Annotated in this window: 34 protein-coding genes and 1 pseudogene; 13 read left to right on the forward strand and 22 right to left on the reverse strand. The window is 69.8% G+C overall.

The genetic code is table 11. The features are described 5' to 3' along the window. Positions 1 to 627: 627 nt before the first annotated feature. The gene (locus tag ND747_RS21890) at positions 628 to 1,623 is read left to right on the forward strand and encodes a bile acid:sodium symporter (RefSeq protein WP_374216296.1); all 996 of its coding nucleotides are present in this window, start codon (positions 628 to 630) and stop codon (positions 1,621 to 1,623) included. Between the two features lie 141 nt (positions 1,624 to 1,764). On the opposite strand, the gene ND747_RS21895 is transcribed toward ND747_RS21890, so the two are convergent. Next, entirely contained in the window at positions 1,765 to 2,661 is an 897-nt protein-coding gene (locus ND747_RS21895) for an NAD(P)H-binding protein (protein ID WP_251735932.1), read from the reverse strand. 134 nt (positions 2,662 to 2,795) lie between these two features. Between ND747_RS21895 and ND747_RS21900 the strand changes: the two genes are divergently transcribed. From ND747_RS21900 to ND747_RS21915, 4 genes are all read left to right on the forward strand, one after another. After that, the gene (locus ND747_RS21900; RefSeq protein ID WP_251735933.1) at positions 2,796 to 3,647 is read left to right on the forward strand and encodes a LysR family transcriptional regulator; all 852 of its coding nucleotides are present in this window, start codon (positions 2,796 to 2,798) and stop codon (positions 3,645 to 3,647) included. A gap of 193 nt (positions 3,648 to 3,840) precedes the next feature. After that, complete coding sequence (locus ND747_RS21905; RefSeq protein WP_251735935.1) at positions 3,841 to 5,097, forward strand: cytochrome P450; 1,257 nt, start codon at positions 3,841 to 3,843, stop codon at positions 5,095 to 5,097. A 253-nt stretch (positions 5,098 to 5,350) separates the two neighbouring features. Continuing rightward, a complete protein-coding gene (locus ND747_RS21910; RefSeq protein WP_251735937.1) occupies positions 5,351 to 6,448 on the forward strand; it encodes an AMP-binding protein in 1,098 nt (365 codons plus the stop codon). Beyond that, positions 6,448 to 7,863, forward strand: a complete 1,416-nt coding sequence (locus ND747_RS21915) for an aldehyde dehydrogenase family protein (RefSeq protein WP_251735938.1) — start codon at positions 6,448 to 6,450, stop codon at positions 7,861 to 7,863. The genes ND747_RS21910 and ND747_RS21915 overlap by 1 nt, the downstream gene beginning before the upstream one ends. Positions 7,864 to 7,916: 53 nt before the next feature. On the opposite strand, the gene ND747_RS21920 is transcribed toward ND747_RS21915, so the two are convergent. The 7 genes from ND747_RS21920 to ND747_RS21950 form a co-directional block, all read right to left on the reverse strand. Continuing rightward, positions 7,917 to 8,105, reverse strand: coding sequence for an endonuclease V (locus ND747_RS21920; protein ID WP_308204669.1), 189 nt, complete (start codon positions 8,103 to 8,105; stop codon positions 7,917 to 7,919). 118 nt (positions 8,106 to 8,223) lie between these two features. Then, positions 8,224 to 9,963, reverse strand: a complete 1,740-nt coding sequence (locus ND747_RS21925) for a carboxylesterase/lipase family protein (protein ID WP_251735941.1) — start codon at positions 9,961 to 9,963, stop codon at positions 8,224 to 8,226. Positions 9,964 to 10,101: 138 nt separating this feature from the next. Continuing rightward, on the reverse strand, positions 10,102 to 10,248 hold the full coding sequence (locus tag ND747_RS21930; RefSeq protein WP_251735943.1) for a hypothetical protein: 147 nt from the start codon (positions 10,246 to 10,248) through the stop codon (positions 10,102 to 10,104). 62 nt (positions 10,249 to 10,310) lie between these two features. Further along, positions 10,311 to 11,633: a hypothetical protein gene (locus ND747_RS21935; protein ID WP_251735945.1), complete on the reverse strand. Its 1,323-nt coding sequence runs from the start codon at positions 11,631 to 11,633 to the stop codon at positions 10,311 to 10,313. A gap of 39 nt (positions 11,634 to 11,672) precedes the next feature. After that, positions 11,673 to 13,673: a hypothetical protein gene (locus ND747_RS21940; protein WP_251735947.1), complete on the reverse strand. Its 2,001-nt coding sequence runs from the start codon at positions 13,671 to 13,673 to the stop codon at positions 11,673 to 11,675. After that, positions 13,670 to 14,395: a toll/interleukin-1 receptor domain-containing protein gene (locus tag ND747_RS21945; RefSeq protein ID WP_251735949.1), complete on the reverse strand. Its 726-nt coding sequence runs from the start codon at positions 14,393 to 14,395 to the stop codon at positions 13,670 to 13,672. The genes ND747_RS21940 and ND747_RS21945 overlap by 4 nt, the downstream gene beginning before the upstream one ends. A gap of 11 nt (positions 14,396 to 14,406) precedes the next feature. Next, positions 14,407 to 15,705: a helix-turn-helix transcriptional regulator gene (locus tag ND747_RS21950; protein ID WP_251735951.1), complete on the reverse strand. Its 1,299-nt coding sequence runs from the start codon at positions 15,703 to 15,705 to the stop codon at positions 14,407 to 14,409. A gap of 647 nt (positions 15,706 to 16,352) precedes the next feature. Between ND747_RS21950 and ND747_RS21955 the strand changes: the two genes are divergently transcribed. From ND747_RS21955 to ND747_RS21970, 4 genes are all read left to right on the forward strand, one after another. Further along, positions 16,353 to 17,876, forward strand: coding sequence for a catalase (locus tag ND747_RS21955; protein ID WP_251735953.1), 1,524 nt, complete (start codon positions 16,353 to 16,355; stop codon positions 17,874 to 17,876). 841 nt (positions 17,877 to 18,717) lie between these two features. Further along, complete coding sequence (locus ND747_RS21960) at positions 18,718 to 19,941, forward strand: ABC transporter substrate-binding protein (RefSeq protein ID WP_251735954.1); 1,224 nt, start codon at positions 18,718 to 18,720, stop codon at positions 19,939 to 19,941. Positions 19,942 to 20,312: 371 nt separating this feature from the next. Next, complete coding sequence (locus ND747_RS21965) at positions 20,313 to 21,155, forward strand: mycofactocin-coupled SDR family oxidoreductase (RefSeq protein ID WP_251735984.1); 843 nt, start codon at positions 20,313 to 20,315, stop codon at positions 21,153 to 21,155. 50 nt (positions 21,156 to 21,205) lie between these two features. Further along, positions 21,206 to 22,723, forward strand: coding sequence for a class I adenylate-forming enzyme family protein (locus ND747_RS21970; RefSeq protein ID WP_374216294.1), 1,518 nt, complete (start codon positions 21,206 to 21,208; stop codon positions 22,721 to 22,723). A gap of 86 nt (positions 22,724 to 22,809) precedes the next feature. On the opposite strand, the gene ND747_RS21975 is transcribed toward ND747_RS21970, so the two are convergent. From ND747_RS21975 to ND747_RS22020, 10 genes are all read right to left on the reverse strand, one after another. Beyond that, on the reverse strand, positions 22,810 to 23,232 hold the full coding sequence (locus tag ND747_RS21975; RefSeq protein ID WP_251735956.1) for a molybdopterin-binding protein: 423 nt from the start codon (positions 23,230 to 23,232) through the stop codon (positions 22,810 to 22,812). Between the two features lie 286 nt (positions 23,233 to 23,518). Then, on the reverse strand, positions 23,519 to 24,937 hold the full coding sequence (locus ND747_RS21980) for an FAD-dependent oxidoreductase (protein WP_308204670.1): 1,419 nt from the start codon (positions 24,935 to 24,937) through the stop codon (positions 23,519 to 23,521). Between the two features lie 403 nt (positions 24,938 to 25,340). Further along, positions 25,341 to 26,315 carry a ParA family protein gene (locus tag ND747_RS21985; RefSeq protein WP_251735958.1) on the reverse strand — a complete coding sequence of 325 codons (975 nt, stop codon included), beginning with the start codon at positions 26,313 to 26,315 and terminating at the stop codon, positions 25,341 to 25,343. 611 nt (positions 26,316 to 26,926) lie between these two features. After that, positions 26,927 to 27,913 carry a prephenate dehydratase gene (gene pheA / locus ND747_RS21990; RefSeq protein ID WP_251735960.1) on the reverse strand — a complete coding sequence of 329 codons (987 nt, stop codon included), beginning with the start codon at positions 27,911 to 27,913 and terminating at the stop codon, positions 26,927 to 26,929. Between the two features lie 106 nt (positions 27,914 to 28,019). Then, a complete protein-coding gene (locus ND747_RS21995) occupies positions 28,020 to 29,474 on the reverse strand; it encodes a dihydrolipoamide acetyltransferase family protein (protein WP_251735962.1) in 1,455 nt (484 codons plus the stop codon). Between the two features lie 3 nt (positions 29,475 to 29,477). Continuing rightward, a complete protein-coding gene (locus tag ND747_RS22000) occupies positions 29,478 to 30,518 on the reverse strand; it encodes an alpha-ketoacid dehydrogenase subunit beta (RefSeq protein ID WP_374216295.1) in 1,041 nt (346 codons plus the stop codon). Continuing rightward, positions 30,515 to 31,732 carry a pyruvate dehydrogenase (acetyl-transferring) E1 component subunit alpha gene (pdhA, locus tag ND747_RS22005; protein ID WP_251735964.1) on the reverse strand — a complete coding sequence of 406 codons (1,218 nt, stop codon included), beginning with the start codon at positions 31,730 to 31,732 and terminating at the stop codon, positions 30,515 to 30,517. Before pdhA ends, ND747_RS22000 begins: the two co-directional genes overlap by 4 nt. 1,097 nt (positions 31,733 to 32,829) lie before the next feature. Beyond that, positions 32,830 to 33,666 (reverse strand): undecaprenyl-diphosphate phosphatase, encoded by an 837-nt coding sequence (locus ND747_RS22010; protein ID WP_251735965.1) that lies wholly within the window; start codon positions 33,664 to 33,666, stop codon positions 32,830 to 32,832. A gap of 222 nt (positions 33,667 to 33,888) precedes the next feature. Beyond that, complete coding sequence (locus ND747_RS22015; protein ID WP_251735967.1) at positions 33,889 to 34,530, reverse strand: VTT domain-containing protein; 642 nt, start codon at positions 34,528 to 34,530, stop codon at positions 33,889 to 33,891. Between the two features lie 7 nt (positions 34,531 to 34,537). After that, positions 34,538 to 35,413: a hypothetical protein gene (locus ND747_RS22020; RefSeq protein WP_251735969.1), complete on the reverse strand. Its 876-nt coding sequence runs from the start codon at positions 35,411 to 35,413 to the stop codon at positions 34,538 to 34,540. A gap of 79 nt (positions 35,414 to 35,492) precedes the next feature. Here ND747_RS22020 and ND747_RS22025 point away from each other — a divergent pair, with 79 nt between their 5' ends. Further along, a complete protein-coding gene (locus ND747_RS22025) occupies positions 35,493 to 37,007 on the forward strand; it encodes a M20/M25/M40 family metallo-hydrolase (RefSeq protein ID WP_251735971.1) in 1,515 nt (504 codons plus the stop codon). Between the two features lie 33 nt (positions 37,008 to 37,040). Here the strand turns inward: ND747_RS22025 and ND747_RS22030 are convergent, their stop codons facing one another. The 3 genes from ND747_RS22030 to ND747_RS22040 form a co-directional block, all read right to left on the reverse strand. Further along, entirely contained in the window at positions 37,041 to 37,814 is a 774-nt protein-coding gene (locus ND747_RS22030) for a TylF/MycF/NovP-related O-methyltransferase (RefSeq protein ID WP_251735973.1), read from the reverse strand. Positions 37,815 to 37,972: 158 nt separating this feature from the next. Then, positions 37,973 to 38,338: a transposase gene (locus tag ND747_RS22035; protein ID WP_251735974.1), complete on the reverse strand. Its 366-nt coding sequence runs from the start codon at positions 38,336 to 38,338 to the stop codon at positions 37,973 to 37,975. A gap of 50 nt (positions 38,339 to 38,388) precedes the next feature. Next, positions 38,389 to 39,789, reverse strand: a complete 1,401-nt coding sequence (locus ND747_RS22040) for a lytic transglycosylase domain-containing protein (protein ID WP_251735976.1) — start codon at positions 39,787 to 39,789, stop codon at positions 38,389 to 38,391. A gap of 770 nt (positions 39,790 to 40,559) precedes the next feature. On the opposite strand from ND747_RS22040, the gene ND747_RS22045 reads away from it, so the two are divergent. From ND747_RS22045 to ND747_RS29880, 3 genes are all read left to right on the forward strand, one after another. After that, positions 40,560 to 47,273, forward strand: a complete 6,714-nt coding sequence (locus ND747_RS22045; protein ID WP_251735978.1) for a DNRLRE domain-containing protein — start codon at positions 40,560 to 40,562, stop codon at positions 47,271 to 47,273. Between the two features lie 544 nt (positions 47,274 to 47,817). Next, positions 47,818 to 48,510, forward strand: coding sequence for an RHS repeat-associated core domain-containing protein (locus ND747_RS22050; RefSeq protein ID WP_251735980.1), 693 nt, complete (start codon positions 47,818 to 47,820; stop codon positions 48,508 to 48,510). A 580-nt stretch (positions 48,511 to 49,090) separates the two neighbouring features. Further along, on the forward strand, positions 49,091 to 50,323 hold the full coding sequence (locus ND747_RS29880) for an RHS repeat-associated core domain-containing protein (protein ID WP_251735982.1): 1,233 nt from the start codon (positions 49,091 to 49,093) through the stop codon (positions 50,321 to 50,323). A gap of 531 nt (positions 50,324 to 50,854) precedes the next feature. Here the strand turns inward: ND747_RS29880 and ND747_RS22060 are convergent. Beyond that, positions 50,855 to 51,038: pseudogene (locus ND747_RS22060) on the reverse strand (IS110 family transposase); the annotation flags it as partial. Between the last annotated feature and the right edge of the window lie 287 nt (positions 51,039 to 51,325).

The raw sequence follows: 51,325 nt of genomic DNA on the forward strand, positions 1-51,325 counted from the left end.
CCGACATCGTGCTCGCCGGCGCGGCGGAGGCGCCGATCTCGCCGATCTCGGTTGCCTGCTTCGACGCGATCCGGGCCCCGGTTCCGACCCGCCGGACGATCCCAGCACCCCCGACGAACGCCGCCGCGGCCCCGTCTGACCCGACGACCCGCCGAGCGCACCTCGTCGATCACCCTCGCCATCGGCACCTTGCCGTCCAGCCGCCGGTCACACTCCGCAACGCCCTGCGCGTCCCTTTGTCGCGTGTCGAGGCTCGGCGTGTCGATCTTTGTGGCCCTTCTACCGGGTTCGCGGCATCGTTTTGTCCATTCCGTCCCTGCGGAAGCATCCAGCCCTGCCGCGCCGCCGGCTACCGCCGCCCGCCGGTGCCGCCTGCTGGCGCCTGCGACGGTCACGACGGTCACGACGTGTCACCCCGCTCGGTCGTGGTCAGCTCGGTCGTGGAGTCCACGCTGATGTGAGGTGTGGTCGCTGGGCAGTGTTCTCGCGATGGCAATGTGTGGATGACGAGGGCGATCGAGGATCCACGAGATGCGCCTTGGCCTCGACGACGACGACGACGGCCGGACGTGGCGTGTGGGACGGGGTGGCGTGGTGGGAGTCGACTCGGTGGCGGTGGACAGGGTCGTGGCGGTGGACAGGGTCGGGGCGGTGTTGGAGCGGTGGCAGGTGAGGGTGTACCTGGTCGCGATCGGGGTCGGGGTGGTGGTGGGGCTGGTGCTGCCGGGGGCCGGACCGGGGTTCGGGCCGGCGGTGAGTCCGCTGCTCGCGGCGCTGTTGTTCGTCACGTTCCGTCAGGTGCCGGCGGTGGAGCTCGCGCGGTCGTGGCGGGACGGGCGCTTTGTGGCGGCGGTGCTGGTGGTGAACTTCCTCGTCGTGCCCGCGGTGGTCGCGGCGCTGCTGCCGCTGCTGCCGGACGAGCGGGCGCTGCGGCTCGGGGTGCTGCTGGTGCTGTTGTGTCCGTGCGTGGACTGGGTGGTCGTGTTCGGCGGACTCGGCGGTGCGCGGCGCGCGCAGCTGCTGGCGGTGACACCGGTGCTGCTGGTCGTGCAGCTGGTGCTGCTACCGGGCTATCTGGGCGCGTTCCTCGGCTCCGCGCTCGGGGATGTGGTGCGGGTCGGGCCGTTTCTGTGGGCTTTCGCCCTGCTCCTCGTCGTTCCGTTGGCACTGGCGTGGACGGTGCAGGCGGTGCTGGTCCGCCGGCCCCGCGGACGGTTCGCGGGTGTGGTCGCCGCGACGGACGTGGCGATGGTCCCGGTGCTGGCCGCGACGCTCGTCGCCGTGATCGCCTCGCAGGTGCCCCGGGTACGCGGCGGCGGTGGTGACGGCGGTCTCGGGGAGGTGGCCCGGGTGGTGCCCGCCTATGTGCTGTTCGCCGTGGTGATGGTGGGCGCCGGGGTGGCGGTGGCCCGGCTGTTCCGCCTGGACGCGCCGGCCGGACGCGGGGTCGTGTTCAGCGGGACCGCCCGTAACTCCCTCGTCGTGCTGCCCCTCGCCCTCGCTCTGCCGGACGATCTCGCCGTGGCGGCGGTTGCCGTCGTCACCCAGACGCTGGTCGAGATCCTCGCCATGGTCGTCTGCGTCCGCGTCGTCCCCCGCCTGCTGCCGGACCCCGGACGGTAGGCGGCCCCGGCTGGCAGGAGACCCGGCTGGCAGGAGACCCGGCGCTGGCGGCTGCTGACGGTTGCGCGGAACCGTCAGCGGGGGACCCCGAGCGCGCGGTTGCGCGGAACACCGAGGCCGCGCGTCCAGCGGGTCCGGCGCTCAGCCGAGGACGGCGGGGCGGAGCACGTCCGTGCACCACTGGCGGAACGTGGTGGGGCTCGAGGTCGCGGGGGTGCGCCGTTCGCCGTTGTCGAGGCCGTCGTTCTTGGCGTCGATCATGTCGATCATGGCGCGGGCCATCGCCGCCGACCAGCCGGCCGCCACCAGGCCGTCGTACTGTGCCTGGCCGCTGATCTGCTGGTGGCGGACGGGGCGCCCGAGCACGTCCGACATGATCTCGGCGAGCTCGTGGCTGGTGACGTCCTGCGGGCCCAGGACGGCGACGCCGTCCTGGCCGCGCCACGAACGGTCGCGCAGCAGCTCGGCGGCACGGGCGGCGATGTCGCGGGTGGCAACGGTGGGGAAGCGCAGGTCGGCGCGCGTGGCGGAGAAGATCACCCCCTGGTCGCGGATCGAGGCGACCTGGCGGAGCCAGTTGTCCATGAACCCCGGCAGCGCCAGCGCGCGCAGCGCCACGCCGGTGGTGGCGATCAGGTCGTCCATGGCCAGCGATGCGGTCACCAGGCCTGCGCGGTCGGCCACCGGCGTGCCGCGTCCGAGCGCCGAGACGGTGACGACGTGACGCACCCCCTCGCTGCGGATCGCCGCGCAGGCCGGGCGAGTGAAGTCCAGGTAGGCGTCCTGTGGGTTCGTCGCGGCGTGGTTCGGCGGCACGAGCCAGAACACGGCGTCGGCGCCGACGAAGGCCTTCGCGACGACGTCCGGGTCGGCGTGCGAACCCGCCACCACCTCGACCCGATCGCGCACCTGCTCGGGCAGCGCATCGGGGCGACGGGCGATGACGCGGAGCGGCTCGGCGCCATCGACGCCGTCGGCGAGCAGCCGGGCCAGCAGCTGGCCACCGATATTGCTGGTCGGTGCGGTGACAACGATCATGATCTGGTTGCTCCAGGGTTTCGGGGACGGTGCCATGGCCGCCCGGCCAGCCGGCCAGCCGGACAGCCGTCAGTCAAGGCCGCGGGACGCCCTGGGGGAAGGACCGATCCGGTCCGGATTCATATCCTGGCGGTATGAGTACACCGGAGTGGTCGGGCGGCGAGCTGGAGGTTCGCGAGCTGCGGTACTTCGTCGCCATCGCCGAGGAACTGCATTTCGGCCGGGCCGCCACGCGGCTCGGGATGGCCCAGCCGCCGTTGTCGCGCGCGATCCGCGAGCTGGAACGGCGGCTCGGGGCGCAGCTGCTGGAACGCACCACCCGCCGGGTCTCGCTCACCGCGGCCGGAGACGTGCTGCTGCGCGACGCCCGTGTCGCCCTCGAGGCGGTGACGGCCGCCGCGCGCCGGACCCGCCATGCCGCCCGGCCGGCCCCGACGCTGCGGGTCGCCCTCAAGGCGGACTATGACGCGGGCCTGCTGCCCGGCATTCTCGCCGCCTACCACGAGCAGGCGGCGGCGATCGCCGTGGATCTGCTGCTCGGTGGGCGCGGCGAGCAGGAACAGGCGCTGCGCGACGGTCGGGCCGATGTGGGGCTGCTGCCCACCCCGGCCGAGGCCCGCGGTCTCGACGTCGAGCCGCTGCTGACCGAACCCCGCCTGGTGGCCCTGGCCGCCACCGATCCACTGGCTGACCGCCCCACCCTGAGTCTCGCCGACCTGCATGGACGGCTGCTGCCCGACGACCTGCCCGCGTCCTCGGCGCCCCGGGACCTGGCCCAGATCTTCATGCTCGTCGAGCTCGGCACCATCATCTGGTATCCGCCGCGGTCGCTGGCCGAGCGGCATCCACGGCTTGGCGTGGTCTATCGCCGGGTCACCGACCTGACGCCCAGCACCCTGTGCGTGGCGTGGCCGAGTGACTGTCGCTCGCCCGCCGTCGCCGCTTTCGTCCGGGCCGCTGCCACGGTGTCCGCCGCAGCCGGTTGATTGGTGCTGCTTATCGGCGCCGCGACGCTGCCGAATTGCCGGGAGCAGGGTTTAACGGACGTTTTATCCGGGCGGCGGTCGTGATTCACGCAGGATGCAAGAATGGCGACGTCCAGCGCGGCGGCGGGGCGGTCAGGCAATGGGCCCAGTCCGGTCGCCGCCGAGGTTCTACGCACCACGGGGAGATGCGCAGATGACCGCCGTCACACCACCGGAGGCACCCGTAACGGCCGGGTGGCAGTACACCGGCATTCTGTCCGCGCTGGCACTGGGCAGCCAGCCCGACCCGTATCCCGCCTACCGGCAGGTCCGCGAGCTCGGGGTCTTCCTGCCCGGCGAGATCGCCGGCGGGCGGATCACCCTGGTCACCGGGCATGCGGCGGGCTCCGCGGCGCTGGCCCATCCCGCGATCGGGCATGGCTACCGGGACGGCGTGAGCTACCGCGGCACCGTGGAGGACGGGCTCGGCTCCCTGCTGCGCGCCGACCCGCCGGACCACGGTCGGCTGCGCCGGCTGGTCGGTCGGGCGTTCACCCCCGGAGTCGTCGCGTCGCTGGCTCCCGGGATCACGGCGACCGCCGACGAGCTGCTCGACGCCGCGCTCGACCAGGGTGAGGTCGACGCGGTCACCGCGTTCACCCGTCCGCTGCCGCTGCGGGTGATGTGCCGGCTGCTCGGGGTGCCCGACGCCGACGAGGTGTTGTTCGGTGACTGGGCGGACGCGCTCACCCGCGGTCTGGACCCGCGGCCGATGCTGAGCGCCCAGGAGAACGCCGCCCGTCAGTCCGCCACCGTCGCCTTCGAGGCCTACTTCCGCGACCTGCTCGCCGACCGGCGGGCGACCCCCCGCGAGGACCTGCTCAGCCGGCTGGTCGCCATCCACGACGAGGACGGCGACGCGCTGACCGAGACGGAACTGCTGGAGCTGTGCACGCTGCTGCTCGTCGCCGGCTACGAGACGACCGTGAACCTGCTCGGCGCGGGCATCCTGGCGCTGGCGGCCCATCCGGCGGCGCTCGCCGCGCTGCGGTCCGACCCGGACCTGATCGGCCCGGCCGTCGAGGAGATGCTGCGCTACGACCCGCCGGTGCAGGTCATCGGCCGCACGGTGCTGGCGGACGTCGAGATCGGCGGCCAGGAACTCACCCAGGGCGACGGTCTGCTGGTCCTGGTGGGCGCCACGAACCGGGACCCGGCCGCTTTCGACGAGCCGGACGACTTCCGCATCGACCGGTTCGCCGGCAGTGGACGTGCTCGGCGCCACCTCGGCTTCGGCGTCGGCATCCACTACTGCCTGGGTGCGCCCCTGGCCCGCATCGAGGCCGAGCTGACCTTCCGCGCCCTGCTGCGCCGGGTTCGCAACGTCACCGTCGTCCCCGAGGACGTGACCTTCCGTAGCCAGATTGTGGTCCGCGGCGTGCGTACTCTCCCACTGCGGTTGGCGGCCTGAGCGCCGCAACCCTGACCCGCGGGGTCGGAACGGGCGGCCGGAACGGACGGCCGAGCAGGGCGGTTGTGCCGGGAGACTGAACGGCACACGACCCGTGGATGGCGGCGCGATGTCGTGACCGGCGTGTCGTGGACGGAAATTCCAATGATGCAATCGGTAGCTGCTGCACGGGACGCTGCACGGTCGACGATCGGCGACGATCCGGACTGCCGGTGATCGAACCGGCGGTCCGACGCGCCCGCGGAGGCTGCGCATGAGCACCACCGTCCTGGATCTACCCGAACCCGGCCGACCCCCCTCCGACCTGGATCCGCAGGAGTACCTCGCCGCGCTCATGCGCTGGCACTTCTCCACCGAGACCGGCAGCGCCTTCTGGCTGCGCCGCGTCCGCGGCCTCGAGTTCGACCCGATCGCCGACGTCCGCACGTTCGACGATCTGCGCCTGTTCCCGAACGTCGTCGACGAGTTCCGGGACGTGCCGGTCGAGGACCTGATTCCGCGCGGGCTGACCGGCGCCGACCGGGCGATCGCCGGGGTGTACGAGTCCGGCGGGACGACCGGCCGCCCGAAGCGGTTCGTCATGTTCGACCGCTGGATGGAGTTCGCCCTCGGCTGGGACGAGGCGCACTACACGCCGCTGGGCCAGGCGAACGTGCTTGCCGTCGCCCCGAGCGGCCCGCACATGTTCGGCGAGTTCGCTCGCCGCCGGGCTCGCCGCCACGACGGGGTGCTGTTCTCCGTCGACCTCGACCCGCGGTGGATCAAGGCACTGCTCGGCCGGGGCGACACCGAGGAGTCCGAGCGCTACGTCGCCCACGTCGTCGACCAGGCCGCCCATGTTCTGCGCACCCAGACCGTCGGTGTTCTCATCACCACCCCGCCGCTGCTGGAACGCCTTTCCCGCCACGACGACCTGGTCGAGATCATCCGCAAGGATGTCCGGTACATCTGCTGGAGCGGCGCGCATCTCGACGCCGACACCCGCGACCTTTTCCGGGACGAGCTGTTCCCCGGAATTCCGTTGAAGGGTCTGTACGGCAGCACCACCATTCTCGGCATGTCCCGGGAACGCGACGTCGAACGCGCCGACGGCCTGGCTGCCTTCGATCCGCCGAGCCCGTACATCGCCTTCCGCGTCGTCGACCCGGCCACCGGCGACGACGTGGCCGACGAGCAGCGCGGCCAGGTCGTCATGAACCACCTCACCAAGTACGCACTCATCCCGAACAACCTGGAACGCGACCACGCGCTGCGGATCGCGCCGCCGCCGGGCTGGCTCGGCGCCTCGGTCGCCGACGTCGGCCCGGTCGCCACGTTCGCCGACAGCCCGGTCATCGAAGGGGTCTACTGATGGACGCCACCCTCCCCGCCGCCACGACCGCCCTGGCGGCGGCCGGGACCGTCCAGATCGACGCGCTCGGCGTCATGGGGCCGTATCGCAGCCGCAGCCGGGTGCCGCTCACGTCGGTGTCCGGGGCACCGATCGGGGAGATCTCCCAGGTACCGGCGCTGTACGTGCGCCGCACGCTGGCGGCGATGCGGGCCGCCCCGGTCGTGCCGGCGGACGAGCGGCTGGCCGCGATGGAACGGGCCGCGGACGTGTTCGCCACCGCGACCATCGGCGGGTTCGACCCGGACGGCTACGTCGAGCTCGTCTCGACCGCCTCCGGGGTGCCGCGGGCGGTCGTCCGGCAGTCCGTCGAGTGGATCACCGATGTGCTGCGCTCGCAGCGGGAGGTCCTCGAGCTCGCCCGCCCGACCGGGGCCGTCGGCGACTGGCGGGACGGGCGCACGTACGCGGGCTCGGCGGTGTGGGCCCGCCGCGGCGACCTGTTCGCCGTCCACGCGGCGGGCAACACCCCGGCAGTGCACGGCCTGTGGCCGGAGGCACTGGCTCTGGGCTACAAGGTGGTGGTGCGCCCGTCGTCCCGCGAGCCGTACACGGCGTTTCGGCTGGTCACAGCGCTGCGCGAGGCGGGCTTTCCGCCTGCGACGATCACCCTGCTGCCCACCGACCACGGCGTCGCCGATGTGATCATCGGCGAGTCGGACTTCGCGATCGTCTACGGCGGCCAGGACGTCGTCGACAAGTACGGCGCCATCCCCACCGTCCTGCCCCAGGGCCCGGGACGCTCGAAGATCCTGGTCACCGCGGACGTCGACTGGCGGGAGAAGATCGACCTGATCGCCGGGTCGGTGAGCCACCTCGGCGGCACCGCCTGTACCTGCACCACCGCCGTGCTGGTCGAGGGCGACCCGGCACCGCTGGCCGAAGCCCTCGCCCAACGCCTGGGCCGCATCCCGAGCCTGCCCGCGGACGATCCGCAGGCCATCCTCACCGTGCAACCCACGGCCTCCGTCGTCGAGATCGACCGCTACCTGCACCGGATCGCCGGCAATGCCCGCCCCCTGCTCGGCGGCGACACGATCGTCGACGAACTGCCCGGCGGCGGCGCGGTGCTGCGTCCCGCCGTCCATCTCGTCGACTCGGCCACCGCCCCGCAGCTCGGCGTCGAACTGCCGTTTCCCTGTGTGTGGATCGGCCCATGGCGGCCCTCCGACGGTCTCGCCCCACTGCGCGACACCCTCGTGCTCACCGCCATGACCACCCGCGGTGAGCTGATCGACGCCCTGCTCGACGACCCGACCATCACCAACGTCTACGTGGGCGACCATCCGACGACCTGGCTGCGCCCCGGCGTCCCGCATGACGGCTACCTCGCCGACGTGCTGATGCGCACCAAGGGCATGATCCGCTCGGCGTAGCACCCGCACCTCTGGCCGGTTCCGCGGAACCGGGCGCCTGTTCTCGACGGTGATCACGGCGCTGGCTCGGCGTTCCGGCCGGGCTGGGTTGTCCCGCGGTGGGTGGCGAGGGTGATGCGGCTGAGGAGGTCGGCGGCGTGGGTGGTCTCGGGGAGGCGAGAGCGCGGGCAGAGGTCGAGAATGCGCTGGCAGGCATCGTCGAGGTTCGTCCGATGGCCCACCGAGACGTACACCTCTGCCACACGTCTCGGTACACATCGTCGACCGGCGTCGGGACGGCGAACTCGCCCAGGTACGGCTTCATCGCCTGCGTGACGTTGTCACGCAGGCGTCCGTAAACCCTGACGGCGGCGGCGGAATTCAGCGTCCGACGCTCTGCCAGAAGTCGCAGTGGTGTTCGGCGGCGAGGTCGACGGTGGCGATCCGGCTGGGCGCCAGCCGCAGGGTCGGGCCGGCGGTGCCGGTGAGCCGCGGCCAGGCCGGCTGGGCCGGGGCGCTCGGGGTGCCGGTGCGGGCGAAACTCGCCCAGTAGTCGATCATAGTGTTGGCCAGGGCGGTCTGGGCCTCGCCGCGCAGATAGTCGTGGCCGGCCAGGTCGAACAGGAAGGGAAGGTCGGTGGCGTGGGCGGCGCCGGGATCGAAGGCCGGCGACCCGATGCCGTTGACGTCGGGTGCGTGCGGATCGTCGAACTCGGCGCTGTACACCGTGGATCCGTGCCTGGCCAGCGCGGTGTTGCCGGCGAGCATCGGGCACATCCAGGACGCGTCCGTGATCACCGTCGACCAGGCGATGGCCGCGCTCGGATACCGCGCGAGCGGGTACTGGGCGGCGACCCGTCCGGCGCTGGCGCCGAACGCGGTCGCGAGGTCCTTCGGGTAGGACGCGGCGGTGTAGGTGGGCCTCAGTTTCTCCACTCCGCCGACGAACCCCCGCTGCTCGTCATGATCACCGCTGGACAGCACCGGGACCTCGATGTTCTGTCCGTCCGCGATGGCCCTCGCCGGGTCCTTCGGCAGCAACGGGGTGCCGAAGGCGAGCACGTTGGAGAACAACGACGTGATCTTCAACAGATCCCCGGTGGACGTCCGCCGCAGGCAGGCCAGCACCGACGCTGGCGCCGTCGTCCCCGCGCCGGTGCAGCCGAGGGTCGCGGCCCTGGTGCGGCCGAACGTCTCGCCGTCGGCGAGGCTGACGAACGGGGTCTGCGCCGGGGTGTCGGGGAGCAGGCCGTTGCGTGGCCAGCGCACCTGGCAGGCACCGCCGGACGACATCGCCACCCGGTTGACCAGTCCCCTCGCCGCCGGCGAGGTGAGCAGCGCGCAGGCACTCATCGCCCCGGCCGACTCGCCGAACACGGTGATGGCGTTGGGATCGCCGCCGAACGCCTCGGCGTTCTGCTTCGCCCAGCGGGTCGCGAGAATCTGGTCGGCGAGCCCGAAGTCGCCGCTGCCGGCCAGCCCCGGCAGTGACAGATAGCCGAACACCCCCAGCCGGTAGTTCACCGTCACCACCATGACGTGCCCGCGGGTCGCCAGCCGGGCCGCGTCGTACACCGACCCGGAGCCGGTGGTGAACCCGCCGCCGTGCCACCACACCATCACCGGCAGTTTCTCGCCCCGCTGCATCGTCGCCGGCGTGGTGACGTTGAGGAAGAGGCAGTCCTCGGACGGGGAGGCCGTGGCCGACGCGCCGGGCGCGATGCCGGCCTGGGCGCAGCTCGCGCCGGCCCGGGTCGCCTCGACCGGGCCCGTCGGCTTTGGCGGCGCCACCGGCATCGTCCACCGTCGCGCCCCCGTCGGTGCCTGCGCGTACCGAACGCCGAGGAACTGCCGTACCTGCGCTGTGGCCATGCCCTGCAGCCGTCCACTGGACGTGTCCACCGTCAACGGCGCCGGCTCGCCGCCCGGGGTGCCCGCCCCCGACGACGGCATCGACGTTGATCCGCCGCCCGACCCCGCCGATCCGCAGCCCGCGGCCAGCCCCACCGCCGCCACCACCGCCACCACCGCCGCGGCCAGCACCCCGCGGAATCCACCCGTCCGCTGGCGCGACCGCGGTGGCCGGCGGGCGGGAGGCGGAATCCGGTGCTGGTCGCGCATGGTGACTTCGGTTCCCCTCGACGGCCGGGCGGACAGCGGGCGTGCAGTGGCCGAACGCCGCGTTCGGCTGCTGTCGAGACGGGTGCCTACCCAGACCTCATCCGGCCAGTCCGGATCCGCCCGTAACGGCCGTTTTTATCACCCGTTCTTCCGGGGCCCCGCCGCGCTGGGCGGGATGACCTGGCGGGCGAGGCGGTCCGGGTCGATGAGGGCGAGGATCTCGGGGGCGAACAGATCGTGCAGGACGAAGGCCAGCCGCTCGGCCGGGGTCAGCGTGTCGAGCACCTCGGCTGGCGAGATCTCGACCCGTATCCCACTCCGATCGTCATCCGCATCACCCCCGTAGCTCAGTTTGGTCCGCTGCCGTCCTGCGACCAGGGGCTACGGTGCATGACAGCACCATCGTCGGCGCGGGCGTCGTCAGCCTGCCGGCCACCCGGAATCCAGGTTCCTGGACGATCCGCGTCACGTACGCGACCTCCGTGCACGGCTTCGGCCTCCTGGTCGACCTGGTCGCTGTCGTCGGATCTGGCGTTATCGTCCGGGGTGGGAGGGGACGGGGCTACGGGAGAGGACATTTCTTCCGGAGCCAACCGGGTCAGGATCGCATCAGCCACATCGGCACTGTCCTCGCGCAGGCATCGGGCGATCATCCGGGTGATCATCGACCGTCGCGGATCGTCGGTCCGCAGGCCGGTGCTGGCCAGGAACAGCTCAAGAGACTCGGCCGGTCCAGCCGGCCGGGCGGTGACCGTCGCGGCTGTCTCGGCGGGAGTCGGCAGATCCACATACGGGGCCCTACCGCTTCCGCTCTCGCCGTTGCTTCCGCTGGCTCCTTCGGGTTCCGTGGTTCCACGGGTGCGCTCGACGGCGGTAGGGTCCAGCAGACGGCGGAAAGAGTCGGACAGCTCTGTTCCGGTCGCTGCCGCAGACAGCAACCCAAGCGCCTTCATGCTGTCCACCGCTTCGTCGATCTGCTCATTCTGCTTCGACAGCCACCAGACGACCGCGCTACCCGGCGACTTCAGGACGTCGTCGCTGAGGTAGCTGCGCCGCTCCTGTTCCTGGCGCCGCTCGTGGCCCCACACCTCCTCCTGTCGGCGGATCTCCGCAAGTCGTGCGAGGTGTGCGCGGTCCTGCTCGGCGAGTTCGAGGGTGATGTCTTCGGCCATCACCCGGATGCGACCGGTGGAGTCCGGTTCAAAAACGCCCAACCTGGTAGTCAGCTCCGCCTCGGCCGCGAACAGGCGTCCGGGCTCCCAGCGTTGACCGACCGAAGATGCACGTTCGAGAATCGCCTGCCGGGCCAGGCCGGCCCGGTTGAACGCCATCTCGGAGGGTGCAGAGATCTCCATCCAGCAGAGGGTGGCCGAAAACAGGAAGTCGTAGTCCGTGTGCTTGCTCGGCAGCGCCATTCCCTCGAACCTCTGTCGCTGTGCAGGTGCAGGTGCAGGTGCAGGAGTCGCGGATGGCGGGGATATTAAATCCGGATCCGGCACGTCGAAGAACCACGGGTCACGGCGTTCGGACAGAAGAATGGCGAGATAGGCCAGGAACAGGAAAATAGGAATGATCCATACAGGCCACCTGCTCCAGGGGCCGACGAGTGCAACGATGAGGCCAAAGGTGGTGAACCCGAGGCCGATCGCGATCTTACGGGTTATTGGCATGGCGTTTCTCCGCGCGCAGGAGTGTGGGGTGACATCGCCTCAGGCGGCCAGTATCCGAAAAGCTCGGGCTGCCATCGCGTCGTCGACGTCGCTCCGTCGGCGGCCGTCATCGGGTCGTGCGGCACGGCGCCAGACCGAGCAGATCTGGAGCAGCCGGCCAAGCAGGATGGCCTGGCTCATGCAGCCGGCGATCAGCACCTCCATGAGGAGCTCTCGGTGCTCGGGATCGTCACCGGCCGCGGTGAGCCACGTGTGCACGCGGGCGATCGTCTCCTTGGCGAGCGTCCGGTCGGGAAAAGCTACCGCCCAACAGCGCACCAAGCGGTCACGGACCGAGCGCTTACCTAACAGGGTGCCGCCCCGGCCGGGGGTGATGAACACCATCGGATCGACAAGGTCGAGGAAAAGCTCGAGGTCAGTGCGCCAGTAGTCGCTACCAGGCTGTCCCCGCTGGAATCCGTCCGCGAGTCGGCCGAGCAGATAGACGGGTAGGCGGTCGTCCTCACGCACCCGGCGTTGTAATGCCTCCCGGGCGGCCCGGGAGGCATCCGGACGCCGGGCGAGATGGCGCAGGCGCACCACCGCCTGGTGAGGATGGTCCACGGACATCACGTCGTCGCATACCGATACGAGTACCGCGGCCAGCCCCTCGGAGGTATTTTTCCCGGCTGACCATTCGTAGATCCTCTGCCGGAACCATCCGCCGTGCACATCGTTTGTCAGTCCACGCTCGAGAATCCGGCGGGCTGCCGATGCGGAGACCGTGTTCAGCCGTTCAGTTAGCGTGGTGATCAGTGTGCCCAGGGTTCCCGGTCCGGTGCGGGTGCCCTCGCCGAGAAACTGGTCTGCGAGCCGGGTCGCCAGGTCGCCGCGACCGTCGGCGTCGAGGCCGGGCAGTCGGTGGACCTGCTGGAACCATGTCGGCAGGATCCGATGGACCTCGGGTACGTACACCGAAAGATATCCGCGCACTGCCAGATCATGATTGGGATCACGGAATCGGACCCGGCCGTCCGGGCTGATGCCGGCCTCGATCGCCGAGATACGACTGTGCCAGCTGTGTCGGTCCAGCACCGGTGCCTCCTCCGGTGGATGCTCCACCAGCGTCAGCAGGCCTTCGGTGGCATATTGGATGTCGTCAAGGCGTGCTCCATGCAGCATCGCCACCGTCAGGAGCAGGGCTCGCTGAGATCCCCCCTGCAGGCCGGCCAGTTGCCGTTGGACGTCCTCATGCCTTGGCTCAGCGGCGCGAAGTGCGGCAGCGCACCACTCGTCAACATCGCGCAGACCCGACTGATGCGCGCGGACGATCAGTCCGGCCAGGTTGGCGACCGCTGACAGGCTGGTCTGCCGCTGCACACTGGTGCGCAGCGAAGATGGTGGTCCACCGTGGAGAGCAAGGTTGACTTGCTGAAATCGAAGGTGTCGCATCAGCACCCGCTCGGGGGCAGGCCGTCCGAGTAGCACGACGAGGTGTCGGAACTCATCCAGAAGACCCCCCTGCCCCACCCCGGGAAGGATCCCGACGAGCTTGGCGTCCTGTTCGCGTAGTCGCTCGCGGAGCGCGGACAGTTCCTGCTGCGCCCATTCCCAGTGCTGGCCCGTCACAGCTGACAGGTCGAGCACGATGCGGTCGTTGGCGTCGATCTCGTCCGCCTGTGCCCAGAGCTCCTGCTGGTCCTGCTTCGGCTTTTCCTGGTCCTTGATGTTTCCGTCGTTTTCGACGACCTCCGTCCGAGGCAGGCCGCCACACTCGTGCAGCAATACCCGGGCGGCGGTTGTCCGCCCGCATCCCGGGCGGCCCTCGAGGAGGACGAGACCGTGACGTTCCAGGATGTCCCGTGCGCGGGCCATCCCTGTTGGTGGCGCAAAAACTCGATCCAGTCGGCGGAGCTCGTCGGCTGCCACCCGCCGCGGCGAGCGCCGTCGTGCTGCGCTCTCCGCCCGCAACGTCTGATAGATGTTCTGGATGTTGGTCTGGTGAACGTCGATGCCGTCAGAAGCGGATATGGAGGGAACTGTCAGAGGTAGTGTGCTCATGATTCTGAGCTGCGGGAGTTGTGATCGCCGTAGCCCTGTCTGATGCCGCCGCGAACGTTTCCCCTGATGTTGATGTTGTCGTCTCCCCGGCGGGTCTGGTTGAAGCTGCCATGAATCCCTCCGACATTTCCGTGCGTTCCATAGTCGACCGTCGTCGTGGAGTGGTCGTCGGTCCGGATGTTGTCGCGTTGCGCCGGTGGGTACTCGTCGCCACGGACGGTGTGGTGAATCGTGGGCTCGCCGTCGGCGGGGCGGGCTCGATCCACTTTTGCCAGTAGTGGCACGTGATGGACAAGCAGGTCACCGAGTGTGCTGAGGTCGGTACCAGTCTTTTGTGGGTCGAGAGGCCACGACTGGATTTCCCCCAGCGGTGCCAACTCGTCGGGTAGCTCCGTGGGATTGATCCGAGGGACGCGGCGTCCGACCAGCACCGGCAGTACCGTCGTGCCTGCGGCCAGCGCATAGGCGATCTCCCGGCGGACCCAGTCCGCCGGGTCCTGCAGCTTTGGGGAGGTGGCCCAGCTTGGTCCGATCACCGCGATCAGGACGGCGCATTCCTGCACTCCACGGTATATTTCGGAAGGAAAAGCGTTGCCGGCGAGAATCGAGGAGGATGCCCGAAAGATGTGGCCTGGTCCGAAGCGGTGCTCGATTTCCCGCTCGAGCAGCGCCGCGGTGCTGTCGCCGTCACCTGTGCGGTAGTTGACGAAGATCTCTGCCATGACTGAGACTCCTATGCCGGTGTGATCAGGGAAAGGGCGGTGCCGAGCTCCGGAGCGAGCTCCCGGACTGCCTGGTGGCGGGAATGACGGTTCAGGGTGGCGGCGAGCTGGCGCAGGTCGGCGGCGATCGTCGCAGAGCGCACCGTCGCCGCCGCACCCAGCAGGTCGGCGGCCAGTGCGCAGGCATGGTCGATGTCGCCAGCGTTCGCGTGGGCGCGGGCCTGGCGGATGCCGTAGCGGGCCCGAGTCCGCAGGGCATGCGCAGGGACCTGGGCGAGTTCTCTGTCGAGAACCTCGGTGGCCTGACCGGGACGACCCAGGTCGTGCAGGCACCAACCAGTGACCATCTGAGCCGGGTCGGACAGGTGAATCGTGCCGATGGTCGGTTCATCGTTCGATGACGCCTGGTGGAGCAGGCCGCGGGCGCGATCCAGACAGGTCATGCTCGCTCGGTGGTCGCCGAGGATCGCGTGCCCCTGGGCCTCCCGCTGGGCGGCAAGGCCGCGAATCCGTGGCGGCAGCGCCGGTCCCTGCGCCCGTTGTGCGAGCGCGACGGTCTGTTCGCCGTCATCGCGGTACAGGGTGACCAGCGCCCGCCGGACCATCGCATAGGCGGCGAGGTCCTCGTCGCCGCCAGCTCGGGCAAGCTCCACTGCCCGCTGTGTCCACCACAGCGCACCCTGCTCGTCGCCGTTCTCCTGCACCAGCCAGCCGATGTACTCCGCGTACCGGGAGCCGAGTCGAAAAAGATCCTCTCGAATCCCCGGGCGTGCACTCCTGGCAACCTCACGCACCGTATGGGTCTGAGCTATCAGGGATGGGAGGAGGAAAGCCGGGCTCATGACCTGACCGAGGCGGCGATACTCGTCGAACAACTGCCGGAAGGCAGCCAGAATCCCGGCCCCATCTGCCCCCGTGGGTGTCGGGGAGGGTAGGGAAAAGTGCCCCCCGACACCAGCTGCGGAAGTCAGGCCCGCCAGCATTGCCTGCCGGCGCCCGATCGGTGCGAACCAGCCTGCGTTGCTCCCGTCCAACTGCATGAGCCATACCTCCTCGTCGGCCATCGAGCGGTCGCTGTCGGCCTGCCGTCTTTCGGTGGTCTCGATCTCGTCGGGGATTTCTGGCCGGAAGGCGGGAAGTAAGGAAATGAGCTCTCCGTCGGCAGCGAGGGCTGCGTCGCAGAGCCGTGCCAGCTCGCGGCTCGGCTCCTTGAGGCCGCGCTCGACCTTGCTGAGCTGGGCTTTACTGTAAAAAATCTGGGCAGCAAGCTGTCCGAGGGAGATGCCGGCAGTCAGTCGCTTCCTTCGCATCTCCGTTCCGAAATCTGCCTGATGTGAGTCCGTGCGCATCCGAGCCCCCACAGGTCCGCAATGTATGTCCGTCCCCTGGATTATCCGGTGGTCGGACCCTCGATGCGTCGAGTTTGCCAGGCGAACGAGCGATACAGGACGTAAAGCAGGCGTTTCCCGTTTCCAAGTACCGGATGCCAGGCGGACGCACCGGATTCTGCCTGGCGCTGGGGCTGACCCGCCAGGGACGTCCGCAACATGGCCGGGATTTCCAGCACGTTCGGCCGGTCCTCATGGCCGAGGGCGGAGATCGCAGGAGCGCTGCGGTGTGATTGACGGACGTGCGCCAGCTCGGGTTCACACCCAGGACAGCGATGGATCGGAGTTGGGGGTGTGTGCGGCTGGAGGGCGGGTAGGCGAAGGGTGCGGCACGATCCGTGGCTCCACTCCGGTCTCGCCTGCATCGATGCAGGTCACGGGCGGTGCGGTCCAGCGGTGGTGCGGCTCGGAGGCCCAGCAGCCGACGACGAGTGCCTGGTGGTGTCCGGTTCCGCGGAACCGGGTGGCGCCGGGGCCGGCGAGCGGCGGATGGCTGGGGCGGGAGCGGCGGGTCGGGTTGCACAGGCCGACCTGGGAAGTGTGGATGACAGCAGGATGAGGAGTGCACGGTGACCATCAGGGAGCGTCGTCCGACGACCACCGACGCGGGGATTCCCGTCGCCAGCGACGAGCACTCGCTGAGCATCGGGCCGGACGGTCCGCTGTTGCTGCAGGATCATTATCTGATCGAGCAGATGGCGAACTTCAACCGGGAGCGGATTCCGGAGCGCCAGCCGCACGCCAAGGGCGGCGGGGCGTTCGGCACCTTCGAGGTGACCCAGGACGTCAGCGCGTTCACCCGGGCGGCGGTGTTCCAGCCCGGGGCGAAGACGGACGTGCTGATCCGGTTCTCCACCGTGGCGGGGGAGCGGGGCAGCCCTGACACCTGGCGTGACCCGCGCGGCTTCGCGGTGAAGTTCTACACGTCCGAGGGAAACCTGGACATCGTTGGCAACAACACGCCGGTGTTCTTCATCAAGGACCCGATGAAGTTCCAGCACTTCATCCGGTCGCAGAAGCGCCGCAGCGACAACAACCTGCGTGACCACGACATGCAGTGGGACTTCTGGACCCTTTCGCCGGAGTCCGCCCACCAGGTCACCTGGCTGATGGGCGACCGCGGCATCCCGCGGACCTGGCGGCACATGAACGGCTACTCCAGCCACACCTACATGTGGATCAATGCCGCCGGCGAGCGGTTCTGGGTGAAGTACCACTTCAAGACCGATCAGGGCGTCGAGTGCTTCACCCAGGACGAGGCCGACCAGATGGCCTCGATCGACACCGACTACCACCAGCGTGACCTCTACGAGCACATCCGGGACGGCGAGTTCCCGACCTGGACGCTCAAGATGCAGATCATGCCGTTCGAGGACGCGAAGACCTACCGGATCAACCCGTTCGACCTGACGAAGGTCTGGCCGCACAGCGACTATCCGCTGCGCGAGGTCGGCCGGCTCACGCTGAACCGCAACGTCACCGACTACCACACCGAGATGGAGCAGGCCGCGTTCGAGCCGAACAACATCGTCGCCGGCACCGGGCTGTCGCCGGACAAGATGCTGCTCGCCCGCGGCTTCAGCTATTCCGACGCCCACCGGCACCGCCTCGGCGTGAACTACAAGCAGATTCCGGTGAACGCGGCGAAGGTACCCGTCCACAGCTATTCCAAGGACGGCGCGATGCGGGTGCACAACGTCTCCGACCCGGTGTACGCGCCGAACTCCTACGGGGGCCCGGCCGCCCGGCCGGACCTCACCGACGACGGCGGGCTGTGGTACGCCGACGGCGAGATGGTCCGCGCCGCCTACACCCAGCGCCCGGATGACGACGACTGGTCGCAGGCCGGCACGCTGGTGCGGGAGGTCCTCGACGACGCGGCCCGTACCCGGCTGGTCGACAACATCGTCGGTCACCTGCTCAACGGGGTGAGCGAGCCGATTCTGCGGCGAGCCTTCGAGTACTGGCGCAACGTCGACAAGGACCTCGGCGACCATGTCGAGGAAGGTGTCCTCGCCAAGCGGTCCGAGCTTGACCCGAAGGCGGCCAAGCAGGCCAACCCGGCCCGCTCCAGCGCCCAGGCCAAGGCCTGACCGCCTGAGCGGTCCCGGGACGGCGCAGGTCGGCGCCATCACCGGGGCTCCGTTCGGTCGTGCGAGCAACGCCCCCCGTGCCCGCAGGGTTATCACTCTGCGTGCAAGGGGGGCTTCGTGCTGTCCAGGTGTGGACGGTTGTGGTGAACGGGATCCACGCAACGGCGGGCAGCTTGCGAACTTCACTTGCGAACAGCGTTAAGTTAGGCGATAGTCTGGCACATCAGATGGAGGCGGGCGTCACACCAGGCGCCCCACGCCAACGGGGGCGTGCGTGCGTGATCGGCAGGCCCGTACCCCGCTCCCGGACCCGGGCGTGGCGATCGGCGGAACCGCTTTCCGCGGCGGCGGCTGCTGCGGCTCGCGTGCGATACGTGGAGAGGGGTGCATGCGTATGACCTGGGGCGACTCCGGATAGTCCACACCTTCGCGCGACCGGAGCAGGTCGAGGCGCCGTTCCCGCGGCGGCTCGCCGGCCGCTGACTCGGGGTTCCTCCGCCCGGCCACCACCCGGTCGGGCCGTCCTGAGCGGTGCGTCGGCGTTGGGGCATTCCCGCGCTGTCCGGCGCGGGTACTGACGCCTGGACGTCACTCGTCATCACCCGATTTGGGCCTGTGCGGTTACCGGCCCCCAGGCGAGCTGCCTGGAACCCGCGGTCGAACACGGCCCACCATGGCTACTCTAAGTAATTTTCAATCGCATTTTGTAGTTCTGCCCTGGGTGCGCACCGTGAGGCGCAGCCGGGGACGACACCACGGAGGTACACCAGATATGCAGCGGGAAACATCCGGGCCGAGCCGGTGGCGTAGCCGCTCGGTCCGTGTCACGAGCCTTGCGGCGGTGTCGACGCTCAGCGCGCTCGTGCTGCTGGCCGCCGGCTGTAGCAGCAGCGGTAGCGATGACACGAGCAGTGCGTCGGGCTCGAGTACGGCGCCGGCGGTCAGTGCCGCGTCGCTGTTAGGCCCGGCCGACCAGGCCACCGGTGCTCCGGTCAAGATCGGCCTGGTCTCGGACGGCAAGGGGCCGGCCTCGGACACGTCGATCGAGCTGTCCGTCGCCGATGCCACGACGAAGTACCTCAACGAGCACAAGGGCGGCGTCGCCGGCCGGCCGATCCAGCTCGTCAAGTGCGAGACGCAGAACGACCCGGCCAAGGGCACCGACTGTGGCAACCGGATGGTCGAGGAGAAGGTGGCGGCCGTCGTCGTCGGCCAGTCGGCGGTCGCCGACGCGGTCTGGCAGCCGGTGCACGCGGCGAAGGTCCCCTTCTTCGTCTACGCGGCGAACACCGCGGCGCTGCTGACGGAGTCGACCTCGACGTTCTCGCTCGGCGACCCGACCGCGCAGGTGCGTGCGGCCGTGGATCTGGCCAAGTCGAACGGTCTGAAGAAGGTCACGGCGATCGTCGTCGACGTACCGCCGGCGCTCGGGTCGTTCAAGGCCGACGGGCCGAAGATCGCCAGCGAGGCCGGGGTCCAGCTCACCCTGCTGCCCGTCCCGCTGGGCACCGCGGACATGACTCCGCAGCTGCAGAAGCTCTCCGGTGGTGACTCCGCCGCGTTCGTCCTGGGCAGCGAGGGGTTCTGCATCGCGGCGTTCAACGGGCTGCGCACGGTCGGTTTCACCGGCCCGATCGGCGCCATCGGCATCTGCGCCTCCGACGCGACCCGCAAGGCGGTCACCGGTGGTCTCAAGGGCATGTCCATCGTCGGCACCGTGCCGATCGGGGCGGACAACCCCTCGACCCGGCTCTACGATGCGGTCCGCACCACGTACGGCAAGTCGATCGACCCGACGTCGGTGACCGGCCTGAGCATGTTCATGACCCTCTCCGGCTTCCAGACGGCGGTCGCGGGCCTCAAGGGCGACGTCACCCCCGCCACGGTCACCTCCGCGATCAAAAGCATGCCGGAGTCGGAGCTGCCCGGTAGCGGCGGCCAGAAGTTCCAGTGCAGCGGCAAGATCCTGCCGAACTACCCGGCGGTCTGTCTGCGCGGCGCCCTGACCACCAAGCTTGACGCCAAGGGCAACCCGACGACCTACCAGGTGCTCGGCTCCTCCTGACCGTGGATCGCTGATCACGGGTGCCGGCGGCCGGCGTCACCGGCCGTGGGGGCGGAATGTCAGGGAACGACATCCCCGACATTCCGCCCCGTGCGCGTGGGGACGTCGGGAACGTTTGGAAAAGTTGCCCACAAAAATGTGATCTGAAATTATCCTCGCGAACCTCCTGTATGTGGTTGACAGTGGTTGACGTAGCACTCTGGGCGGGATAGCAGGGCGAGGCGTACCGACCAGTCGCGCAGCGTGTCCGCCCTTCGCCCTCGCGGGCCCCGGCCGGGGCTGTGCGGCGGCCCTGTCGAGACGACGTGCAGGGAAACCTGTCCGGGCACTGGCTGTGGCCAAGGGCCGTATGGCAAGGAAGGCGCGTGCACATGTCGAGGGATGGCCGGCTGGCAGGAAAGGTCGCTTACATCACGGGGGCCGCTCGCGGCCAGGGTCGATCGCACGCGGTCGCGCTGGCCCGGGCAGGGGCGGACATCGTGGCGATCGACATCGCCGCGCAGATCGATTCCATCAAGTACAAGCTGGCGAGCAAGGCCGATCTGGACGAGACGGTCGCGCTGGTGGAGGCCGAAGGCGGGCGCTGCCTGCCGATCATCGCCGACGTGCGTGACATCGACGCCCTGGACCGCGCCGCCAAGCAGACGATCGCGGAGTTCGGCCGGCTCGACATCGTGCTGGCCAACGCCGGCGTCATGCACATCTCCACGGCCGCCGAGTCGCTCGAGACCTCCGCGCGCAACTGGGCCGACGCGGTCGGCGTGATGCTGACCGGGGTGTTCAACACCATCCGGGTCACCGCCCAGCCGATGATCGACGCGGGCAACGGCGGGTCGATCGTCGTCACCAGCTCCACCGCCGGCCTGTCCGGCATGCTCGACGGCACCGGCGGCATCGCCGGCTACAACGCCGCCAAGCACGGCGTCGTCGGCCTGGTCCGCGGCTACGCGAAGTACCTGGGCAAGCACAACATCCGGGTCAACTCGGTGCACCCCATGGGCGTGGCGACGCCCATGGTCATCAATCCCGAGTTCGAGGAGTTCTACAACAGCGGCGAGAACGCCACGGTCGTGTCGATCTCCCCCCGGCTGCTGCCGATCAACATCCTGCAGTCGCAGGACGTGACCAACGCGATCCTCTGGCTCGTCTCCGACGAGGCCCGCGCCGTCACGGGGATCACCCTGCCGGTCGACGCCGGCGTCACCACCCCCTGAGCCGTCGTCCCACAGACCTGGTCAGCCGAACTCATGGGGAGGACGTGACGGTGACTGTCGATGCAACAGACGCGTCAGAGTCAGGCGGCGCACCAACAGGCGCACCAGCAGACGCGCCGGTATCGCTGCCGGCTCGGCTGCGGCTGCTCGCGGCCGAACGGCCGGACGACATCGGACTGCGGTACATCGCCCTGGACGGTGACGAGCCCGCGTTCAGCTACACCTGGCTGGACCAGCGCTCGTCCCAGCTTGCCGCCGCGCTCGCCGAGCGGGGTGTGGTCCTGGGCGATGTGGTCGCCCTCGGTCTGCGCAACTCGCCGCAGCTGGTGCTCGCGGCGCTGGCGACCTGGAAGCTTGGCGCCACTCCGGTGCCGGTGCGCTGGGACGTGCCCGAGTGGGAACTCGAGCGGGTCAAGAGCGCGGTCAACGGGCGGGTGTTCCTCGGCGCGGCCGACCTTGACTGGATCGCCAGCACCGAGAACGACCCGGTACCGGACCTGCCCGACCGGGTCTCCCCGCGGATCCAGGGCATCTGCAGCAGCGGTTCGACCGGCAACCCGAAGATCATCGTCATGGAGCGCCCCGCGCTGTACCTGGAGCGGGCGACCACGCCGTTCATCGCGGCCTGGGGCGTCGACGTGCCACGGCCGGAGACGATCCTCGTGCCGGCGCCGATGTACCACGCCAACGGCTTCGCGACCCTGCAGCACCTGTTCGCCGGCGACCAGCTGGTGGTGCTGGAGAAGTTCGAGGCCGCCCGGGTCGTCGACGCCGTCGAGCGCTATCGCATCTCGACGTTCACCGCGACGCCGACCATGCTGCAGCGGATCGCCGCCCTGCCCGACATCGACGACCGCGACCTGTCCAGCATCCAGTGGATCCTCCAGGGTGCGGCGCTCATGCCGCGCACGCTCATGCACCGCTGGATCGGGCTGATCGGGCCCGAGAAGATCGTCTCGATCTACGGGATGACGGAGGCGCTCGGTCTCACGGCGCTGCGCGGCGACGAGTGGCTCGAGCATCAGGGCAGCGTCGGGCGTGGCCTCGGCGACACCGAGATGTGCGTACTGGGGCCGGCCGGCGAGGTGCTGCCGCTCGGCGAGATCGGCGACATCTACCTGCGCAGCAACTCGTCCCCCGCCTACACCTATGTCGGCGACGCGCCGCGCCTGCCCAGCACCCCGGACGGCTTCGCCACCGCCGGCGACCTCGGCTACCTCGACGCCGACGGCTATCTCTACCTGGTCGACCGCCGGGTCGACATGATCGTGACCGGTGGGGCGAACGTGTTCCCCGCCGAGGTGGAAGCCGCGATCATCGATCATCCCGGCGTCTCGGACGTGGTGGTCGTGGGCCTGCAGGACGAAAGCTGGGGTCGGCGCGTCCACGCGATCATCGCGCCGGCCGATCCGGCCGCCCCGCCGAGCGCCGAGGAGATCCGCGCCTTCACCCGATCCCGCCTCGCCGCCTACAAGATCCCGAAGACGGTCGAGGTCGTCGACGCGATCCCCCGCAGCGAGGCGACCAAGGTCAACCGCGGCGCCCTCGTGAAGGCCCGCGGTGGCTGATCCCGGCTGGCGGCGGCCGAGCTGTTCCGCCCACCGGCGGGCGGAAACCCGGTGGGCGGAGGGCAGCTCGGCCGCGCTGCCCGGCCTCAGACGGTGCTCAGGGCGACCTCGGTGGACTTGACCAGCGCGGTCACCGGGGAACCGGTGGCGAGCTGCAGGTCGAGCACCGAGGCGAGCGTGATCGCGGAGGTGAGCTCGCCGCCGCCCTCAAGGGTGACCCGCGCGACCGACATGGCGTTGCCCGACTCGACGCTGGACACCGTGCCCCGCAGCTGGTTGCGGATACTCAGGCCCGACACGTCCCCGGTGGCCAGGGCCACCTCGTTGGACTTCACCAGCACCTCGACCGGGATGCCGGGCTTGAGCCCGAGATCCTGCACGGCCGCGCCCGTCACCGCCGCGGTGACGCTCTGCCCGCCGTCGAGCGTGACGGTCACCGTGCTGATCACCGCACCCTCGGTGATCTCGGCGACGGTGCCGGGCAGCTGGTTGCGGATGCTCAGACTCATGGTGACGCTCCATTCCCTGGTTTTCGGTGGGGCCTGGAGATGTCATACCCCGAACGCGCGTCGACTTCACGGGGTCGAACCATGAATGAGGCATGGCCGACAATGTACGCCGACCATCCCTGTGTCGTCATTACGGAATTCAACCGGCCGTTCTTCCGTAATTCGAGGCGATTAAACCGTCGTTACTCCCGCGGTCGCGGAAGCGTGCACGTCGGCTTGGCGTAAGGTGACCGGCGACCTGCGTCCCGTCCCCTGACGGTGCCAGCCGGACGAACCGGCACCACCGTTACCGGGGAGTCACGGACTGGCGTTCGAGGGCGATGTCGAGAAGTTCGTCGGTGAGGACGAGTTTCACCCGCGGTCGGCCGCTGACGGCGCCCGCGGCCCGCTCGGCGGCGTCGATGAGCGCCCAGCCGTCCGCGGTGACCAGATGCGGCTGGCGTTCGAGCAGCCAGCTGACGATCTCGACGTCGTGGTCGAAGGCGACCCCCCGGTCGTGGCGGCGCAGCGAGCCGTCGGCGAGATCGGCGAGCAGCCGGGTCACCGTCTCGGCGGCGCACTTGCGGTTCGTGCCGATGATGCCGGTGGGCCCGCGCTTGATCCAGCCGGCGACGTACTCCCGTTCGGTGCCCTGGACGCGCCCCTGGTCGTTGGGAATGACCCCGCGCCGCTCGTCGAAGGGCAGCCCGCCGAACGCGACCCCCCGATACCCGACGGCGCGCAGCACCAGGCTGGCCGGCACGGTCTCCCGCTCGCCGGTGTCGACGGCGCTGACCCAGCCGTCCGCGTCGACCTTCAGCTCGTTGCGGGCGAACACCACCTCCTCGACCCGGCCGTCCCCGCGGATCTCCAGCGGCGTGCGCTGGAACCGCAGCGTCACATGCCGGGCGCCGGGGGGCACGGGGGTGGCGGCGTAGCCGCGCAGCACCGCCAGGTTGCGCTTCGCCGAGCGGGACAGCGCGTCCTCACCGGGCTGCTGCGCCACCTCGGCGGGGTCGACGTCCACCCCGGATTCGGTGAACTCGGGCAGCTCCCGCAGCTCGGGCGTGGTGAACGCGGCCTGCGCCGCGCCGCGGCGACCGACCACCATGACCTCGGTGATGGTGCTTTCCCGCAGCGCCGTCAGCGCATGATCGGCGATGTCGGTGCGGGCCAGCCGCTCGTACGGCGAGCACAGCAGGCGGGCCACGTCGAGCGCCACGTTGCCCGCGCCGATCACGACCGCCCGCTCGCCGGTCAGATCGAACGTGTACCCCGCGTACTCGGGATGGCCGTTGTACCAGCCGACGAAGTCAACCGCCGACACGCTGCCCGGCAGGTCCTCACCCGGGATCCCCAGCCGCCGGTCGGTCTGCGTGCCGACCGCGTAGAGGACGGCGTCGTAGCGCGCGGTGAGCTCCTCGCGGGTGACGTCCCGTCCGATGTGCACGTTGCCGAAGAACCGGAAGTTCTCGTGGGCGGCGATCTGCTCGTACACGCCCGACACTGTCTTGATCTTCGGATGGTCCGGCGCCACTCCCGAGCGCACCAGCCCCCACGGCGTCGCCAGCCGCTCGTACATGTCCACCCGCACCGGCACGGCGGTCTGCTCCAACAGCGAGCTCGCCGCATAGAACCCGGACGGCCCTGACCCGACGACCGCGACGATCAGCGGCTCCACCTGGGTCCGGGCCGTGACTGGCTGGGACGTGACTGGCTGGGACACGGTTCCTCCCGTTCTCCCGGCATCGGGTGCCTGCGCGGACCCGCGTACGCAGCCGGCCGGGCTCGGGCGCCCGAACCGGCACATGCCGTCGGCCGCCGGGGTTCTGTGACATCACTCTTTTCGGACATCACCCGTCTCATACCCGCAACACCCAACACGGCGCATGAGTGGGGAATTCCGGTCCGATCCGCCGGAGTGCGCTCGACGCTTCTTGCACGGAACGCGTGGGAACTCCTCGGCCGGCGGTCGATGCGCCCGAACAGGATGACCGTCCGAACGTTCTGTCTCAACGTAGAGAATCCGACTACGTGACGCAAGAACAGCGCCCGTCACCAGGTCGCCCGTCCGCCCAACAGACGCCTGGTCGGTACGTACGGTCAGAACGGTCAGTCAGAACGTGCGGTCAGATGTCGCCGCGCCAGCCGCGCAGGCCCTCGGAGCCGAGGCCGGAGGCGCCGAGCCGGCGCAGGAACTCCTCCACGAGGTCGACGAGCTCCCGAGCGACCTCGTAGGGCGTCTCCATGGACAGCACCGCGGGCAGCTGTGCGTCGGCGCTGCCGGCGAACGCCCGGTTGCTCGCCCGCAGCATGGCGGTGAACACCGGCACACCGAGCTCGTCGATCTGGTCGATGTGCCGGCGCAGGAAGCTGGTGGGCCGCCCCCGGTAGTACTGCACCATGACGAGCACGACGCCGAGCACCCGCGGGTCGAGCTTCTTGACCGCCGGATGCAGCCCGGACTGCAGCTCGGCGACCCGGTTGTACTCCCAGACGAACCGGCCGAGCTTGCCCAGCAGATGCTCGATGCCGAGCGTGGAGAGCAGGTCGGGACGCGCCGGGACGAGCACATGGTCACACGCCGCGATCGCCGCCCGGGTGACCACCCCGAAATGCGGCGGACAGTCGATCATGACCAGGTCGTAGGCGTCGGCATCCAGCGACTCCAGCCCGTGGGCCAGTCGCTGGTAGACGTCGAAGTAGTGCCGGGTCGACCGGTGCGCCTGCGCGCCGCCGAGCCGGGCGGTCAGATCCATCTCGACGTCGCCGAGCGCCAGATGTGACGCGATCAGGTCCAGCTTCCCGCCGCCCGCGCTGATCGCCTCGGCCGCCTCGAGGGGAGTCGTGACGTAGCCCGCCAACGGCGGCGGAGAGGTCTGCGGACGCCACGTCTCGAACCACGCCTTCACCGTGCGCCGCTGATCGGCCAGCTCCGTGCGCCACACCTGCGGCCGGTAGAACGAGAAGGTCAGGTTCGCCTGCGGGTCCAGGTCCACCATCAACACCCGTTTGCCCAGGCGGGCGATCGCCGTGCCGATATTGGCCGTGAGCGTGGTCTTGCCAACCCCGCCCTTGTAGCTGGCGACCGCCACCACCTTCACGGCATCCTCACTTCACGTCGTCAGCACGTCAGCTCGTCAGCACGTCAGCTCGTCAGCGGCCAAACGGTCGTCCCATCCGTGCACGGCTCACATGCAGACTACGGCGATGCCCTGATCCGCCCGTTCTGTCGCCCTGTCATCCACGCACGCCCCACCCCCACCGCACCCGCCCCGGTACCCCCACCACACCCCCGGGGCCGTCCCAGGGCCGACCCCGTTCCGCTCCGCGAGGTCGCCGCGGCACGTCCACGTCCGGGTGGCGCCGCCTTCCCGCCTGGGTCGGCTTGCGCGGTCGAGTCACGGGAGCCTGCCGTCTGGAGGGGCGGCGGCATACACCCGGATGACCACAGCGCCGAGGAGTTCGACGCCACCGCCGATCCTGCCGAGACCTGTTCGGGAGATCAGGGCTCGGTGCTGCTCGAACAAGCCTCGGCAGGTCTGGGCCGTGTGGGTTTCCGGTGGAGGGGTCGCATCGGCCGGGGATCCGGTCCACGGCGGACGGCCGGAGGTCCTCCCCGTTCGGGTGGACGAAGGTGCCCCTGACCGGGTGGGCAGGGACGTGGGGGCCAGCCGGGTGGCCCGAACGGGCGGTGCCAGCGCGTCGGGTGGGGTCAGGCGGCTTCGCGGGGGGTGGCGGCTTCGCGGCCGTCCAGGCAGCGGGCGAGCCAGTCGGCGGAGCGGGTGTAGGCGGGGTCGTCGTCCTGGTCGGGGCCGGTCCCGGGGGTGGTCAGGGTGCGGTGCCGAGGGCGGGGGAGGGAGCCCCCGGCCCGGGGATAGGAGCCCAGGAAGCGGACCTTCGGGCACAGGCGGTGCAGGCCCATCAGGGCCTCGGCGACGCGACGGTCGCTGGCGTGGCCCTCGGCGTCGATGGAGAAGCAGTACTGGCCGAGGCCCTCGCCGGTGGGGCGGGACTCGATGCGCAGCAGGTTCACCCCCCGAACGGCCCATTCCAGCAGCAGTTCCAGCAGCGCCCCGGGGTGGTTGTGGGCGAGCCAGACGACGGCGGAGGTCTTGTCCGCCCGGGTGGGGTCACCGAGGCGGCCGGGCCGCCCCACCAGCACGAAGCGGGTGGTGGCGCCGGCGACGTCGTTGATGTCGGTGACCAGCGCTTCGAGGCCGTAGCGGCGGGCGGCGAACTCGCCGGCGAAGGCACAGTCGAACCGACCGTCGCGGACCAGCCGCGCACCCTCGGCATTGGACGAGGCCGACTCCCACTCGGCGTACGGCAGGTAGGTGGCCAGCCACCGTCGTACCTGGGCCTGGGCGACGGGATGCCCGGTGACGGACTTGACGTCGTCGAGCTGGGTGCCGGGGCGGACCAGCAGCGCGAAGCTGATCGGCAGCACCACCTCGCGGTCGATCATCAGCGGCTGACCGGTGGCGAGTTCGTCGAGCGTGGTGGTGACGGCGCCCTCGACGGAGTTCTCGATCGGGACCAGGGCGCCGGTGGCGTCACCGCAGCGCACCGCGTCCAGGGCGGCGGTGACCGACACGGCGGGGATGAGCTCGGCGTTCGCCGCCTCGGGCAGCGTCCGCAGAGCGATCTCGCTGAACGTCCCCTCGGGGCCGAGATAGGTGTAGCGGGCCCGCACGGGCACGGCAGACCTCCTTGTGGAACGGGCGACGCCCGCGGGCGTCACGGGCAGGAGGCGAGTCATGGACGGGAGGCGAGGTCCGGCGGTGGCGGTCATCGGGGGACGCGGCTCACAGGTGCCGCAGCAGCGCGGTCGGGTCCTCGGTGGCGTCGGCGACGAAGCGCAGGAACGCCCCGGCGGTCGCCCCGTCGCAGACCCGGTGGTCGAAGGTGAACGACAGCTGCACGACCTTGCGCACGGCAAGCGCGCCGCCGACGACCCAGGGGCGCTCGACGATGCGTCCGACGCCGAGCATGGACGTCTGCGGATGCGCGATGATCGGCGTGGCGCCGTCGACGCCGAAGACGCCGTAGTTGTTCAGGGTGAACGTGCCGCCGGTGAGTTCGGCGGGGGTGAGACGTCCGGCGCGGGCCGCCGCGGTCAGCCGGGTGATCTCGGTGGCGAGCTCGGCGGTGGTGCGCCGGTGGGCGTCGTGGACGACCGGAACCGCAAGCCCGCGCGGTGTCTGGGCGGCGAAGCCGAGGTGGATGCCGTCGTGGTGGCGGATCCCGGTCGCCTGGCCACCGTCGTCGGTGACCAGGGACGAGTTCAGTTCCGGTGCGCGCAGCAGGGCCGCGACACACACCCGGGCGAAGATCGCCAGCAGGCCGATGCGTGGTTCGGCGCCGCCGGCGTTGAGGGTGTCCTTCGCCGCGAACAGCGCCGTCGCGTCGGCGTCCACCCAGCAGGTCGCGTCAGGCACCTCCCGGCGACTGCGGGTGTACACCTGCGCGGCCCGCCGCCGCAGCACGTCGAACGGCTCGATCCGATCTGGTCCGGTCGGGCCAGGCACCACCGTGGACGGGAACGCCGCGTCGGACACGGTCGGGGTGACGGACACAGCCGGGGTGACGGACACGGCCGGCGAGTCGGGTGCGGGCCGCGGGCGTGGTGCGGCGATGGCCGCCTCGACGTCGCGGCGCATGATCAGCCCGCTGGGCCCGCTGCCGGGCAGCGTCCGCAGGTCGACGTCATGGTCACGGGCCAGCCGGCGCACCAACGGTGAGACGACCGCGACCGAACCCGTGCCGCCCGCGCTCGGCCCGGTGCTGCCCGGCCCGGTGGTGCTGGCCGGGATGGGGGATGGGTCGTGGGGGCGGGTGCTGAGCCTGGCCTCGGGACGGGGGATCGGAATGACCGTGCTGCCGCTGCCGCTGCCGTACGTGGTCGTGGGGGCGCCCGGACGTCGGCGACGGGGTCGGCGGCGGTCGGGTTCGGTGCTCACGCCGTAGCCGACCAGGATGTTGCCCGGCCCGTCCGGGGTGTTCGGGACGTCCGGGACGGACGCGGTGACGGTGATCAGGGGAGCGCCGACCAGGACGCTGCTGCCCGCCGGGCCCGCCAGCGATGTGACGACCCCGGCGTACGGGCAGGGGACCTCGACGACGGCCTTGGCGGTCTCGACCTCGGCGACGGGCTGGTCGACGGTGATGACGTCCCCGACCTGGACGAACCAGCGGACCACCTCGGCGGACACCAGGCCCTCGCCGAGATCGGGCAGGGGAAACTCACGAACCGCGGGCACGGGCTACTGCTCCCACTGAAGTCGGGCGACGGCATCGAGGATGCGGTCGACGCTGGGCAGGTGGTGCTTTTCGAGCATCGGCGGGGGATACGGGATGTCGTAACCGGTGACGCGCAGCACGGGCGCGGCCAGCTGGTGGAAGCAGCGTTCGGTGACCCGTGCGGCGATCTCCGCGCCGATCCCGCCGAACCCGCTGGCCTCGTGCACGACGACGGCACGTCCGGTGGCCCGCACCGCGGCGCTGACCGTCGCGTCGTCGAAGGGCACCAGGGAGCGCAGGTCGACCACGGCGAGGTCGAGGCCGTCCTGTTCGGCGGCATGCGCCGCCGCCAGGCACACCGGCAGGCTCGGCCCGTAGGTCAGCAGCGTGGCGGACGTCCCGGTCCGGCGCACCACCGCCCGCCCGATCGGCGCGGTGTCCTCGAGCGGGGCGGTCGTCCAGTACAGCCGCTTGGGCTCGAGGAAGACGACCGGGTCGTCGGAGGCGATCGCCGCGCGCAGCAGGCCGTAGCCGTCGGCGACGGTCGCCGGGGTGACGACGTGCAGACCCGGGGTGTGCGCGTAGTAGGCCTCGCTGGAGTCGCTGTGATGCTCGACCCCGCCGACCCCACCGCCGTAGGGGACCCGGATGGTGATCGGCAGGCCCATCCGTCCGCCGGTGCGGTTGCGCATCTTGGCCACATGCGAGAAGAGCTGCTCGAACGCCGGGTAGGCGAACGCGTCGAACTGCATCTCGACCACCGGGCGCAGCCCGTACATCGCCATGCCGATGGCGGTGCCGAGGATGCCGGCCTCGGCCAGCGGGGTGTCCAGGCAGCGGGCGGAGCCGAACTCCGCGGCCAGCCCGTCGGTGACCCGGAAGACGCCGCCGAGCGGCCCCACGTCCTCACCGAGGACGTGCACCGTCGGATCGGCCCGCAGGCTGTCGCGCAGTGCCGCGTTGAGTGCCTTCACCATCGTCACGGACGTCGCGGCCGCCGGCCGATCGCCGTGCCCGGACGGCTGCCCGGCGGGCAGCGAGGTCACCGTCGTCGCGCCGCTCATCGCAGGTCACTCCCGTTGTTCCGGTCCAGGCCGTCGTGGTCGTGGTCAGGGTCGGCGTCGGCGTCGGGATCTTCGTCCAGGGCCAGGCGGGCGGCGAGGTCAGCGGCCTGCTCGCGCAACTGGCTCGTCGGCGACGCGTAGACGTGCGCGAACAGCGACTGCGGGTCGGGTTCGGGGGCCGCGTCGAACTGGGCGCGGATCTCCGCGGCCAGCTCCTCGGCCTGCGCCGCCAGCCGCTCGGCGCCCGTGTCGTCGAGCAGGCCGGCGGTCCGCAGGTGCGTCTCCAGACGGGTCAGCGGGTCACGGGTCCGCCAGAGCTCGACCTCCGCGGCGTTGCGGTAACGGGTGGCGTCGTCGGCGTTGGTGTGTGCCTCCAGCCGGTAGGTGACCGCCTCGACCAGCACCGGGCCGTGACCGGCGCGGGCGTGCGCGACCGCCGCGGAGAGCACCTGGTGCATCGCCAGCGCGTCGTTGCCGTCGACGAGCCGGCCGGGCATCCCGTAGCCGACCGCCTTGTGCGCGAGCGTCGGCGCCGCCGACTGCTTCGCCAGCGGCACCGAGATCGCGTAACCGTTGTTCTGCACGAGGAACACCACCGGTGCCTTCAGCACGGCCGCGAAGTTCAGTGCCTCGTGGAAGTCGCCCTCGCTGGTTCCGCCGTCGCCGACCAGCGCGAGCGCCACCAGGTTCTCGGCGGACGCCGGGTCGGACGCCTCCCGCAGCCGGGCGGCGTGGGCGAGACCGACGGCGTGCGCGGCCTGGGTGGCCAGCGGTGTGGCCAGCGGTGCGATCCGATGCTCGTACGGGTCGTAGCCACAGTGGGAATGCCCGCGCATGAGGGTCAGTGCGTCGATCGGGCGCACTCCACGCGCCACGACGGCGAGGGTGTCGCGGTAGCTGGGAAACAGCCAGTCCTGCTCGGCCAGCACCATCGCCGCCGTCACCTGGCAGGCCTCCTGCCCGGTGGACGCCGGGTACACCGCGAGCCGACCCTGACGGGTCAGTGTGGTCGCCTGCCGGTTGAACCGGCGGCCGAGCAGCAGCCGGCGGTACAGGTCCCGGGCCAGGTCCGGGTCGCCGACCGCCGCGGCCCGGGTGCCCAGCACGCGTACCGGCTCGGTTTCGGGCAGCAGCGACACCGGGTCACGGCGTGGGCCGCAGGGGCCCACCGACCCGACCAGATCGGGCGGCACACTGTCGTGGACGATGGTCATGACCCACCTTCGGACTGGGCGGCAAAGAGCTAGAGAATCGGCAGGACGGACACCGCACCCACGCACCCGGGTGCCGATCCGGTCGCGCGCCCTCGGCCACGCCCGCCGCGAGGACCTGTGCCGTCCGCGCGCCTGGCCCGACGCAACCTCGAGCTCGACACGGCGCTCACCGCGGATCGGTCACCGCGGCGGTGGACGCATCCGGACCGCCGCCGCCGTAGGGGCAGGCTGCCCGGGTGACGGATGCCGTCGGGCGGTGTCGCCGGTCCGTCCGGCGAAGTACCCCCCTGTTGTCCAGGCGGTCAGTCCGCGCGACGTGGGTCGCGTGGCTCGTGTGGTGCGGTCAACGGGACCGGGACCGGACGGGCCGGTCCCCGGGGCCGGACGGCGGCATGGGGTTGCCGACGGTGGTCGCTGTCCGTCTCCATTCACCCTTTCGCTGCCGGCCGGGTCGGGTCCGTCGCCGGTGGGGTCCGGATGTCGGTGGCCGCGCCGAGGGAAATCGGCGCCGAGCGGCCGGTACCCGATCCGACCGGCCGTCACGACCGATTTTCCACGGCCGTCCGGCGATTGTGCCGTGGTAATAATCACGCCCGGTTGACACTACGACCAGGGTGCCATCAGTCCCACCTTCGACGGGCCGTAAAAACCGGCCTGGTGGCCCGTTCGGGGAAGCGGCGTCGTGGACTCCGTCATTGCCGCTACGGGCCTTCTTAACCGGCGCCCCGGCCAAGAACGAACACCCGGCCGCCGGCGCTTCGCGGCGCCCGGCCGTAGGCCGCGAGGCGCTCGGTCCCTGGGTCGCCGGAATCGTGCTGCCGATCGTCCACAGTTTTTGTGGAGGCCCGCGAGGGGAGGTCGGTCGAGAAGGGGAGGGCGGAGCATGCGATCGTCCGCAGGCGTATCGCATCGCGACATTCCGACAGTACCGACCCGGATACCGCGGACGCCGTCCGTCGCGCATCTTCGGCGCGACTGTCCCGGCTTTGTGGACTGCCGTGTGGAGGGTTGTTCAAGGATTCGGGCCCCGAATTCCTGAACAACCCTCCACATCTCTTGATCATGATGTTTGGTTGGGGTGGGGTGGGTGGGGTGGGTCAGGCGCTGAGGGCGCCGGTGGCGAGGAGGCCGACCAGCACGGCGGCGATGACGAGGCGGTAGGCGACGAAGGCGTCGAAGGTGTGGGCCGCGACGTACTTGAGCAGCCAGGCGATGGAGGCGTAGGCGACGACGAACGAGACGACGGTGCCCACGGCCAGCGGTGTCGCCGACACGCCACCGCCGACGGCGTCCTTGAGCTCGTAGATGCCGGCGCCGGTCAGGGTGGGAATGGAGAGGAAGAAGGAAAGCCGGGTGGCGGCGACCCGGTCCAGGTCGCGGATGAGGCTGGTGGAGATGGTGGCACCGGAGCGGGAGAAACCGGGGAAGAGCAGGGCGAGGATCTGTGCCGAGCCGACGATCATCGTGTCGGGCAGGTTGATGTCGTCCTCGCCGCGCTTGTGCCGGCCGTACCGGTCGGCGAACCACATGAGCCCGCTGCCGGCGACCAGCGATCCGGCGACCACCCACAGCGAGGCGAGCGGGCCGTCGATGAGCGGTTTGGCGGCGACCCCGACCAGAATGACGGGAATCGTGGCGTAGATGACCCACCAGGTGAAGGCGTAGTCACGGTCGTTGCGGGCGGCGGGGTTACGCAGGCCGCGGAACCAGGCGGCGAGCAGGCGGCGGATGTCCTTGAAGAAGTAGACGAGGACGGCGGCGATCGCGCCGACCTGGATCACGGCGGTGAATCCGACCACCGCCTTGTCGTCCACCTTGATTCCGAGCAGACCTTCGGTGATCTTCAGGTGGCCGGTCGAGGAGACCGGGAGGAATTCGGTCAGGCCTTCGACGATGCCCAGGAGCACGGCCTGGCCGACACTGATGGCGCTCACGTGATCGATACCTTCGGGATCCAGGCGCGGAGCGGGATCCGCGCGGTCGGTCCGGGCGGGCGTGGTCGCCACGCCGGCGACCCGACCCGTCGATCCCGGGGATGGTCTGCTGCGATCCGCACAGTAGAACACCGTGCGTACGCGTCCGAGCCGCGGGTCGCCCCGAGGCCGGCTGGCCGGTGGGTCGAGGCTCGCCGCCCACCGGATCCCACCCGTCCGTTGTCAGCCGCGAGTGGCCGCGCGCTGCCCGGACCGGTACTCGCGGACGACGGGAATCGCCGACCCGGCGATGATGACCAGGGTGATCGGGATGAGGTAGCGGTCGATGGGCACCACCCGGCCGAGCGCGTAGCCGAGCAGCGTCAGGCCGTCCGCCCACAGCAGGCCGCCGACGACGTTGCTGACCGTGAACGCCTTCACCGGCACCTGCACGACACCGGCCAGCGGATTCATGAACGTCCGCACCACCGGGACGAACCGGGCCAGTATCACCGCCCGGCCGAACCCGTAGCGGTGCAGCACCTCGTGGGCTCGTTCCACGTGGGCGCGACGGAACAACCGCGAGTCCGGACGGTCGAACAGCCGCGGCCCGAACCGCCGTCCGAGCAGGTAGCCGGTCTGCGCGCCGGCGATGGCGGCGACGGAAACCCCGGGCAGCACCGTCGCCAGCTGCAGGTGAGGCCCGGAGGCCGCCGCGTCCGCGGCACACAGTGCCCCGGCAAGGAACAACAGCGAGTCACCGGGCAGGAAGAAGCCGACGAACAGCGCCGTCTCGGCAAAGATGATCGCGATCAGCCCGAGCAGACCGACCGAGGACGCGATCGACGACGCGTCCAGCACATTGAGCGCAAGGGCGTGGGTCACGATCCGGTCACCGCCGCCAGCTGGTGGAGTCGTCCGCGCCCCACACCGGCTGGACGGGCCAGGCCACCGTCTCCGGCGCCGCCGGCGACGGCAGTGCGGGCGGTGCGGGCGGTGCGGGCGGCGGCGGAATCTGGACGTCGCTGCGGGTGCGGGCGACATAGGCGACCAGCGCGACGATGAGCACGGTCGCCAGCGCGCTCACCGTGCCGTCCCCGAGGCCGAGACCGTGGCGGTGGGTCGGCTTGCCGAGCCAGTCGGCGAACGACGCGCCGAGCGGACGGGTCACCACATAGGCCGCCCAGAACGCGGCGACCTCGCCCAGGCCGAACCAGCGGCGCGCGACCACGGGAACCAGGATGATCCCGGTGAACATCAGGCCGGACGCCAGATAGCCCAGGTGCAGGGTGTCGGCGGTCAGATCGCCGAGCGCGGTGCCGAGCGCGAACGTGGCGAGCACCGTCGTCCAGTAGTAGTGCTCGCGCCGGCGGGTGACGATCGAGTGGATCGACAGCGTGCCCTCGGTGCGGTGCCAGCGCCGCAGCACGGCGGCGAGCACCAGCGCGTAGAACACCGTGGATCCGATGTGCCCGATCGGCGGGCCGTCGGCGGCCATCGTCCCGAACACGGCGAGCATCACCACCGCGAACCAGTAGACCGGTGCCTGGTAGCGCCGGGTCCGCAGTTGCAGCCACATCGCGGCGGCGAACCCGAACAGGCCGATCGCGGCCGCGAGCACGAGGTTCACCGAGGCGAGGAAGTCTGCGGTGGCCTCGCCCATCCCGGTGGAAAGAATCTTGATGGTCCAGAACAGGCCGGTGATCTCGGGAACCTTCGCGGCGACGGGCTCCCTGCCGGGCAACAGACGGTGGACGGACGACCGCATTCACAGACCTTTCCGAGGTGGGTGCGCGGGCCTACCGAGACCATCACGTCGGCGGTGTGAGGACGGTGTGAGGCGGACCGTGAGCGATGGGACGGGCCTCGGTGACGGCCAGCCGGGTGCCGGTCCGTACGATCGGCGGATGGCCGACAGCCGCGCACCTCTCGACGACCGCGCCGTGCCCCCCGCCCGTGCCGTGCCCCCCGCCCGTGGTGACGAGCTGCTGCGCGGGCTGGGTGCCTACGTGTCCGCGAGCCGGCCGGAGTTCGAGCGGCGCCTGGCCGAGCTCGTCGGCATCCCCGGGGTCAGCGCGGATCCGGCGCGGGCCGCCGACATCGCGCGCACGGCCGAGCATGCGGTGACCCTGCTGCGCGACGCCGGCCTGTCCGCGCGGATCGTGGCGACCGCCGGAAACCCGGTCGTCGTCGGCGAGCACCAGGCCGGGGCCGACCGGCCGACCGTCACGATCTACAACCATCTGGACGTCCAGCCCGCCGACCGCCAGGAATGGCACACCGAGCCGTTCCGGTTGACCATCGCCGGCGACCGCTACAACGGCCGGGGCAGCACCGACGACAAGGGCCCGGCGCTGACCGCGCTGCAGGCCGCCCAGTTCGCCGTCGGACGCGAATGGCCGGTCAACATCCGGTTCGTCTGGGAGCTGGAGGAGGAGATCGGCAGCCCGAACTTCGAGGCGTTCGTCCGCGCCGAGCTGCCGCGCCTGGCCACCGACGTCGTACTGGTGTCGGACTCGATCTGGATCGCCGCGGACCGCCCGGCGATCGACTACGGCCTGCGCGGCCTGGTCACCTTCGAGGTCACCGTCACCACCGGCCGCAACGACACCCATTCCGGCCTCACCGGCGGCCCCGCCCGCAACCCGCTCACCGAACTGGCCGGCATCATCGCCGAATGCGTGGACCCGGTGACCGGCCGGGTGCTCGTCCCCGGTTTCGCCGACGCGGTGGCCCCCGTCACCGACGCCGAACTCGACGGTTTCGTCGCCTCCGGTTTCGACGTGGAGACGTTCATGGCCGCCCACGGCCTGACGTCGCTACGGACCACCGACGTCCGCGAGGTCGTGCGCCGCATCATGGCCGAGCCGACCTTCGAGGTGCACGGCCTGACCGGCGGTTACACCGGCCCCGGGGTGAAGACCGTCGTCCCGCCGCGGGCCACCGCGAAACTCAGTGCCCGGATCGTCCCGCACCAGAATCCGCAGGTGGTGTTCGGGCTGATCCGCGACTTCATCACCGCCCGCCATCCCGACGCCCACGTCGAGCTCGAGGCCGCGATGCCGCCGTATCTCGGCCCGCACACCGGCCCCTACGCCGACGCCGCCGCGGACGCCGTCGAATACGCTTTCGGCCGCCGCCCCGCGTTCGTCCGCGAAGGCGGGTCCATCGGCGCCGTCCTCACCATGGACGAGTACCTGAAGGCCCCCGTGATCCTGCTGGGCCTGAGCCTGCCCAGCCACGGCTACCACGCCCCGAACGAGCACTACGACTGGACCCAGGCCGCCGGCGGCATCCGCATGTTCGCCCACTACCTCGCCCACCTGGCCACCCGGACAGGACAGGTCGGCCAGGCCGGGTGATCCCGCGGCGCCCGGCTCCACCGCCCGGGCCGACTACCGGGCTGGGACGACGCCGATGGCGCCGCCCTCCGGGCCGAGGCGGTTGAGCAGCAGCGGAAGTTCATGCGCCCGCACATAGTCGTCGACGGCCTGCTGGGCGCCCTTCCACCAGCCATAGTCATCGACGATGAGCACGCCGCTGGGGGTGGTGCGCGGGTAGAGGTGCTCCATCTCGTGCCGGGTCGACTCGTACCAGTCGGTGTCCAGGCGCAGCAGCGCGATCTGCTCGGGGGCGTGTTCGGGCACGGTGTCCTCCACCTTTCCCTGGACGAAGTGCACCTGGTCGGCGGGATAACCGATCCGGGCGACGTTCGCCCGCACCTCGTCGAGGGACACGACGCACCAGGCGGAGTCGGCCTGGTTGCGGTCGGAACGTGACAGCAGGCCGGCGGCGGTCTGCCCGTCGGGCGCGACGTCGAGGTCGGTCGGCGCCGACATTCCCTCGAAGGTGTCGAACAGGTAGAGGTGGCGCGAGGTGTCCCCGAGCTCCAGCAGCGTGCGCGCCGCCGCCATCGTCGACCCGCCGGCCCACACCCCGCACTCGACGATGTCCCCGGGTATTCCGCTGCGCACGAGGTAGCGGACGCCCTGGATGAGCCCGAAGACCTTCGCCTGGTCAGTGAGGGTGTACGGCGCCGACTCGCGGATCGTCGCCAGCGCCTGCGCGTCCATCCCGGCCGGAACCTCCCAGCCCGGCCTGCGCACCACCTCGAACCCGGTGCGCTTCACCGCCCGGCGCACATAGTCCTTGACAAGCTTCCTGCTCACGGGCTGCCTGGTGGTCATGGTTGCCTTCCCGGGCTGATGCCGACGGCCCCGTGGCTCGGTGGCCTGGTGTCCCAGCGGTCCACTGATGTCGTGGTGTGGCGACTGTGTGGTCTGGTGACTTTGTGTCGGCGTGTCGTCGTGCATGGGTGAGCATGTTCTCACAGCGAACGCACAGCGTGGTCGCGGATCGCGGGCATCCGGGTGCCACGGTCGCCGTGGACGGGCCGGTTACCGGCGGCTGGTGTGGCGGTGGCGCGCAACAGGTCGAGGGCGTGTCGCAGCTCGGTGTTCTCGCGGGCCAGGCGGCGGATCTCGGCCTGGTGCCGGCGAAGGTCGGCCCGGGCCCGGTCGGCGGTGGACTCGGCGCCGCGCACCCAGGTTCGCAGGGTCTCCGCGCTGATGGCGAAGGCGGCGGCGACGGTCTGGATCGCCGCCCACTCGGAGGCGTGCCGCGGGCGGCTCTGTCTGACCTGCGCCACGGCCTGCGCGCGGAAGGCGGGGGTGTAGCGGGTGGGGCGTCCCATGTGAGGTCTCGTCTCCGTTCAATGCCACGCCCACGATGGGCGGCTCGGTGTCAGGGGGTGGAAGTCGGCGCGCGGGGAGATCCCGAGCCGCTCTGGGGAGTGAGTGCGATGACGAGCAGTGCATCGCTGGGCGAGACCGCGGGGCTGGTCTCCTCCGACGGACCTGCCCGGGACGTGGTGGCCTGCGGATTGCTGGTCGGAGCTGTGAAAGGGGCGACCGTGCGCCGCCCGGGAGCGGAGGGGACAGGTGACGGTGTGGGTCTCGGCGGCGGCTCCGCGGCCGGATCGGGGGTCGGATCGGGAGACGGATCAGGAGTCGGCGACCCGCCGGACGAACCCGCGGTCGCCGGACCCGCCACGGATGTGGCCACGGCCGGGGTGGTCGTCGGCGCCGGTGCGGGTGGCGGCGCGAGGGCGGTGGGGGAGCTGCCCGGGTGCGTTGCCGGCGGGGTGACGGTCGGGCCGGGCAGGGCGCCGATGGTGGTGTAGGCGGCGCTCCAGGCGAGGACGGCACGCACATAGCTGTCCGACGGGTTGTAGGTGAGAATCGCGGCCCGCAGCGACGCCGGTTCGGCGAGATCGTGACGGTGCCCGCACAGGTAGCCGGCGGCGGCGAGGGCGGCGTCGTCGACGTTGTTCGGGTCGGCGCGTCCGTCGCCGGAACCGTCGCGGCCGGCCCAGGCCCAGGTGGTCGGAATGAACTGCATCGGCCCGACGGCCCGGTCGAAGCGGCGGTCACCGTCGAGCCGGCCGGAGTCGGTGTCGCGGATCAGGGCTCGGCCGTTCTGGCCGTCCAGGGCCGGGCCGAGGATGGGGGTCGTGATGGTGTCGTCGGCCCTGATCACGCGGCCGACACCGTGGCCGGACTCCACCCGGCCGATGCCGGCGAGCAGCTGCCAGTGAAGGTGGCAGCCCGGCCACTGCGCCGCCGCTCGCCGTTCGGCCGCACGGTAGGCGTCCAGCACCCGGGCCGGAATCCGGCGCTCGGCGGCCGTGAGGGTGACGGTGCTGGTCGATGAGTCCGGCCCCGCGACGGCCGGGGCGGTGGTGTTACCGGGTTCCGGTGTGCCGGCCACCGGCTGCCCGGCCTGGCCGGGGGTGGCGGCAGGAGGTGCGTCGGCGGTCGGCGGATGTGCCGCGATCAGCGGGGGCACATCGTCGTCGTAGTCGCGGGCCGGTGGGTGCGCGATCGATGCCGGGGCCGCGGTGGCCATGCTGGTCGTCTCCGGCCCAACAGCACCGGGACCCAGGCCGACGGCGCCGAGCAGGCCGATCACCGCGAGGGTGGCGAGCAGACCGGTGGCGGGTCCGCGCCGGACATCGCGGCGTCGTGTGTGCCGTCGGGCGTGCTGCCGGGCGTGCTGCCGGCGGGCGTGTCGACCCGAGTCGCGCGCGGGACGCCGGGAGCGGTGGCGTGCGGTGTGGTCGGCGGCATGCCGATGCCGGCTCATACCGAGGGCCTCCCTTGCGATGACGGGCCGGTGCGCCCCGTCCGGTCGACGCACGCGACACCTGTCGAACCGGCCGGACGTGAAATCCACCTCCTCCTTTCCGGGGCTGCGTCCCGGAAAGGGGTGATGCCGGGAACCACGAGGGAACCCGGCGGGTCGGCCTGCCGCATCCCTGTCCCTGGAATGCGGTTTCCGTGGGCGCCGACCCCGGTCTTCCGATCGTGTGGGCGACAACGACCGGAAGTGCGACACCGAGATCTTCCGTGACTCTGATCCGGAGCAGGACTCTGACATATGGGCGCTGCGATTGCCACCCCTTTCGGGCAGAAAGTTCCTTGCTGCCCGTAACGATCAATCTCTGGGGTGATCGGCATTGCCCAAGAATTGGGGCCATATGTTACGGCGAAGTAACACCCCATTGGGTGACCCAGGTAACACTCTTAACTGACGGTGGTTATTGATGATCCTCCTGGCTGGATGCGCTCACCGGCAGTTCAAGGGCTTCCGGGAAAGCCGCTGTTCGCCGCCTTCCTTCATCACCGGAGGTAGCTGCCGCTGCGGCTGCTTTCGCGTGAAGGTAACCGTGGGTAGCGCTACAGAAAAGCAACGCCGGTCCTGATTTCTGTACCGCGATCCACGCCCCTGTCATTTTCGGTGGTCCGCGCGGTCTGCCGTTCCCCTCGGCGACCGCGCGGACATCCGTGTGCGGATCTCTTTGTTTCCGGTGGATCGGAGCTGGCCTGATGTGGACGTCGCCCGGGCGCCCTCGCATGTTGTTCACCCGTGTTCTCGGGGTGCTGCTGGTCGCGGTTCTGGCCATGACAGTCGCCGAGTTCGTGCCGGCCGCGCGGCACGTGGCCCAGGCGGCGGCCACCGCGCAGCCGCCCCCGACGGACGCCGGGCCGCCCGAGCGGCCGGACCTCGTCTCGGCGCAGCTCGCCGCGCGTGCGGACAAGCGGCGGATCGAGGTCACCGACGCCCGCACCGAGTCGACGTCGACGTTCGTGAACCCCGACGGCACGATCACCGTCGACTCCTACTCCGGCATCCGCCGGGTCCACCGCGGTGACGGCTGGGCCGACGTCGACTCGACCCTCGTGCTCGCCGACGGAAAGGTCACTCCGAAGGTCGCCAAGGCGGGCATCGTGCTCTCCGCCGGCGGCAGGGCCGGCGGAGACGTCGCGACCCTGGTCGACGGCCCCCGCGAACTCGCCTTCGCCTGGCCGGACGCGCTGCCCGCCCCGACCCTCGCCGGCAGCACCGCCACCTACGCCGACGTGGCCCCCGGCACCGACCTGCTCGTCAAGGTCACCCCGACCGGCTACGACGTGCGGATCGTCGCCCACACCCCCGCGGCGGCCCAGGCCGCGCTGCGCCTGCCGATGCGCCTCAAGGGCGTCACCGCCGCGCGCACCAAGGACGGCGAGCTGCGGCTGTCCGCCGGCGGCAAGGTGACGGCCCGCTCACCCGCCCCGTTGATGTGGGACGCCCACGTCGACCCGAAGGCCAAGCTGCCCGACCACACCCACGGAGTCGACGCCACCCTCGACGGCACCGCCGCCGCACCGACCCTCACCCTGAAGCCCGACAGGGCCTGGCTCACCGACGCCGCCCGCCAGTACCCGGTCACCATCGACCCGGCGGCCACCCTCGCCGACAACCTCGATACCGACGTCAACAACGCCAACCCGACGACGAACTACGACACCGGCGACACCCTGCGAGTCGGCAACTACCTCGGCGCGGCGGTGAACCGCTCGTTCCTGCGCTTCGACGACTCAGGTATCAAGAACCGGCACGTCACGTCCGCCGTGCTGAACCTGTGGCAGGGCGGCTCGGCAACGTGCACCGCCGAGCCGACGGTCGTGCAGGGCGCGGGCGGCATGGGCGCGGGCACGACCTGGAACACCCAGCCCAGCGCGGACGGCACCAACTGGGGCAACGCCACGTTCAACAACGGCGGCTCCTGCACCGGCTCCGGTGGCACGAACATCGACATCACCGGCCTCGTCGACGCCTGGGCGCACAACGGCTTCGCCTCCCCGGAGGCGCTGACCATCCGCGCCCCCAACGAGTCTGACGCCAACCAGTTCAAGTACTTCTACTCCGGCGACACGATGCTCGCCCCGCACATCTCCACCACCTACAACTCCTACCCGGGCACGGTCGCCGGCCGCTTCACCAGCCCGTGCTCGGCGCAGTGCGGCGGCAGCCCGGCGATGGTGCTGACGAACACCACCACCCCGACCCTGTCCGGCTCCTCGTTCGATCCCGACGGCGGGCAGGTCCGCGTCGACGTCGAGGTGTGGAACTCCACCGGTACCACGAAGATCACCGGCGGGTCGGTGTCGAACACCCCCTCGAACTCGCCGGCCTACTGGACGGTGCCCGCGGGCCTGCTGACGAACGGCACCGCCTACGAGTGGCGCGCCCGGGCCTTCGACGGGGTCGACTACTCGCAGAACTGGTCGTCGTGGATCCCGTTCACCGTCGACACCACCGCACCCGCCGCACCCACCGCGGTGAGCTCGGCGGCCTGGCCGTCCGGCGGCTGGGCCGCGGCGACCTCCGGCACGTTCACCTGGACCTCACCCGGCGGTGACACCCAGTCGTTCCTCTACGGTCTCGACCAGCCCTCCCCGGCCAGCGAAACCACCGCGACGACCACGCCGACGCTGACGGTCGGCGGCGGCCTGCACACCTTCTACCTGCGCACCAAGGACAAGGCCGGCAACCTGTCGTCGGTCGTCAGCTACGGTTTCGGGGTCGGTTCCGGGGCGCTCGCGCAACCCGCGGACGGTGCCCGCGCCCAGCGGTTCGCCACCCTCGAGGGCCAGGCCCCCACCACCCAGACGAAGGTCACCTTCCAGTACCGGCTCGGCACGAACACCGCCACCGGCTGGACCGACATCCCCACCGGCGACGTCGTCATCGCGGGCGGCACGACCCACCCGACGTGGCCGATGGTCCGCAACGGCTCCGGCCTGTTCGACAAGCTGACCTGGGACGTCGCCGCGACGATGACCGCCGTCGGCGCCTCCGACGGGCCGCTGCAGGTCCAGGCCTGCTTCCGGGACGCCTCGAACACGGTGAGCTGCGCACCGGCGCACACCATCCAGTTCACCCGGCACGCGTTCGCCGACGCCGAAGCCACGCAGGCCGTCGGACCGGGATCGGTGGCGTTGCTCACCGGTGACTACTCGGTGTCCGCCACCGACGCGTCGCTGCCGGCCTACACCGGTGACCTCACCGTCGGGCGCACCTTCACCACCCTCGGGGTGAACGCCCCGGCCGGCGGCGGTCTCACCGTCGACCCGTCGACCCCGGCGGCGGCCGGCTGGGCCGGCAACGGCTGCACCGCCGCCGGCAACGCCGTCACCGCGTCGTTCACCGCCCCCGCGAACTCCCTGCTGCTCGCCCTCGCCGACACCGCCTCCACCGGGGCTGGCGCCAGCACCACCCCGTCGATCTCCGACTCCGGCGGCCTGGCCTGGACGAAGATCGGCTCCTCGGGGGCGAACGGCACCAAGGACGAGGCGATCGCCTGGTGGGCGAAGACCTCCGCCGCCGCCGCCCGCACCGTCACCCTCACGTCGGCGACGAACACCTGCTCGAAGTTCCTGCAGGTCGTGGTCGTCAAGAACGCGAACCTGACCACGCCGATCGGCGCGACGAACATCGGCCCGGCCGGCAACACCACCGCGGGCGTGCTCAACCAGTCACTGACCTCGACCACCGCAGGTTCGATGGCGTTCGCCGCGGTCGCCGACTGGAACGCCGCCGGCGCCCCGACCCCCGCTGCCGGTGTCACCCTGCAGGGCACCTACTCGCAGTTCGACCTGACCGGTGCCGCGCTCTACAAGACCGCGGCGGCCACCGCCCCCGGCCAGGCGCTGAGCATCGCCACCACCGCCCCGGCGGGTGCGGACAACGCCTGGGCGATGTTCGAGGTGCTGCCCGCCGGCGCCTCGGCCGGCGTCTTCGGCCCCGGCTGGACGGCGAGCATGCCCGGCCCCGACGCCGGCGCCGCCGACGAGACCCTGACCGACAACACCGACTCCGGCGGCTACGCCACCCTCACCGACGAGACCGGTGTCCAGGACGTCTACACCCGCACCGGCACCGGCACCTACCCGTACTCCTACACCGGTGTCGGCGATGACGCCGTCGACGGCAGCACCCTGACCAAGGACACCGCCACCCAGTTCACCCACCTCGACGTCGACGGCACGAAGACCGTCTACGTCGCCCAGACCGTTGGCGGCGCCACCGTCTGGCACGTCGGCCAGGTCATCGAACCCGGCTCGAACACCACCTCCTCCTACACCACCGACTCCGCCGGCCGGGTGACCCGCATCCTCGCCCCCGTCCCCGCCGGGGTCACCTGCACGACGCTGGTCGCCGGCTGTCGGGCGCTGAACCTCACCTACGCCACGTCGACCACCGCGACCGGTAACGGCACCAACCCGGCGACCTGGGGCGACTACACCGGCCGCCTCAGCGGGCTCGCCTTCGCCCTCAACGGCAACACCCCGGTGAACGTCGCCGCCTACGCCTATGACTCGGACGGGCGGCTGCGCTCGGCGAAGGATCCCCGCACCGGCCTGACCACCACCTACAGCTACGACTCGGCCGGCCGCCTGGCCACTCTCACCCCGCCGGGCCAGGCGACCTGGACGCTGGCCTACGACGGGTCGGGCCGGCTCGCGACGGTGTCCCGCCCGACGCCCGCCGGGCCGACCGCGACGCAGACAGTGGCCTACGACGTGCCGGTGTCGGGCACGGGCGCGCCGATCGACCTGTCGGCCGGGGCGGTCGCCGGGTGGGCGCAGCAGGACCTGCCGCTGTACGGCGCCGGGGTGTTCCCGGCGGATCATGTGCCGGCGGCGTCGCCGTCGGCGTCGGACTGGCCGTACGCGGACCTGACCTACCTGAACACCGACGGCCGGCAGGTGAACAGCGCCTCCTACGGCAACGGCGCCTGGCAGATCACCACCACCGAGCACGATGCCAAGGGCAACACCATCCGCACCCTGTCGGCGGAGAACCGCAACCAGGCGTTGGCCCCGACCGCGGACACCGATCCGCTGGTGACGTCGCTGACGACGTCGGCGGCCCGCTCCCAGCTGCTGGACACCCGGACCGCCTACACCGCGGACGGGGTGTCGGTGGCGGACACCTACGGTCCGACGCACCGGATCGTGGACAACGGCGGTGCCCGCTACTCGGCCCGCGAGCACGTCCACACCGACTACGACCAGGGCGCCCCGTCCTCGCCGACCCCGTACCGGCTGCCCACCACGGTGACGACGACGGTCCGGTTGCCGGACGGCACCGACACCGACGTACGCAAGACGGTCAACGGCTACGAGGCGAAGACCGGCGCCGACCCGACCACCTCCGGCTGGAACCTGCACAAGCCGACGACGGTGACGACGTGGATGGGTGGCGGTTCCACCCCCGACATCGTGCGGACCACCTACTACAACGCGGCCGGCAACGTGGTGGAGTCGCGCCAGCCGAAGGCGAACGCCGGGGGCACGGACGCGTTCACGACGCTCACCTCGTACTTCACCGCGACCGGTTCGGGTGGGTGTGTGAACGCCTCGTGGACGGGTCTGGCCTGTTCGTCGGGCCCGGCGGCGCAGCCGTCGAGCGGCAACCCGCTGCCGGTGTCGACGTACACGTACAACGACCTGAACGAGTCGTTGACCGAGGTGGAGACGGTCAACACGACGACCCGGACGACGACGTCCACCTACGACAGCGCGGGCCGAAAGACGTCGGAGGCGGTGGTGGCGAGCCCCGCGGCGAACGGCGGGAGCACGATCCCGACGGCCACCTATGGTTTTGACTCGTCCAGTGGTCTGCCGACGACGACCACGGCGAACAGCATCACGATGACCACGGGTTATGACTCGTGGGGTCGGGTGACCTCGCAGACCGACGCGGACGGCAACTCCAGCTCGACCAGCTACGACATCGACGGCCGGATCTCCACCGCTGGTGACGGGAAGGGCACCTACACCTACACCTACGACGGTACGACCGGTGAGCATCGTGGGCTGCTGACGAGTCTGGACGTGGGCGCCGGTTCGGCTCCGTCGACGTTCACCGCCGGTTACGACGCCGACGGGAAGGTGACGTCGCGGACGTATCCGAACGGTCTGGTTGCGGCGACTCGGTATGACGACAACGGTGAGCCGACGGCGTTGACCTACGCGAAGTCGGGTACTCCCTGGTTGGCGTTTGCGCAGGCCAACTCGGTGTACGGCCAGGTCCGGATCGACGCGACGCCGGCGTCGTCGAAGTCGCTGGGCTATGACCCCTCGGGCCGCTTGACGTCGGTCGCCGACACGGTGAGTTATGGCGGTCCGGCTTCCTGCTCCACCCGGGTGTATGCCTACGATGCCGAGTCGAACCGCAGCAGCCTGTCGAGCTATCCGGATGCGGGGGGTAGTGACGGGGGGAACTGTTCGACGTCGACGACGCCGACGGTATACTCGTTCTCTTATGATCAGGCTGATCGGCTTACGAACAGCGGCTATGCGTATGATCTGTTTGGTCGGACCACGACGGATCCGTATCCGCCGGCTGGTTCGTCGGCGAGTCTCGGCTACTACGTGAACGATCTGGTGGCCAGCGAGACGGTGGGTTCGTCGACCCGGTCCTACGCGTTGGATCCGGCCCGCCGGGTCCGGTCGTGGACCGATGGGTCGGCGACCAGTGTCAACCATTACAGTTCGGCTGGTGGGGACAGTCCGGCGTGGATCGGGGTCGGCGCCGCCTGGTCCCGGAACATCACCGGTATCGGTGGGGATCTCGCCGCGGTCCAGACCGACAGCGGCACGGTCACCCTGCAGTTGGCGAACCTGCACGGGGATGTGGTCGCCACTGTGGATGACAGCACCTCGGTGACGTCGCCGGCGAGCTATGCGGAGTCCACCGAGTTCGGCAGTCCCTACTTCCCGTCGTCGGCCTACCCGCGCTACGGCTGGCTCGGCGCGAAACAGCGTTCCCGCGACACCCTGTCCGGCCTGACCCTCATGGGCGTCCGCCTCTACGACCCGAGCCTCGGCCGTTTCCTGCAGACCGACCCCGAACCCGGCGGCTCCGACAACCCCTACGACTACGCCCATCAAGACCCCTACAACACCTTCGACCTCAACGGTAACCGGTTCCACTTCAGAAGATTTTTGAAGAAGCACGGAAGAATGATTGCCTATGTAGCCGTGGTGGCGGCAGGTGGTTTTGGTGCAACGGCCTGTGTCGCGTCGGTGGCGTGCTTCATTGCAGCGGGAGCCGTAACGTGGGCTGGTGCATATGTGGTGTCAACGCCGCAGCCGACGGCACGCGGGTTGTACCAAAATGCCGGATATGGCGCTGCGGCCGGAATTGGAGGCGCTGCCGGTGTCAGGGCCATACAGGGCAGAAAAATTCTGCCGCGGCCTCGTCGGCGTCCTGTGGGAAGACATCGGCGGTAGCGCAGCCGCCGCGATGCGGTTGGGTTGCATTTTCAGGAAAAGATGTGAGCACGACATGAAATGTCAACAGAAAATCCGGGTCCTGGGTCGCGCCACGGTTATCGGCCTCATCCTCGGAGTTCTATTCGGATTCGGAGCGATTCTGATATCTCGGACGCTACATGGTAGCTATAACTGGAGTCTTCTCTGGAGATTTGGCCTGGCGACCTTCTCCATTGCATGCGGAGGAGTTCTGGGTGCGGAGCTGCGTGGCGCCGATCAGAGGAATAAATCTGACTGAGAACGTCAAAGAGGCGTGGATCGGGATCGTTGCCGCCCGATCCCGGTACATCACCGGGATCGGTGGGGATCTCGCCGCGACCCAGACCGACAGCGGCACCCTACCAGTGTCAACCATTACAGCTCGGCTGGTGGGGACAGTCCGGCGTGGATCGGGGTCGGCGCCGCCTGGACTCGGAACATCACCGGCATCGGCGGGGATCTCGCCGCCGTCCAGACCGACAGCGGCACCGTCACCCTGCAACTGGCGAACCTCCACGGCGACGTGGTCGCGACCGTCGACGACAACACCTCGGTGACCTCGCCGGCGAGCTATGCGGAGTCCACCGAGTTCGGCAGTCCCTACTTCCCGTCGTCGGCCTACCCGCGCTACGGCTGGCTCGGCGCGAAACAGCGTTCCCGCGACACCCTGTCTGGCCTGACCCTCATGGGCGTCCGCCTCTACGACCCGTCACTCGGCCGTTTCCTCCAGACCGACCCCGTCCCAGGCGGTTCCGACAACCCCTACGACTACGCCCACCAGGACCCCTACAACACCTTCGATCTCGATGGAAACAGCTGGTGGAAGAAGGTTCGGAAGGCCGGGCGATGGGTCAGCAACAACAAGTGGATCACGCGATGCACTAACTGGATGCCTGGCTCTCTTGGAACCGCCTGCGCTGGCGTGCAGTCGGCTGGATATGCAGTAAATGGCCAGTGGAGAGCCGCGGCCGGCACGGCAGCGGGGGCGGCAGTTTCATGGGGCGGAGGAAAAATAATTGGCCGCTCCATCAGGAGAGGTGTAAATCAGTACGATAGAGCCGTAAAGGAGAACGTCCATTCCTGGAGGCGGCGCGGGATATCTCCGGTCCAGCGGCGAGTGTACGACTATTCGGCGTATCTTCACGGTGCCGTCGCTGGAAAAATTACATCGTACTATGCTGGCGGTGGATATAAAACCAGGAGCCCTTGGTGGTGATATTGATGCAGGTTCTTGGGGTATTCTGTGCGGCCATCGGTATGTTGCCCTTAAATTTCTCGCGCCTACGTCTCCGGCGTAGATTTTCTATCTTCTTCGCAGGTGGCGCACTGACTGCAGTATTCTGCTTGCTCGCAGAAAGACCGCTGTCGGTACTTGTTCCTGCTATTTGGGCGGCTTTCTGTGTGCTTGGATGGGCTTCCTGGAGCTGGCAGGGTAGGATCGCGGCTGATATTGGATCCCGAGAAGCATTCGATATGCCACCGCTCGTGAATATCCACAGTCGGCGCTGGGTGCCATACAATCCATTTTTTGCTATCCGCTATATCCGAAGAATGTATCGAGATGACTTCTCGGTGAAGCGTTTACAGAAAGAATCGTTCGACTTCGATCGACTTTTTGATCGATTTTCGAGGAGGGCTCGGAACCGACAATAGAAGACTTGATACAGAATGCATCGGGTTGAATCGCCCTGGGCTCTGTGGGGCTCAGGGCGATTACCTCTCCGCTCACTGCTTTCCCAACATCGAAGTCGCTGGGCTATGACCCCTCGGGCCGGTTGACGTCGGTCGCCGACACGGTGAGTTATGGCGGTCCGGCTTCCTGCTCTACCCGGGTGTATGCCTACGATGCCGAATCGAACCGCAGCAGCCTGTCGAGCTATCCGGATGCGGGGGGTAGTGACGCGGGGAACTGTTCGACGTCGACGACACCGACGGTATATTCCTTCTCCTATGATCAAGCTGACCGGCTCACCAACACGGGTTATGCCTATGACCTGTTCGGCCGTACGACCACCGACCCGTACCCGCCCGCGGGCAGCTCGGCGACGCTGGGCTACTTCGTGAACGACCTGGTCGCCTCGGAGACGGTCGGTTCGGCCACCCGCAGCTACGCGTTGGACCCGGCGCGGCGGATCCGTTCCTGGACCGACGGCTCCACCACCAGCGTCAACCACTACACGTCCGCGTCCGGGGACAGCCCGGCGTGGATCGGGGTCGGTACGGCCTGGTCGCGGAACATCACCGGGATCGGCGGTGACCTCGCCGCCGTCCAGACCGACACCGGCACGGTCACCTTGCAGCTCGCCAACCTTCACGGGGACGTGGTCGCCACCGTCGACGACTCGACGTCCGCCAGCTCACCGGCGAGCTACGCGGAGTCGACCGAGTTCGGCAACCCCTACTTCCCCTCCACCGCCTACCCCCGCTACGGCTGGCTGGGTGCGAAGGAACGCTCCCGCGACACCGTCTCCGGCCTCACGCTGATGGGCGTCCGCCTTTACGACCCGTCCCTCGGCCGATTCCTGCAGACCGATCCCGAACCCGGCGGCTCCGACAACCCCTACGACTACGCCCACCAAGACCCCTACAACACCTACGACCTCGACGGCAAATGTATCCAGGTCTGGCACAAGCACTGTCGCGGCAAGAAGAGTATCTGGGTGCGGACCGCAAGGGCTTCGCGTTGGGTGTATCGCCACACCGAGGTCGGTGTGAGCGCCTGCTTTGGCCGGTGCGTTGGAATCGGGACACAGGGTGGAACTGTCTATCGGCAGACCGGCTGGGGCGGTTTCTTTGTAGGTGGGTATGTAGGAGTCACTCGCCGTACTTACAATAATCGAGGCTGTAATTCACTTGGTGGTAGCTATAGCTTTGGCGAAGTAGGAGTCTATGCCGAGACTGGTCTTTACGGGAATGGAAAGAAACTGCCTCCGCCAAGTGCGGATCTGGCGGGCGGCTACAGCCCCGGCCTGGGTTGGGGTGGATCGGTGATGACTAACCGGGATATTCTCGGGAGGCGGTACTGTTGAGTGAAACTCGAACTTTCCGCGGGTCCGTCGTGCGCTGGCGCTATCAAAGCAACCTTATTCCGTGGGGAGGGCGGCTCCTTGTCGCCACGGAAGTGTGCAGGCTGCGCTCCTGTTTGGGTCGACAGGACGAGATCCACCGTTCCGAAACCGCATTGGTTTCTTATGAAAAGATCAGGAATCTAGCTGCCTGGCGCTCGATTTTCACATTCTTTAGTTCGGATGGTGAGAAGCTCGGCCTGTCGTTTATCCCATCAAGGCCGGAGCGGGTTCGTCGTGCACTGGTCGAAGATGGATGGCCGGTTCGTATCCAGTACCTAGGCCTCCGAGGGTCGCGCTGGGAGAGTGCGGGGCCCGAAGGCAATTGACAGAGGGCGGAATCGTCCACCTCGATGGGCATCTGTGAACCGCCCCGGACTCTTCAGGTCCGGGGCGGTTCCCTTGGGCCTCGGCAAGTTTTGCTGGGCAGCGGTCTATGGATCGTGCCGAGTGATATCGGTGAGCGTCGGGTGTGGGGTGATGCTCCTATGGATGTCAAGCGGCGACAGGAAGATCCTCGGGAGTGCTCGGGGTCGTGAGGATCGTGTAGATCTCCCGTGCCACGTAGCGCTTGAGACAGCGGATGATCTCCTTCTTGGACTTGCCCTCGGCTGTGCGACGCCTCGACGTAGGCGCGGGTCGCCGGGTCCCAGCGCAGGCGGTAGAGCGCGGCGTTGGCTCCACCACCAGCGTCAACCACTACACGTCCGCGTCCGGGGACAGCCCGGCGTGGATCGGGGTCGGTACGGCCTGGTCGCGGAACATCACCGGGATCGGCGGTGACCTCGCCGCCGTCCAGACCGACACCGGCACGGTCACCTTGCAGCTCGCCAACCTTCACGGGGACGTGGTCGCCACCGTCGACGACTCGACGTCCGCCAGCTCACCGCGGAATCCGTCAAGCTGTTTGAGGCAGTGTTGTTCGAAAACTAGCTACTTGTCGGTTCCGGGTCTGGCTGCTCCTCG

Source organism: Frankia sp. R82 (assembly GCF_023716925.1).
Lineage (GTDB): Bacteria > Actinomycetota > Actinomycetes > Frankiales > Frankiaceae > Frankia.

Excerpts from the sequence above, each read along its gene's own strand:
- ND747_RS21895 (WP_251735932.1), bottom strand. The coding sequence starts at position 2,661 with ATGATCGTTGTCACCGCACCGACCAGCAATATCGGTGGCCAGCTGCTG.
- ND747_RS21900 (WP_251735933.1), top strand. The coding sequence starts at position 2,796 with ATGAGTACACCGGAGTGGTCGGGCGGCGAGCTGGAGGTTCGCGAGCTG.
- ND747_RS21905 (WP_251735935.1), top strand. The coding sequence starts at position 3,841 with ATGACCGCCGTCACACCACCGGAGGCACCCGTAACGGCCGGGTGGCAG.
- ND747_RS21910 (WP_251735937.1), top strand. The coding sequence starts at position 5,351 with ATGAGCACCACCGTCCTGGATCTACCCGAACCCGGCCGACCCCCCTCC.
- ND747_RS21915 (WP_251735938.1), top strand. The coding sequence starts at position 6,448 with ATGGACGCCACCCTCCCCGCCGCCACGACCGCCCTGGCGGCGGCCGGG.
- ND747_RS21925 (WP_251735941.1), bottom strand. The coding sequence starts at position 9,963 with ATGCGCGACCAGCACCGGATTCCGCCTCCCGCCCGCCGGCCACCGCGG.
- ND747_RS21935 (WP_251735945.1), bottom strand. The coding sequence starts at position 11,633 with ATGCCAATAACCCGTAAGATCGCGATCGGCCTCGGGTTCACCACCTTT.
- ND747_RS21940 (WP_251735947.1), bottom strand. The coding sequence starts at position 13,673 with ATGAGCACACTACCTCTGACAGTTCCCTCCATATCCGCTTCTGACGGC.
- ND747_RS21945 (WP_251735949.1), bottom strand. The coding sequence starts at position 14,395 with ATGGCAGAGATCTTCGTCAACTACCGCACAGGTGACGGCGACAGCACC.
- ND747_RS21950 (WP_251735951.1), bottom strand. The coding sequence starts at position 15,705 with ATGCGAAGGAAGCGACTGACTGCCGGCATCTCCCTCGGACAGCTTGCT.
- ND747_RS21965 (WP_251735984.1), top strand. The coding sequence starts at position 20,313 with ATGTCGAGGGATGGCCGGCTGGCAGGAAAGGTCGCTTACATCACGGGG.
- ND747_RS21975 (WP_251735956.1), bottom strand. The coding sequence starts at position 23,232 with ATGAGTCTGAGCATCCGCAACCAGCTGCCCGGCACCGTCGCCGAGATC.
- ND747_RS22000 (WP_374216295.1), bottom strand. The coding sequence starts at position 30,518 with ATGAGCGGCGCGACGACGGTGACCTCGCTGCCCGCCGGGCAGCCGTCC.
- pdhA (WP_251735964.1), bottom strand. The coding sequence starts at position 31,732 with ATGACCATCGTCCACGACAGTGTGCCGCCCGATCTGGTCGGGTCGGTG.
- ND747_RS22020 (WP_251735969.1), bottom strand. The coding sequence starts at position 35,413 with ATGCGGTCGTCCGTCCACCGTCTGTTGCCCGGCAGGGAGCCCGTCGCC.
- ND747_RS22035 (WP_251735974.1), bottom strand. The coding sequence starts at position 38,338 with ATGGGACGCCCCACCCGCTACACCCCCGCCTTCCGCGCGCAGGCCGTG.
- ND747_RS22040 (WP_251735976.1), bottom strand. The coding sequence starts at position 39,789 with ATGAGCCGGCATCGGCATGCCGCCGACCACACCGCACGCCACCGCTCC.
- ND747_RS22045 (WP_251735978.1), top strand. The coding sequence starts at position 40,560 with ATGTTGTTCACCCGTGTTCTCGGGGTGCTGCTGGTCGCGGTTCTGGCC.